This is a genomic window from Coleofasciculus sp. E1-EBD-02 (genome assembly GCF_040218245.1).
Lineage (GTDB): Bacteria > Cyanobacteriota > Cyanobacteriia > Cyanobacteriales > Coleofasciculaceae > Coleofasciculus.
In genome coordinates this window covers 1-47,377 of record NZ_JAVJQN010000125.1, presented here as the reverse complement: position 1 = coordinate 47,377, position 47,377 = coordinate 1, and the positions used below count along the sequence as shown (strand labels likewise).

At 45.0% G+C, this 47,377-nt stretch carries 49 protein-coding genes, 2 tRNA genes, 3 pseudogenes and 2 CRISPR repeat arrays; of the genes and pseudogenes, 32 read left to right on the top strand and 22 right to left on the bottom strand.

Features of this window, described 5'->3' with window-relative positions:
• On the bottom strand, positions 1-1,527 hold a 1,527-nt coding region (locus RIC07_RS20765; RefSeq protein WP_446396175.1), incomplete at its 3' end, for a mucoidy inhibitor MuiA family protein.
• Positions 1,528-1,854: 327 nt separating this feature from the next.
• On the opposite strand from RIC07_RS20765, the gene RIC07_RS20760 reads away from it, so the two are divergent.
• Positions 1,855-1,927: transfer RNA gene (locus tag RIC07_RS20760), tRNA-Ala, on the top strand.
• Positions 1,928-2,279: 352 nt separating this feature from the next.
• Here the strand turns inward: RIC07_RS20760 and RIC07_RS20755 are convergent.
• A complete protein-coding gene (locus RIC07_RS20755) occupies positions 2,280-2,846 on the bottom strand; it encodes a Uma2 family endonuclease (RefSeq protein ID WP_446345996.1) in 567 nt (188 codons plus the stop codon).
• Between the two features lie 164 nt (positions 2,847-3,010).
• On the opposite strand from RIC07_RS20755, the gene RIC07_RS20750 reads away from it, so the two are divergent.
• The 7 genes and pseudogenes from RIC07_RS20750 (at position 3,011) to RIC07_RS20720 (ending at position 5,591) form a co-directional block, all read left to right on the top strand.
• Positions 3,011-3,163 (top strand): hypothetical protein, encoded by a 153-nt coding sequence (locus RIC07_RS20750; RefSeq protein WP_446396174.1) that lies wholly within the window; start codon positions 3,011-3,013, stop codon positions 3,161-3,163.
• Between the two features lie 95 nt (positions 3,164-3,258).
• A pseudogene (locus RIC07_RS20745) lies at positions 3,259-3,576 on the top strand (nucleotidyltransferase family protein).
• 42 nt (positions 3,577-3,618) lie between these two features.
• Positions 3,619-3,951, top strand: coding sequence for a DUF4258 domain-containing protein (locus RIC07_RS20740; protein WP_446341145.1), 333 nt, complete (start codon positions 3,619-3,621; stop codon positions 3,949-3,951).
• Complete coding sequence (locus tag RIC07_RS20735) at positions 3,941-4,174, top strand: YgiT-type zinc finger protein (RefSeq protein ID WP_006102157.1); 234 nt, start codon at positions 3,941-3,943, stop codon at positions 4,172-4,174. The genes RIC07_RS20740 and RIC07_RS20735 overlap by 11 nt, the downstream gene beginning before the upstream one ends.
• A 90-nt stretch (positions 4,175-4,264) precedes the next feature.
• A pseudogene (locus RIC07_RS20730) lies at positions 4,265-4,444 on the top strand (DEAD/DEAH box helicase); the annotation flags it as partial.
• Between the two features lie 31 nt (positions 4,445-4,475).
• Positions 4,476-5,072 carry a Uma2 family endonuclease gene (locus tag RIC07_RS20725; protein WP_446396173.1) on the top strand — a complete coding sequence of 199 codons (597 nt, stop codon included), beginning with the start codon at positions 4,476-4,478 and terminating at the stop codon, positions 5,070-5,072.
• A 186-nt stretch (positions 5,073-5,258) separates the two neighbouring features.
• Entirely contained in the window at positions 5,259-5,591 is a 333-nt protein-coding gene (locus RIC07_RS20720) for a PIN domain-containing protein (RefSeq protein WP_446396172.1), read from the top strand.
• Here RIC07_RS20720 and RIC07_RS20715 read toward each other — a convergent pair.
• Positions 5,542-5,763, bottom strand: a pseudogene (locus RIC07_RS20715) (Mu transposase C-terminal domain-containing protein); the annotation flags it as partial. The gene RIC07_RS20720 and the pseudogene RIC07_RS20715 overlap by 50 nt on opposite strands.
• 287 nt (positions 5,764-6,050) lie before the next feature.
• Between RIC07_RS20715 and RIC07_RS20710 the strand changes: the two are divergent.
• From RIC07_RS20710 to cas5, 13 genes are all read left to right on the top strand, one after another.
• Positions 6,051-6,284 carry a hypothetical protein gene (locus RIC07_RS20710; protein WP_446396178.1) on the top strand — a complete coding sequence of 78 codons (234 nt, stop codon included), beginning with the start codon at positions 6,051-6,053 and terminating at the stop codon, positions 6,282-6,284.
• Positions 6,285-6,797: 513 nt separating this feature from the next.
• Positions 6,798-7,418, top strand: a complete 621-nt coding sequence (locus RIC07_RS20705) for a FeoB small GTPase domain-containing protein (protein ID WP_446396171.1) — start codon at positions 6,798-6,800, stop codon at positions 7,416-7,418.
• On the top strand, positions 7,384-8,835 hold the full coding sequence (locus RIC07_RS20700) for a nucleoside recognition domain-containing protein (protein ID WP_446396170.1): 1,452 nt from the start codon (positions 7,384-7,386) through the stop codon (positions 8,833-8,835). The genes RIC07_RS20705 and RIC07_RS20700 overlap by 35 nt, the downstream gene beginning before the upstream one ends.
• Entirely contained in the window at positions 8,836-9,054 is a 219-nt protein-coding gene (locus RIC07_RS20695) for a FeoA family protein (protein WP_044208130.1), read from the top strand.
• Between the two features lie 274 nt (positions 9,055-9,328).
• Positions 9,329-9,622, top strand: coding sequence for a nucleotidyltransferase family protein (locus tag RIC07_RS20690; protein ID WP_446396169.1), 294 nt, complete (start codon positions 9,329-9,331; stop codon positions 9,620-9,622).
• On the top strand, positions 9,619-9,963 hold the full coding sequence (locus RIC07_RS20685) for a HepT-like ribonuclease domain-containing protein (protein WP_446396168.1): 345 nt from the start codon (positions 9,619-9,621) through the stop codon (positions 9,961-9,963). Before RIC07_RS20690 ends, RIC07_RS20685 begins: the two co-directional genes overlap by 4 nt.
• 409 nt (positions 9,964-10,372) lie before the next feature.
• A CRISPR array of direct repeats spans positions 10,373-11,124; the repeat unit is 36 nt; unit sequence GTGCGATTACCTTTGATGCCGTAAGGCGTTGAGCAC.
• A 191-nt stretch (positions 11,125-11,315) separates the two neighbouring features.
• Entirely contained in the window at positions 11,316-12,968 is a 1,653-nt protein-coding gene (cas1, locus tag RIC07_RS20680; protein WP_446396167.1) for a type I-MYXAN CRISPR-associated endonuclease Cas1, read from the top strand.
• 8 nt (positions 12,969-12,976) lie between these two features.
• Positions 12,977-13,270: a CRISPR-associated endonuclease Cas2 gene (gene cas2, locus RIC07_RS20675; RefSeq protein WP_446396166.1), complete on the top strand. Its 294-nt coding sequence runs from the start codon at positions 12,977-12,979 to the stop codon at positions 13,268-13,270.
• A 619-nt stretch (positions 13,271-13,889) separates the two neighbouring features.
• Positions 13,890-14,525 (top strand): type I-MYXAN CRISPR-associated protein Cas6/Cmx6, encoded by a 636-nt coding sequence (gene cas6, locus RIC07_RS20670; RefSeq protein WP_446396165.1) that lies wholly within the window; start codon positions 13,890-13,892, stop codon positions 14,523-14,525.
• Positions 14,526-14,668: 143 nt separating this feature from the next.
• Entirely contained in the window at positions 14,669-17,020 is a 2,352-nt protein-coding gene (cas3, locus tag RIC07_RS20665) for a CRISPR-associated helicase Cas3' (RefSeq protein WP_446396164.1), read from the top strand.
• Between the two features lie 228 nt (positions 17,021-17,248).
• Positions 17,249-18,784 carry a type I-MYXAN CRISPR-associated Cas8a1/Cmx1 gene (cas8a1, locus tag RIC07_RS20660; protein ID WP_446396163.1) on the top strand — a complete coding sequence of 512 codons (1,536 nt, stop codon included), beginning with the start codon at positions 17,249-17,251 and terminating at the stop codon, positions 18,782-18,784.
• Positions 18,785-18,991: 207 nt separating this feature from the next.
• Positions 18,992-19,909, top strand: coding sequence for a type I-B CRISPR-associated protein Cas7/Cst2/DevR (gene cas7i, locus RIC07_RS20655; protein ID WP_446396162.1), 918 nt, complete (start codon positions 18,992-18,994; stop codon positions 19,907-19,909).
• The gene (gene cas5, locus RIC07_RS20650) at positions 19,909-20,541 is read left to right on the top strand and encodes a type I-MYXAN CRISPR-associated protein Cas5/Cmx5/DevS (protein WP_446396161.1); all 633 of its coding nucleotides are present in this window, start codon (positions 19,909-19,911) and stop codon (positions 20,539-20,541) included. The genes cas7i and cas5 overlap by 1 nt, the downstream gene beginning before the upstream one ends.
• Positions 20,542-20,624: 83 nt before the next feature.
• Here the strand turns inward: cas5 and RIC07_RS20645 are convergent, their stop codons facing one another.
• The 7 genes from RIC07_RS20645 to RIC07_RS20615 all read right to left on the bottom strand — a co-directional run bounded on the left by RIC07_RS20645 (position 20,625) and on the right by RIC07_RS20615 (position 27,036).
• On the bottom strand, positions 20,625-20,762 hold the full coding sequence (locus RIC07_RS20645) for a hypothetical protein (protein WP_446396160.1): 138 nt from the start codon (positions 20,760-20,762) through the stop codon (positions 20,625-20,627).
• Positions 20,763-20,806: 44 nt separating this feature from the next.
• A CRISPR array of direct repeats spans positions 20,807-21,277; the repeat unit is 37 nt; unit sequence GTGCTATTACCTTTGATGCCGTAAGGCGTTGAGCACT.
• Positions 21,278-21,659: 382 nt separating this feature from the next.
• Positions 21,660-22,226, bottom strand: coding sequence for a hypothetical protein (locus RIC07_RS20640; protein WP_446396159.1), 567 nt, complete (start codon positions 22,224-22,226; stop codon positions 21,660-21,662).
• Positions 22,227-22,288: 62 nt separating this feature from the next.
• Complete coding sequence (locus tag RIC07_RS20635; RefSeq protein WP_446396158.1) at positions 22,289-22,981, bottom strand: hypothetical protein; 693 nt, start codon at positions 22,979-22,981, stop codon at positions 22,289-22,291.
• A gap of 237 nt (positions 22,982-23,218) precedes the next feature.
• Positions 23,219-23,797 carry a PIN domain-containing protein gene (locus RIC07_RS20630; RefSeq protein ID WP_446396157.1) on the bottom strand — a complete coding sequence of 193 codons (579 nt, stop codon included), beginning with the start codon at positions 23,795-23,797 and terminating at the stop codon, positions 23,219-23,221.
• Positions 23,775-24,287 (bottom strand): hypothetical protein, encoded by a 513-nt coding sequence (locus RIC07_RS20625; protein ID WP_446396156.1) that lies wholly within the window; start codon positions 24,285-24,287, stop codon positions 23,775-23,777. Before RIC07_RS20625 ends, RIC07_RS20630 begins: the two co-directional genes overlap by 23 nt.
• A gap of 26 nt (positions 24,288-24,313) precedes the next feature.
• On the bottom strand, positions 24,314-24,910 hold the full coding sequence (locus tag RIC07_RS20620) for a DUF4352 domain-containing protein (RefSeq protein ID WP_446396155.1): 597 nt from the start codon (positions 24,908-24,910) through the stop codon (positions 24,314-24,316).
• 278 nt (positions 24,911-25,188) lie between these two features.
• A complete protein-coding gene (locus RIC07_RS20615) occupies positions 25,189-27,036 on the bottom strand; it encodes an ABC transporter ATP-binding protein (RefSeq protein WP_446396154.1) in 1,848 nt (615 codons plus the stop codon).
• A gap of 624 nt (positions 27,037-27,660) precedes the next feature.
• Here RIC07_RS20615 and RIC07_RS20610 point away from each other — a divergent pair.
• A complete protein-coding gene (locus tag RIC07_RS20610; RefSeq protein ID WP_446396153.1) occupies positions 27,661-27,981 on the top strand; it encodes a hypothetical protein in 321 nt (106 codons plus the stop codon).
• A complete protein-coding gene (locus RIC07_RS20605; RefSeq protein WP_446396152.1) occupies positions 27,978-28,349 on the top strand; it encodes an aspartyl protease in 372 nt (123 codons plus the stop codon). Before RIC07_RS20610 ends, RIC07_RS20605 begins: the two co-directional genes overlap by 4 nt.
• Positions 28,350-28,400: 51 nt before the next feature.
• Here the strand turns inward: RIC07_RS20605 and RIC07_RS20600 are convergent, their stop codons facing one another.
• Together RIC07_RS20600 and RIC07_RS20595 are read right to left on the bottom strand one after the other, a co-directional pair.
• Positions 28,401-29,171, bottom strand: coding sequence for a pentapeptide repeat-containing protein (locus RIC07_RS20600; protein WP_446396151.1), 771 nt, complete (start codon positions 29,169-29,171; stop codon positions 28,401-28,403).
• Between the two features lie 212 nt (positions 29,172-29,383).
• On the bottom strand, positions 29,384-29,518 hold the full coding sequence (locus tag RIC07_RS20595; RefSeq protein WP_446396150.1) for a hypothetical protein: 135 nt from the start codon (positions 29,516-29,518) through the stop codon (positions 29,384-29,386).
• Positions 29,519-29,634: 116 nt separating this feature from the next.
• Here RIC07_RS20595 and RIC07_RS20590 point away from each other — a divergent pair, with 116 nt between their 5' ends.
• Positions 29,635-29,862, top strand: a complete 228-nt coding sequence (locus RIC07_RS20590) for a hypothetical protein (RefSeq protein WP_446396149.1) — start codon at positions 29,635-29,637, stop codon at positions 29,860-29,862.
• 122 nt (positions 29,863-29,984) lie between these two features.
• Positions 29,985-30,392, top strand: coding sequence for a hypothetical protein (locus tag RIC07_RS20585; protein ID WP_446396148.1), 408 nt, complete (start codon positions 29,985-29,987; stop codon positions 30,390-30,392).
• 255 nt (positions 30,393-30,647) lie between these two features.
• On the opposite strand, the gene RIC07_RS20580 is transcribed toward RIC07_RS20585, so the two are convergent.
• Positions 30,648-30,857 (bottom strand): hypothetical protein, encoded by a 210-nt coding sequence (locus RIC07_RS20580; protein WP_446396179.1) that lies wholly within the window; start codon positions 30,855-30,857, stop codon positions 30,648-30,650.
• 37 nt (positions 30,858-30,894) lie between these two features.
• Between RIC07_RS20580 and RIC07_RS20575 the strand changes: the two genes are divergently transcribed.
• Together RIC07_RS20575 and RIC07_RS20570 are read left to right on the top strand one after the other, a co-directional pair.
• Positions 30,895-31,092, top strand: a complete 198-nt coding sequence (locus tag RIC07_RS20575) for a DNA cytosine methyltransferase (RefSeq protein ID WP_446396147.1) — start codon at positions 30,895-30,897, stop codon at positions 31,090-31,092.
• Positions 31,093-31,186: 94 nt separating this feature from the next.
• Positions 31,187-32,398 (top strand): DNA cytosine methyltransferase, encoded by a 1,212-nt coding sequence (locus tag RIC07_RS20570; protein ID WP_446396146.1) that lies wholly within the window; start codon positions 31,187-31,189, stop codon positions 32,396-32,398.
• Here RIC07_RS20570 and RIC07_RS20565 read toward each other — a convergent pair.
• From RIC07_RS20565 to RIC07_RS20535, 7 genes are all read right to left on the bottom strand, one after another.
• Positions 32,395-32,907 (bottom strand): phospholipase D-like domain-containing protein, encoded by a 513-nt coding sequence (locus tag RIC07_RS20565; RefSeq protein ID WP_446396145.1) that lies wholly within the window; start codon positions 32,905-32,907, stop codon positions 32,395-32,397. The genes RIC07_RS20570 and RIC07_RS20565 overlap by 4 nt on opposite strands.
• The gene (gene drmB / locus RIC07_RS20560) at positions 32,904-34,733 is read right to left on the bottom strand and encodes a DrmB family protein (RefSeq protein WP_446396144.1); all 1,830 of its coding nucleotides are present in this window, start codon (positions 34,731-34,733) and stop codon (positions 32,904-32,906) included. The genes RIC07_RS20565 and drmB overlap by 4 nt, the downstream gene beginning before the upstream one ends.
• A 3-nt stretch (positions 34,734-34,736) precedes the next feature.
• A complete protein-coding gene (drmA, locus tag RIC07_RS20555) occupies positions 34,737-38,702 on the bottom strand; it encodes a DISARM system helicase DrmA (protein ID WP_446396143.1) in 3,966 nt (1,321 codons plus the stop codon).
• 131 nt (positions 38,703-38,833) lie between these two features.
• Complete coding sequence (locus tag RIC07_RS20550; RefSeq protein ID WP_446396177.1) at positions 38,834-39,280, bottom strand: HNH endonuclease; 447 nt, start codon at positions 39,278-39,280, stop codon at positions 38,834-38,836.
• Positions 39,273-39,677 (bottom strand): hypothetical protein, encoded by a 405-nt coding sequence (locus tag RIC07_RS20545; RefSeq protein ID WP_446396142.1) that lies wholly within the window; start codon positions 39,675-39,677, stop codon positions 39,273-39,275. Before RIC07_RS20545 ends, RIC07_RS20550 begins: the two co-directional genes overlap by 8 nt.
• 793 nt (positions 39,678-40,470) lie before the next feature.
• Positions 40,471-41,802 (bottom strand): GTPase family protein, encoded by a 1,332-nt coding sequence (locus tag RIC07_RS20540; protein ID WP_446396141.1) that lies wholly within the window; start codon positions 41,800-41,802, stop codon positions 40,471-40,473.
• A 78-nt stretch (positions 41,803-41,880) separates the two neighbouring features.
• Positions 41,881-42,396 (bottom strand): AAA family ATPase, encoded by a 516-nt coding sequence (locus tag RIC07_RS20535; protein WP_446396140.1) that lies wholly within the window; start codon positions 42,394-42,396, stop codon positions 41,881-41,883.
• Between the two features lie 127 nt (positions 42,397-42,523).
• Between RIC07_RS20535 and RIC07_RS20530 the strand changes: the two genes are divergently transcribed.
• Positions 42,524-42,877, top strand: a complete 354-nt coding sequence (locus tag RIC07_RS20530) for a DUF433 domain-containing protein (protein ID WP_446396139.1) — start codon at positions 42,524-42,526, stop codon at positions 42,875-42,877.
• Complete coding sequence (locus RIC07_RS20525) at positions 42,852-43,214, top strand: DUF5615 family PIN-like protein (protein WP_446396138.1); 363 nt, start codon at positions 42,852-42,854, stop codon at positions 43,212-43,214. Before RIC07_RS20530 ends, RIC07_RS20525 begins: the two co-directional genes overlap by 26 nt.
• 189 nt (positions 43,215-43,403) lie before the next feature.
• Here RIC07_RS20525 and RIC07_RS20520 read toward each other — a convergent pair whose 3' ends face one another.
• Both RIC07_RS20520 and RIC07_RS20515 read right to left on the bottom strand, forming a co-directional pair.
• Complete coding sequence (locus tag RIC07_RS20520) at positions 43,404-44,531, bottom strand: ferrochelatase (protein WP_446396137.1); 1,128 nt, start codon at positions 44,529-44,531, stop codon at positions 43,404-43,406.
• Between the two features lie 354 nt (positions 44,532-44,885).
• Positions 44,886-44,972, bottom strand: a tRNA-Ser gene (locus tag RIC07_RS20515).
• 76 nt (positions 44,973-45,048) lie between these two features.
• On the opposite strand from RIC07_RS20515, the gene RIC07_RS20510 reads away from it, so the two are divergent.
• From RIC07_RS20510 to RIC07_RS20500, 3 genes are all read left to right on the top strand, one after another.
• Positions 45,049-45,417: a 2Fe-2S iron-sulfur cluster-binding protein gene (locus tag RIC07_RS20510; protein ID WP_446383740.1), complete on the top strand. Its 369-nt coding sequence runs from the start codon at positions 45,049-45,051 to the stop codon at positions 45,415-45,417.
• A 142-nt stretch (positions 45,418-45,559) separates the two neighbouring features.
• Entirely contained in the window at positions 45,560-46,093 is a 534-nt protein-coding gene (locus tag RIC07_RS20505; protein WP_446396176.1) for a thermonuclease family protein, read from the top strand.
• Between the two features lie 543 nt (positions 46,094-46,636).
• Positions 46,637-47,377 (top strand): filamentous hemagglutinin N-terminal domain-containing protein (locus RIC07_RS20500; protein ID WP_446396136.1); only part of this gene is annotated, 741 nt, incomplete at its 3' end.

The window sequence follows — 47,377 nt, the reverse complement described above, 5'->3', positions numbered from 1 at the left end:
TATAGCCTGATCGACGATTTCTAGGACATTGAAGGTTACCACAAACTGCTGTTGCTTAAAGAGTTCTAGATAGACTTCCTGCTGGTTTTGAAGCAGTAATTTACCTCGCTTATTGGGGTCATCTGCGCCGGGAAGTCGCATTAAATTGTAAGTCAGATTCACCAAGTTCATTACCGAGGTACTGCTAGCTTTATTCAAGGTTTTACCCAATTCAAATTCTGTTTCTTTTGGTTTATAATCTCTACCTCTTAAGTATTGCGCCGGAGAAGAATGGCGTAAGCTTGATTCTGCGTCTTCCAGTAAACTATAGAGCTCTAAGTCGCATTCTGTTTCTTCTGGTGCATCGGACAGCATGGCGTCAAGGTCAGCAAACTCGTCTCCTGATTCATCGAACAGGTTATGAAACTCGATAGCCTTATCGGTATCGGACAGGAGGCATTTAAGCTCAGTATCCAGATCGTCTTGTGCTTTCTCCTGTGTCAGTTTTTGATCCCGATATTGATTAATCAGATTCAGTTCCAGATTGTAGAATGAACTGTTGATTCTACTCGCTGGTTGTGTAAAGGCTCTTGGTTTAGTGACCACCTGCGGCTTCTGGCGGTCATAATCGGCAAACAGTGTGGTTGCACCAAGGGGAGGTAAACGCCAACCGGATTTTCTAGGGACAGGCTGAGTACGTCCTAACCGCAGTGAGGGTAATTCTGGCAACTCACACCACGTCATCGGGTTAGCGGTTGAGAGTTCTAAGCGAACTCCAGACCAATCTTCTCCTGTGCGCTGACACAAAAAAGCCCGAACCGCGATCGCACTGGTATTGGTGCTACTATCTAAACGGCATAAATAGGTAGGTGTCCAGCGTGCGCCAGGAACGAAATACTCCACAATTAACTGTTGCTGGGAAACCGTCACCTCCGCCGGATAACTTAAGCTGATAATCACCGTTTTTCGCAATTCGTGCGGTTTCACCTGTTGGGCTGTTGACACCAGTTCCTGTTTGTGTAATAACTCCTCTAAGTGGGTTTTTGCCTCCTTTAAGCTGTTTTGGGTTTCCCGTCGTTCCTGAATGCGACTACGGATTTGCTCATCTTGAAAATTCGCGATCGCTAATCGGGCGGCTAGGGGTGAAGGGGGTGGTGCTTTTCCCGGTTCTGCTTCAGGTTGATTGGGTACATGAAGCTGTTTCAGGACAGAGATTTCGTTATCAATTAGGGCAATAGTCTCTTGAATTCGCCGCACCTCGGCTTTGGCTTGGCGCAGTTGTTCCTCAGCGGGGGAGTTCGGGGTTTCTGGGTGAGAGGGAACCGCGAGACTGATGCGGATATCGGTGGGAATTACTGGATTGGCATTCCCCTCAACTTGCACTCGCACACTGCTATCATCCAGCGCCAGGGGAAGTCCTGAAATTTCTATTTGTTCTGGCGTTTCTCCATTCTCTAGGTGCAAATCGGCGATACGGGTAACGGTTGCGCCAGCCGCATAGACTTTAACTTTGTCTATTTTCGAGGCGAGTTGGGTGATGTTCGGCATCGGATTATCTAGTGACTGATCCCAGGTACATTGTTCTATATCTCTGAGTCATCACCGGGATATGCACTTATGCCACCTTTAGTGTCAAATTAAGGCTGAAACCCTTACTTAATAAGAGATCCCCTCCCGTCCCCCTTTTTAAGCTATGCATTACTCACATCTTTCTTAACAATTCAGAAGGCTGGACATATATAGGTTTCAATCTAATGACGTTACATTTATTAATATACTCATCGGTAGTCCCTGGTCTATCGTCAACGTCGGAATACGGCAGGCTGACAACAGATCGCTCGGGTGAGCCGCTACAGTATGCTAGACTAGGAGTCCGGGGAATTAGCTCAGTTGGTAGAGCGCTGCGATCGCACCGCAGAGGTCACCGGTTCAAATCCGGTATTCTCCATTTGTGTTGATTGCCACATTATTTGTCATCGTTGTCAGATTAGTGTCATCTTGACAAATTGAATGTCATTTAAATCTACCTGACCTCAGCTTACTGCGAATCATCCTCTAAGTAACGAGGGGGGGAAAGGTGGGAAAATTAGCTAAACAAGCCAGAAGCCCCACGTCTCAATCCGAAGGATGAGCGTGGGATGAATAGTCGTCTAAACCTCATCAAAAAACGCGATCGCGGCATCCTGATTAAATACTGTGATTGACTTACAAATCTCGTTATTATCGACACCATAGAAACGGCTATCCTTCGTATTAAAGTCCCTCTCCCGTTTTGGGAGAGGGATTTAGGGTGAGGGCAATCAGAACGCAATATCCTCATACAAGGATGTAAAGTCCGCTTCAAACTCAAGGCTAGTAAGGTGAAAGGTGTTGTGACTGGGGGCATAGAATTGAAATAACCACAGCCCCTCCTCGGTACGACGGTAACAGTCTACTCGTTGCTGTCTGGTACTAATCAAGACATATTCTTGCAGACTGTCGAGGGTTTGATAGTCGATGAATTTATCCCCTCGGTCAAAGGCTTCGGTAGAGTCAGAGAGGACTTCAATGATTAGTTTGGGATAACGCTTATAGGTAGTAGTTTCTGCGTCGCGGGGGTCACAAGTCACCATCAAATCAGGATAGTAGTAACAGTTGCACTCTTCAAGTCTGGCTTTGACATCGGCAAAATAGACGCGACAGTCTGACCCCCGTAAATGGCTACGAATCAGCGTAACAAGGTTGATAGCAATAGTATTATGAGCATCGGTTGTCCCCGCCATAGCATAGGCTTCACCATTGCGATATTCGTGTTTGGTGTCGCTGGTGGCTTCGAGTTGGAGGTATTCGTCAGGAGAGAGGTAATAATTGTCTGGGGTAGCAATCATGGATGAGGAAGGGGCGAATTGGGTACAGTCCTGTTTTTAATTTAGTTCAAAAAGCGCAATGCATTCAGCAGGCTACGCCTACGCGCCTCCAACAGCAAGTCAAGCCCAATTTCAATCAGGGCAAATGATAAAATTAAACCAGTTTCTTCGCGTTAAACTAGCCAATGCTAACCCTAGACCAACTCATTGCCGAAGCCACTGCCCTCCCTGATGCTGACAAAGCAATCCTGATTGATAAACTGACAGCAAGCATGGACGAACAACGCACGGCTTCAAAAACCGCAAGCATTCCTCCCGGTACTCTCACCAAACTTTGAGGTATCGCTAAACGTTCTAGCCAAACTCCCAGTGATGAAGAACTGCAAGCAGAGTACACCGATTATTTAGTTCAAAAATATCAGTAGCCTTTCTTGTGAAAATACCCATTGATACCATTGCCGAATTCTGTCGCAAATGGAACGTTATCGAATTTGCGCTATTTGGCTCTGTTTTGCGTGATGATTTTCGCCCAGACAGCGACATCGACGTTATGGTGAAATTTCACCCTGATGCTCATCCCAAATTCAGCACCCTAGACCAAATGGAAGGGGAACTGAGGACAATCTTTGACCGGGATGTGGATTGAGTGACTCGCCCAGGGGTTGAAGCCAGTCGTAATTATTTACGTCGTAATACCATCCTCTCCTCTGCTCAGGTGATTTATGCAACGAAATCTCCAATTTCTGCTTGATATGCTGCAATCGGCGGAGTTGATCGAAATCTATATCGCCCAATGGCTACGCTACTTACAGAAATACGTCAGAAATTTGCTGAGGAACGGTTTGAATTTTCCAAACACGCTGTCGATCAATCCATCTTACGAAAAATTCGAGTTCAAGAAATTAGAGAAGTGATTGCCAATGGTCAAATTATTGAGGACTACCCAGAAGATAAATACGGTCCTAGTTGTTTAATTTTAGGTTTGACAGCGATGAAACGTCCGCTTCACATTCAGTGCAGTTATCCTACCCGTTCACTGGTCAAAATTATTACACTATACGAACCCAACCCCCAAAAATGGAATAACAACTTTACGCAAAGGAGACTAAATAGCGATGACGCCTAACTCACAAGCAGCTTATGTTGAGAAACAAGTAACCTACACCTTAAATCTGAATGGTCAAATTATTGTGATCGAAAACGTCCCTGCCCGTGTTAATGAAGAAACAGGGGAACAGTTTTTCTCCCCCTCAACCGTAGAACGTTTACAACAGACCCTTTTAGATCACCCAGAACCCGACCATTTTATCCGCGTTCCGGTGTACAACTATTCAAAAAATGTAGCATAAATCCTCTGCCCAAAAATTTCTCCCTTGCCCATGACCAAACCTAACACCATTCCCGCCGTTTCCGTCACCTACACCCAAGTTGGCACTGGGTGTAATGTGGGAGTCAATACAGAAACGGGACAAATTCAGCTAGAAATTAAAGGACTCGCTGAACCCAAAAGCCAGGAAGCCCAACGGGTTTGTCGGGAGGACTTAACCGAACTGGTGACAGCTTTTGTCCAAGATAAGCCTACCATCGAGCGCGGTCTGTTTGACGAAGAACTACCCCCAAGCAGCGACAAACTTAGGAGGTCACGAAACCATGATTGCAGCCCCAGAAAAATTCCCCACCCTAACCCCCGAAGAATACTTCACTTGGGAAGAACAGCAACTAGAAAAACACGAGCTGATCGACGGTCAAGTTTATGCCATGGGTGGCGGTAGTAAAAACCATAGCTTACTTGCAGCCAAGTTTATCACGTTGTTTACCACTCATTTAGAAGGGAGTGGCTGCGACACCGCGACCTCAGACCTGAGAATTAACATTGTCGGTACAAATAACTACACCTATCCCGATGTCAGCGTCACCTGCGACGATCGCGATAAAACCACAACCCAATACATTACCTATCCCTGCCTAATCGTTGAAGTACTTTCCCCCAACACCGAAGCCTACGACCGAGGCAGCAAATTTAGAATGTATCGCCATAATCCAGCCCTACAAGACTATTTGTTAGTCAGTTCCACCCGCATGGAAATCGATTTGTATCACAAAAAAGAGACAGGCGAATGGCTGATCATTAACTACCAAGCAGGCGACACCATCGAACTCAAAAGCATCAATCTAAATTTTCCCATTGAGCAAATCTATCGCAACCTCGACCTCAACCCAGAAACTGAATCAACTCAATTACTCTAAACTCTATTCCCTATTCTCTAAAAAAGATGTTTGTGTAAATTGTTAAAATAGTACCAAAACCACCACAGCCCCAGAGCCTCCCTCACCCGATGCAGAAGAAGCATTCTTCGAGCTAGCCGGAATCTGGGAAAACAAAGACATCACCGCCGAATCCCTCCGCGCCGAAGCTTGGAGAGAAACCAAGTCATGATCCTTTGTGATACGAATGTACTTATAGAATTCTATAAAGGCAATCCCGCGATCGTCCAGGAGCTAAGACAGATCGGCATCGCGCAACTAGCAATCAGCGTGATTGCCCAAGCCGAACTCTACTACGGTGCGCTCAACAAAGCCGAATTACTCAGAATCCAAAAACACCTAAATCTACTGCACAACCTGCCGATTGATCGGCAAGTCTCCAGTCAGTTCATTCAACTCATGGCGCAATATTCCCTCAGTCATAAACTCGCCATCCCCGATGCCCTAATTAAGGACGCTCAACTGCTCCTCCCTCAGAAGGGCGTAGGCGTAGCCCGCTGAAGGCATCGCGAAACTCACAGATAAATCCCAACTGTGTACCAATCTGTCGAAGATGATTCGAGCGAAAGTCTTTCCCGCCATCGGTGTGGAAGTATTCCGGCTTCCCATAAGTTCCCCACTTGCACTGCAAACTAAACTCAGGCGGATATCGCTTCGGTAGCATCCCATGACGAAATCATTACCAGTCCGAGTCTTCACCGACAACCGATCGCCCAGTCAATCGACATAGCTGGTCAGTTTTACAACGTAATTTTTCAGTTTGTTAAGGCTTTGGTAACTCTTGTATCATCCTGACTACAATCGTAAGTTGGGTTGTTCGAGATGAGTTATGGTAAAAAAAACCAAGCAATCCTTAAGTAATTCTTAAAGGAGTCGTGTTCTTTGCCAGATCGCGACACGGCGCTGGAACACCAGCTTTATTTCTCGGCTGCTGCCACTTTACCTAAGGAAGGAGATTGTATGACTCCCACAATGCTGCGTCAGTTGTGGTCTTTAATTGAAACGACTCAAACTAACCTGCTACTGAAACTCGACGATGCTAGTCTCGTTCAGTGGATACTCAAGCAATTCAAACAAGAGCGAGGTCTCAATTCAGAGGAAATGCATATTTTGAATGACTATCTCTATAATCGCTTGTCTCTGATCCGAGATCTGGCAGAACAACGGTATACGACAAGTCACTCGTCATCCTAGGGCAATTTGGCTGCAAGCACTCATCAGTTCACCAAAGAGGGGGTGATGAGGTGAAAGGGTGACGGTATACAGAAGATTGAGGTGGGCAATAACACTCTCTTGATAACCTGAGCATTTCCAGGTTGATCACTCCTGCCCACCCGACTTCAACTTCAAGTGACTTATTCTCAACATTTATTAAAAAATATTTCGGTAAATTACTATATATTTCGTGCCTAACCAGCGCTACGTTACCGCCAATCCCTGGAACACTAAAGAGAATCTGTTTCAGCTTTTATTTATCTTGTCAGACTGAGATAATAGGTTTAAACTTTGATCAGGACAAGGAAGAAGGCTTCGCGTCAAGCTCCGATCAATGAATCTCAGCGAAGAGAGGTTCCTCTTCCCCCAAATATTAAGCTTTTATAAAAGGTAGACCTGATACAGAAATCTAGGTCATTATTGACTAAAGTTAATGAGAATTACTTTTAACAAGTTGCAGAATTCGCATCCTATCATTGGAGTCAAGACGATATGGAATGTCACAAATGTCAGAACACCTGCCACCGTAAGCCCAAAAGAGGGGCTGGCTGGAAATGGTGGAGCAAATCACCACAACCATCACTGCTGAAAACTGAATCGATTCCCCAAGTCGCGTTGGTGGGGATGCCCAATGTGGGTAAAAGCGTTCTGTTTAATGCCCTGACGGGAACCTATGTCACCGTGTCCAATTATCCCGGTACAACGGTGGAAGTCTCCAGGGGTCAGATGACGGTTGGAGATCGCTTGTTTGCGGTGGTGGATACACCAGGAATGTATTCCCTACTCCCGATTACCGAAGAGGAAAGAGTTTCGCGGGATTTATTACTCAGTGAATCCGTAGACTTGGTGATTCATGTCGTCGATGCCAAAAACCTAGGGCGGATGCTTCCGTTGACGTTTCAGCTTATTGAAGCGGGTTTGCCTGTGCTGTTAGCCGTCAACATGATTGATGAAGCCGAACACCTGGGGATTCAGATTCACCGCGATCATCTGGAAATGGAATTAGGGATTCCGGTAGTCACCATGGCAGCGGCACTGAATGTTGGTTTACGAGACTTGAAGTATAAGGTGAATGATTATGTTAAGTCAGCTTGCTTATCCGGAACCTATTGAGGGGGCGATCGCGAAACTGGAGTCATTGTTATCACGATTGTCGCTATCCCAGGATTATCCCCTGTCTCGGCGCAGTATTGCCCTACTCCTGTTGCAAAAAGATCCAGCACTTTGGCAACAACTTCAGATTCAGGAGACAGAAGCGGAAATCAAAGCCGCGATCGCAGATGCTGAGAGTCAGTTGGATGAACCGCTAATCTCTGCTATTGCCAAAGCGCGTCAGCAACGGGCGTGGGCGATCGAAGAAACGGTTCTCAGCGAATCCAGTCAAGGCAAAACCCCGTTAGCGGAACGACTGCACCAACTCACGGTGAATCCGTGGACAGGATTTCCGATCTTGCTAGTGATTCTTTATTACGGGGTTTACAAATTTGTCGGCGAATTCGGGGCGGGGACGATGGTGGATACCATTGAAACCTTTTTTGAAACATATATTAATCCCGTTGTCAACCAAACGGTAACGGTAATTTTGCCCTGGCAACCCCTACAGGATTTAATTGCCCACGACTACGGGATTATTACCCTGGGGATTCGCTATGCGGTGGCGATTGTCTTACCTGTGGTTGCCACCTTCTTTTTAATGTTTTCCTTCCTGGAAGACAGTGGTTATCTGCCGCGATTATCCTTGATGCTGGATAACCTGTTTAAAGCGATCGGGTTATCGGGGCGATCGGTGATTCCAATTGTGTTGGGATTGGGATGTGACACCATGGCAACCTTGGTCACCCGCACCCTGGAAACGACACGGGAACGACTGATTGCCACATTTTTGCTTTCCTTAGCCATTCCCTGTGCAGCACAGTGGGGGGTGATTGTGGGATTGTTAGCCCAAAAACCTGCCGCGTTGTTAATTTGGGGGGGAGTAATTGGGGCAATTTTTATGATTACGGGCTTTGTCAGCGCCCGACTGCTTCCAGGAAACCCGGCTAGTTTTTACATGGAAATTCCGCCTTTGCGCTTTCCCAAACTGCAAAACATTCTGGTGAAAACCTATCTCAGAATGAAGTGGTATTTCTTGGAAATTCTGCCCCTATTTATTTGGGCATCAGTGATTATTTGGTTTGGGCGTTTGACCGGGTTGTTTGGCTTGATTATTCAGGGGATTGAGCCGATTGCGTTAGGATTAGGATTGCCCAGAGAAGCTGCACCGATCTTTTTATATGGCTTCTTCCGGCGGGATTACGGCGCAGCTGGGTTATTTGATATGCAGCAAGAGGGAATTTTTACCGGGAATCAGTTGGTGGTGACAGCGATTGTGTTGACCCTGTTTTTACCTTGTATTGCCCAACTGCAAGTAATGTTGAAAGAGCGCGGGGCGAAAGTAACTTGGGCGATTGTGGCGTTTATTTTCCCCTTTGCCTTTTTTGTGGGATATCTGGTCAATGGTTTGTTAAATGTATTAGGAGTGACGATTTAAATGATTGCATTAGCATCGGTTAAACGGGGAAATAGCGGCACCGTTGCTGCGTTGAAGACGAAGGATGAGATGACGTTGCAGAAGTTGATGGCGATGGGAATTAGTCCCGGAATGCCGATTCTTTTGGAGCAGCGGTTTCCTTCTTATATTATTAAGGTGGGTAGAACGCGGGCGGCGTTGGATCGGGAAATGGCAAAGATTATTTATTTGCATCGCTAAGGGGGGAATTTTTTTCCCTCATTCCCTAACCCCTTCTCTATCCCCCCTAGCCCCCCTTTGAAAGGGGGGAACGGAGTTGGGGAATTCTACTAAAAGATTGAGTAGGGTGGGCATTGCCCACCAGCCTTAAGGAGCGTGCCATTGGTATCAACTTAAGGTGTACCTGCACCCATCGAACCGCTTTACCCTCATCCCCTAACCCCCCTTGAAAAGGGGGGAACGGAGTTGGGGGACTTTACTATAATAGAATTTTGACTAAGGAGAAAAGACAACCATGAAACTTAGTCAACGTTTACAAGAAAACCGAGATAAAATTACTGAAATTGCCACAAAACATGGAGCATTTAATGTGCGGGTTTTTGGCTCGGTAGCCAGGGGGGAAGAATCAGAAAGCAGCGATATTGATTTTTTGATTGATTACGATGTCTCTAAAATTTCTCCTTGGTTTCCGGGAGGATTATTGATGGATTTACAGGATTTATTAGGGTGTAAGGTTGATATTGTGACGGAGAAGGGTTTAAGTGCTTTAATCCGAGAGCGAGTTTTGCAGGAGGCAAAACCGTTGTGAATCGAGAAAGAGATGCTGTCTATATCGAGCATATTTTGGAGTGTATCGACCGAATTAAGCACTATACACGCAATGGTAAGGATACTTTTATGAATGAGTCTCTGGTGCAAGATGCGGTTTTACGTCGTTTACAAATAATGGCAGAATCAACACAGCGACTTTCTGACGATCTCAAGGCGGATGTGCCAGATGTGGATTGGCGGGCTTTATCGGGATTTAGAAATCTTTTAGTTCATGATTATTTAGGTGGGATCGATTTAGAACGGGTTTGGGATGCGATCGCGAATTATTTACCTAGTTTAGAACGGGCAATTAAAGGGATGTCTGTGGGATTGGATTAGGATCTATATTGTTGATGAAAGGGCATGGCAGTGCCATGCCCCTACCGTAATTCAAGAGATGGTTGATGGGGTAGGGGCACGATACTATCGTGCCCTTATGGTTGTGACGTCAACCGCCTAGTTAACGGCAAGAGATTGGTTGAAAATGCAAGCATCTGTGTCTGTTCTGGTTTGGAAGGTTGGGGAATGGGGCGCAAATCCAGACAGGGCTTGGGTTTGCGGCTAGTTCAAGGAGGAGGGAGATGCTTGCAAAATGCTGGGATTCCTTGTATAGTAAGGGTTGTAGCGTTTTGGATTTTGGTAAATTTGCCCCGATTTGACCCGATTTTGGCGTGAGGAGAGTTGGATTTTGGAGATGCTTGCAAAATCGATTGGCAGCCATTATGATTTAAGGGTTCGCGCGATCGCGGTGCGATTACCTTTGATGCCGTAAGGCGTTGAGCACAAACCACAGGACTACAACGGGAAACAGGTCATACATGTGCGATTACCTTTGATGCCGTAAGGCGTTGAGCACGTTGCATCGTCTGACGCCGTTGTCGGTAGCAATTCGTGCGATTACCTTTGATGCCGTAAGGCGTTGAGCACGAGAAGCTCCCAGACCGTCGCATATTCCCATGATTGTGCGATTACCTTTGATGCCGTAAGGCGTTGAGCACAAGCTTATTATCATAGATGTTGGAGAGCCAATCAGTGCGATTACCTTTGATGCCGTAAGGCGTTGAGCACTCTGCAATGAAAATTCATACCAAAGTCCAACGGCTATAGTGCGATTACCTTTGATGCCGTAAGGCGTTGAGCACGAAGTTCAATTCATTGAGTTGACGGTAGTAGTAATGTGCGATTACCTTTGATGCCGTAAGGCGTTGAGCACGAGTCTATCAAGTATTGTCTTGGTGAACACGAAGACTGTGCGATTACCTTTGATGCCGTAAGGCGTTGAGCACTCTTTGACGCGGCGGATATTTACGGGTTCTTTACTGTGCGATTACCTTTGATGCCGTAAGGCGTTGAGCACCACCGTGCCGTGCTACTTCAGTGAAAGCCCCACTATCGTGCGATTACCTTTGATGCCGTTAGGCGTTGAGCACACCAAACTGCCAAATTTCCTTATGCAGCCCCCAGGTGCGATTACCTTTGATGCCGTTAGGCGTTGAGTACTTACTGATAACTGTTCACTGTTAACTGATAAGCTGTTCGGCATTTAAACCTTAATGTCAATAATAGCGAAAGGATGGTAGTGCGAGCATCTTGCTCGCTACTAATGCCCAATTTAAATGCATGACAGCTTAACTGGTGCTCCCACCTCAGATGCCAATCGGCGTGTTCAACTCTAATCAAAGGTATCTTTTATGCAAACACTTGATTCAACCCAAGATACGATTCGTGTGTCTGCCCTCCACGCCCTCGCCTATTGTCCGCGCCTCTTCTACCTAGAAGAAGTTGAAGAACTCTACACCCAAGACGCCGCCGTTTTTGCGGGGCGCCGACTCCATGTCGAACTGGAAAAACAAGAGGAAGAAGACTGGGAAGACTTATTCCTAGAAAGCCCAGAACTCGGATTACGCGGTCGAGTGGACGCCCTCCGCACCCGCGATGGACAAACGATTCCCTACGAACATAAACGCGGACGCTGCTACCGAGACGAGAACAATCAACCCCAAGCTTGGGACAGTGATAAACTGCAAATTCTCGCCTACGCTTACCTGATTGAATCGGCTTTGGGTATCCCGATCGCACAAGGACGAATTCGCTACCATGCTGATAACATCTTAGTTCATGTTCCCCTAGATGATCTCGGACGCGCCACGGTGCGAGACGCCATCCAACAAGCGCGAATCCTGCGAAAATCCAGCCATCGTCCCCCAGTCACCGACAACGAGAGGATGTGCGCCCGTTGTTCCCTCGCCCCCGTCTGCTTACCCGAAGAAGCCCGACTCGCCCATAATCGGGAATGGCAACCGATGCGCCTCTTTCCCCCTGATGATGAACGCCAGGTGATTCATGTCTTGGAACCGGGAACCGCCGTTGGGCGTACTGGGGAACAATTGAAACTCAGCCGCCGGGGTCAACCGGTGGAAACGGTTCCCGTGCGTCAGGTGGGACAACTTGTCCTCCATAGTTTCTCGCAAATCTCCACCCAAGCGCTGCATTTTTGTGTGACTCAGGGAATTGGTGTGCATTTTATCTCTGGGGGTGGACGTTATATCGGCAGTTTTGATACCCGACAAGGCAGTATTCAGCGGCGCATCCATCAATATCAAGCCTTGAATCAGCCTGATACTTGTCTGGAATTAGCCCGAAAATTAGTCACCTGTCGCGGTCAAGGACAGCGCAAATTCCTGATGCGGGGAAAGCGTGGTAGTCAGGGAAAATCGGCTAAGCTAAAACGTGCGATCGCGCAGATGAAAGCGGTGCTAAAAAACGTCTCCTCTGCCCCGTATCGTGAATCCTTATTGGGGTTGGAAGGGAATTTAGCCGCGTCCTATTTTACTGCGTTACCCTGTTTAATTGCCGCTACAGTTCCGCCTGAATTACGCTTTGACCATCGCAATCGCCGCCCCCCGAAAGACCGATTTAATGCTTTGTTGAGTTTTGGCTATGCCTTATTAATTAAGGATGTGATGAATGCCATCCTCACCGTGGGGCTAGAACCTGCATTGGGATTTTACCATCAACCTCGTTCTCAAGCTTCACCGTTGGCACTGGATTTAATGGAAATTTTCCGAGTTCCGTTGGTGGATATGGTGGTTATGGCTTCGATTAATAAAGGTCAGTGGGATGTACAAGCTGACTTTGACGTGCGGGGAGTACAGGTTTGGTTAAGTGATACGGGACGACGAAAGTTCGTGGGTTTATATGAACGACGGAAACAGGAAACCTGGAAACATCCTGTTACGGGTTATTCTCTCACCTATCGCCGTTTGTTAGAACTTGAAGTCCGTTTGCTGGAAAAAGAATGGTTCGGTGAAGGTGGTTTATTTGGTCAATTAGTGGTGCGTTGAGGTGGAATATGGGTGAACAAAAAAATTGGTACTTAATTTGTTACGATATCCGCTGTCCTAAGCGCTGGCGCAAGGCGTATAAGTTACTTCAGGGATACGGTGAGCGGATTCAATACTCTATTTTTCGCTGTTTTTTGACCCTGCGGGGACGGGAAAAATTGCGGTGGGAGTTGGAGGCGGTATTAAAGGCGGAGGATAGTTTATTGCTAATTCGCCTTTCAGATCAATGTGTGAGTGGACTTCGCGCCTATAATCGTCCTGATGCTTGGTCTGATGTTCAAGCGGGATATCGGATTGTTTGATGCAACATTTAAGATTACCTTTGATGCCATTAGGCGTTGATTGATCACGTTTTGACCTATCTCCAAACCTCTCTCCTTCAAAGAGAGAGGCTTTGAAAAGTTAATAATAGCATTACCTCGATTTGAGTCTATTTTGGCGTGAGTCGAGGTGGGTCGGGGAAATGCTTGCCAAACCGATTGGCAGTTATTATGATTTAAAAGTTCCTGTGATCGCTGTGCCGTTACCTTTGATGCCGTAAGCGTTGAGCAAAGCAGTTTAGCAAAGCACAGCAGAGGCGTTGAGCACTATCCCGTAAGTTGGACAGTCGCTGTGAAGCGGGCGGTGAGATTTATTCATACTTTGGTCTTGCTGTCCTTGTTCCCTCAGATGCCGTCAGGCGTTTTTCTTTAATTTCCTTTTTGCTGTTGACGAGGTGAATAATCCAATGTATCCTGTAAGTAAGAATAAAACATCTTAAGCCAGATGGTACTGAAATTTTGGCTGGTGGGTTTCGACTTCGCTCAACCCACCCTACGGTTGCTCAAGAGGCGATCGCAAACGGCTTATTTGAGTGCCATTCATCCCCACCTCGGATTGCCGTAAGGCGCTGAAAACACCTGGTTTCAACTAGGTTCAAAAATGAATTCCACAATAGTAGAACGGCAAACAGGCGCGTCTCCCATCGAACTGTTTGTCAACTTAAGCTTTAGCATTCAAGGACAAATGCTGCCGGCTGATCACGGCTTTGGGTTGTTTTCGGCTTTATCTAAACGGTGTGCGGCGATTCACCAGCAGAATGAAATTCAGATATTGACGATTCCCGGTATTCCCGATCGCCAAGGGAAGATTGCGCTGACGGATAGATCGCGCCTGCTGATTCGTTTACCGATTACCAAGATTCCCTTGGTTTATGCGATCGCGGGAAAGCGAGTTCAGATTGGCAATCATCCCATACAGATTGGGATTCCCAGGATTGAACCCCTCAACGCCAAGTCAAGGGTGCGATCGCGTATTGTTACGATTAAAGGCTATACCGAACCCGAATCCTTCCTCCGGGCGGCGCAGCGTCAATTGAATCGGTTGGGGGTGTCGGGAGAGGTGCGAATTCCCCTGAATCGGGATCAAACACCGAAGCGCAAAGCGATAAAAATTCAGCAGGATACGGTAGTGGGATTTACCACTGAAGTTAGCCATCTTAGCGAAGAGGATTCCCTGACATTGCAACGGTGGGGATTAGGAGGGCGGCGGCACATGGGTTGTGGGGTGTTTTTGTAACCTTGTCATTTGTCAAAACACTGATTTCACGGATTTATGGGAGAGATAGGGGTAGGGGGTGAGAGGTTAGTTACACGGATTACACAGAAACGTTTGTTCTCTCGTCTTGAGAGGCTGAATTCGCCGCGACAATTAGGTTGATTATGTCTAAATTTAAACGACTTCTGGCTAAATCTATATCGGATTCCGATTCAAATCGGAGTCAAAAAGCGGCGACTTTTATGGGTCATATTGCCTTAGTCAAACACGGGGCTGAGGTATTGCTGAAGCGTTTAGATAGGCGGATTTTTCAACAACTGGGATTGGATGAGAGTGATTTGGAATTATTTGCCAATACGGTGAGATTGGGGGCGTACCTGCATGATTGGGGCAAGGCAAATCAGCATTTTCAAGAGATGGTTTATCTGCATACTGCCCAAAAATCCCAAGATCCGAAAAAACGGGAAATGCGTAAAACACTGCGTCAATTATGGCAGAAACATCATGGTAAACAAATGATTCGCCATGAAATTTTAAGCGGTATCCTCGCCTTGCGTGTTCCTGAATTTCGCCATTGGTTAGAACAATGTCCAAATGCTGATCTGGTGATTGCTGTTTGGGCGGCAATGGGGCATCATTTGAAGATGACGTCTGACCTTGATTTAACAGTCCGTAGTGGAACCGGAAGTGGTTTATTCATTTATACCGACCACAATGATTTTAAACAACTGTTAAAAATGGGTCGGCAATTGGGACTCCCGGCTAATTTGCCTACCGTTCCTGGAAAAGTGTGGACGAAGGAAGAACTAGAACAAGAGTTGAAAGGATTATATCATGAATTTGACCAAGTTGAACAGCAGATTATCGCTGAAAACGATACCAGGCGACTGAGATTTATTGCGGCGGTGAAAGCTACTGTAATCGCGGCGGATTTAGCGGGTTCGGCTTTGCCTGTTGTGGAGGAGAATATTAAGGATTGGATTGAGAATGTTTTATCAATTACCTTATCTGAAGACGACTTGGATCAAGTTCTGGATCAACGACTGCAAGGGAAAAAATTACGCCCGTTTCAACAGAAAATTGCCGCCACTCCCCATCGGATTACCTTAGTTAAAGCTGGGTGTGGTACGGGGAAAACCGTTGGGGCGTATGCCTGGGCAAAAAAATGGGCAGGCGATCGCAAGTTGTTCTTTGGCTATCCGACGACGGGAACCGCGACGCAGGGGTTTATTGATTACGCCCATGAGACAAAGATTGAAGCCGATTTAATGCATTCTCGCGCTGATTTAGACCGAGAGATCTTGTTTTCTGGGGATGAGGATGAAGGGATTGAGGATCGCCTAGCCGCCCTCACCGCTTGGAGACAAAAGTTGATTGTTTGCACCGTAGATACGGTTTTGGGGCTAATCCAAAATAATCGGCGATCGCTCTATTCCTGGAGTGCGATCGCTCAAGCGGCTTTTGTGTTTGATGAAGTTCATGCTTATGATAATCGTTTATTCGGGGCTTTATTGCGATTTATAGACACCTTTCGCGGTGCACCTATTCTGTTGATGAGTGCCAGTTTTACACCAGAACAGATTCAGGCGATTCAAGGGGTAGTTGGGGAATTAGGAGAAGCGACTCAGATTATTGAAGGACCAAAAAATTTGGAAGTTTTGCCACGATATCAGATTGAGTCTATCCCATCAGCGAATAACGCTTGGGATAGGGTTGGGGAAACCTTAACTCGTCCACACCAGAATAAAGTTTTGTGGGTGACAAATTCGGTTAACACTTGTCGGGAACTGTATTTAGAGGCAAAAAAACAGATTTCCGATTCAATCCCTGTACTAATTTATCACAGTCGCTATCGCTATTTTGACCGAGTGGAGAAACATAAAGCCGTAATCGACGCCTTTGAACGTGAGGGGGCGGTGTTAGCGATTACCACTCAAGTTTGTGAAATGTCTTTGGATTTGAGTGCGGATTTATTAGTCACGCCAATCGCGCCAGCATCGGCGTTAATTCAGCGATTAGGGCGATTAAATCGTCGGGTGATTACCACAGCGAACCATCGGGTAAAATTGGCGTCGGGGAAAATTGCCCCAGCCTTAGTTTATCCTTGGGAGGATTCACGTCCTTACTGCCAAGATGAACTAAAAACGGGACAGCAGTTGGTTAATCAATTAGCCGGAAAAGGGATTTCCCAGCAGGATTTAGCCGAGATTGTCGCTCAAATGTCTACTCCAGAACAACAGCCAAGTCAATCGGAATGGTTAGAGGGATGTTGGTGTACCCGTCCTAATTTTTTACGGGAACCGGGCTATACGATTACGGTTTTGTTAGAGGAAAATTTAGCTAATATTAAAAATGCCGCTAATCAACGTCATGATCAATCCTTTAAAAAAGAACGTCAACGGTGGACTATTCCAATTCGGATTATCCCTGGGTTTAAGGAGTGGCGACGGAATGGATTTTATCCTGTTGCACCTCCCGATAAGGTGGAATACAGTTCAGAAACAGGGGCAAAATGATTTGTCTGGGTATTTGTATAAGCAATGTTAGGGGCATTCGTAGGGGCGAAGATATCAACCACCAATTAACAAAATATCAAGCCGAATTATTTTGGGTTTTAATCGTCAATTGAATTAGGGCGGGTTTCGTTGTTCAGTTATCAGTCACCCCTTAATTAAGTCCCTAAACCCGCCCCTACAATCCTGATTAATTAAAGCAAATTTCAGTAACACTAGGTCGATTATTTTATGTCAACCCAATTAACCTTAAATTTAAATAATCCTCACTTCACCTTACTCCATCGCGCCGGATTAGCGGGATTATGGATGAGTTTAAAGCAACTCGACGCCGAAACAAATGTTCGCGATCGCCCGGGTCATCTTACCTGGCAATTGACACCGGATCAGGTGACTTTACAGTGGAAGGGAGAGGATTTTCAGGTACTAGACTGGCTATTAAACGAATCCTTTCAATTAGACGATGGACGGATATGTTTGAGGGGATTAGACTCAAAGACAATGGCAATTCAATCTCAGTTAATCCTGCATCAAGGTATCCTGGGAACATTTTTACAGCATAATAAAACCCACACCTCCACAGGAGTTGTCTCTAAATCCTTTATCCTGGAAGAGGGGAAACCGGAATTAGTGGCGCGATATAAACATCTGTCTGGATACATCTATCAACAAGCAAAAATCCTTTGTGATCCGAAGGGAAAATTCCTCACCAAACCGATTAAAGTACCGGGATGGTTAAATCCGGGGACAGTAGTACGACATATTGCTTTTAGTTCCAGTACCAGCTTTGAAGAATCACCAGACGCTGTATTCGTTTTATTATTTGCCGCCGTAGCCTGTTGTTACTATTCAATTCGGTCTAAATTACGGGATAAACGGGCAGAATATGCCTTAGTTATCCCCGAAATTACCGACTTAGCCGCTTATGCGAATTGGCGGCGTCATCGGAAATGGCGCGAGGAGGGATATAAGGACTTTTTTGCCTCTGGATTAGGGGATGCGGGGTTAAAGTTTTTGACCTATATTACTAAAGATATTTTGGCAGAACGTCCCTTTAAACGCTGTCAGGTGATTACATTAGGAACAGTCCCTTGGGCAAGTCAACAAAAAACGCGCACTGATTTATATTTAGTGGAGGCAAATGAGCGAATTGAGCGGAATTATCAGGTTTGCGATAATTATTTGAGTACCCGTGATGTGGCGGGGAAAGAGGGGTTGTTTATTTCCTGTAGTTTCGCGCGGGAGTTAATTGCAGAAAATTTAGCCAGGGGAAAGCATTGGTATGCAGGTTTGGCAGATAATGCTACGAGTAATGAGTTATTTCAAAAATTGACCTATGAACGCGGAGGACTAAATCAGATGGTTCAAGAAGTGGAATGGGACCGAGATAGTGAGAAGCTATTTGTCAAGGCTTGTCATGAAGCGATCGCCTATAACCATGGACAACTTTATAAACGAGCGAAAGATAAGAAGGAAGTGCCGAATTATGAACGGGAGGATACCAAGTTTCGCACCGGATTAGCACGGTGTAAAACGGCTGTGGCGTTTCGGGAGTTTATTACCGATTACTTGTCTAGGGCGAGATTTATGCCCACCCTGGAGGAAAATTGGGAAGAGTTTATGGATTTGATTATGGGGGCAAAGGATTGGAAAAAAGGACGGGATTTAGCGTTATTAGCATTAGCCAGTTATAAGCGCAGTAGTCAGAGTCAAAAGGTAGCAACGGAGAAATCAGAAAATGAGGGTGAAATTGATTTTGGATATTAAATTTTGTCGGCGCGTGTAGGGGCGAAGCATTCGTGCCACAATTTTTATCCGAATCCGAATAATTTTGGGTTTTAATCATCAATTGGATCAGGGCGGGTTTCGTTGTTCAGTTATCAGTCACCCCCTTAATTAAGTCCCTAAACCCGCCCCTACAGCCCAGATGTGAACCCCAAAGTAATCAATTATCAACTGTTTGGAGAACAAATCATGACGTTTCATTTATTCGGGAATATTTTAACTAGCTACGGCACCGCCGCCAATAACCGTGGCGAAAATGAAGGCAATATTACCACCCTACAAAAACTCCTCTGGAAAGGAGACGTTCACACCACCGTATCCGCTGAAGCCATCCGCTGGGCGCTACGATACTATTGGCAAACTGCTGGGGGTGACTATGCGGTGAATCGCTGTTGGGATGATGACAAAAATGATAATGTTTTACAGGGAAATTTTGATGAAACCACCTATATTGATGATGATGTCCTGGGTTACATGAAAGCAGAAGGGGCGAAACAAGAATTTAGTGACGAAGAGAAAAAAGGGAAAGGGAAGAAAGCCAAAGGAACCAATCTGGCAAGGCGGGGAGTCTTAGAAGTCACTCGCGCTGTTTCCACGATTCCTTATGCGGGGGATATTACGTTTAATTCCGCCAGTGGACAAAAAGGGAGAACCTCTCTCTATGGAACAGAAGTTCACGCCACTCGCTATCAGTATGGCTTCGCGTTAACCCCCAATCGGTTGAAAGAGATATCCCGGATTATTCCGGTGTTAGACGGGTTAGTTTCCTTAGGAGAAGTCGCCGGAAACCACGCCCGTTTTCTCTATGACTTTTCTCCAGAAAGTTTAGTCTTGCGGTGGACACAGGATTTCTCGCCTCGGATTCTCTATTGTTTCCAGGAAGATGAAGCGGGGGAGATATCTTTGCCCAGTTTAATCGATCGCGTCGAAGTGGGAGACATTGAAGCCCAGGAACTTTGGGTAGCGGGTGCAATTGCCAAAACCCCAGAGGGCGATCGCTTAGAAGAATTAGGTGCTAATGTGCTAGCAGGGACAAAAGTAGCAATTTCTACGCTTAAACAACGGATTGCTGATGATTTACAGTTACCGCAACTGGAGGTAGTGTGATGATTACCGCGATCAAAGTTGAGGTTCCCATCGCCTGTTTCCGTGTCTCCCGCGCCAGGGAATACGCCCAAACCTACCCGGTTCCGCCTCCAGCAACGGTTTATGGTATGCTTTTATCGATGGTGGGAGAAATGGATCGATATCGGCATTGTGGGATTAAGTTAGCGATCGCGCTATTGAATGAACCAGAAAAATCCACCATCCTCCGCACCTTTCGCCGATTCAAAAAGAAGCAGGTTTTTGACCCCACGAATGCGCGTCCTGATTATCAAGAGTTACTCAGTGATATTCAGTTTATCGTCTGGGTAGCGTCAGGTACAGACAAAGCCCAACCAACATTATGCCAACGATTAACAGAGGCGATCGCGAATCCAGAAACGGTGGATCGATTTGGCGGGTTAAGTTTGGGGGAAAGTCGGGATTTAGTCAATGCGATTAATTTGTTACCGGAAGACTATCCGGGTGAATCCCTACGCTGGTTAGTGCAGCAGGAGGATGGACTGTTAACATTACCCTATTGGGTGGATCACGTTGGTTCAAAAGGAACCCGTTGGCAACGATTTCAGTTACTTCCTCCTAGTGAATGGTGTCAACCGCCGGACAATGCGTGGATAGAGATTCAGGTAGAGTAATTTGCAAGCATCTGTGTCTGTTGAGGGTTTTAAGGCTTGGGAATGGGGCGCAAATCTATACAGGGCTTGGGTTTGCGGCTCTTTTAAGGGAGAGGGAGATGCTTGCCAAATGCCGGGATTCCTTTCAGGGCAAGGGTTACAGCATTTTGAATTTTGGCAAAAATAGCCAAATTTGAGTCAATTTTGGCGTGAGGAGAGTTGGGTTGGGGAGATGCTTGCAAAACCGATTGGCAGCCATTATGATTTAAGGGTTCGTGCGATCGCGGTGCTATTACCTTTGATGCCGTAAGGCGTTGAGCACTCCAAAGCATTGAATCCAATTAGTAATGGAATTGGATGTGCTATTACCTTTGATGCCGTAAGGCGTTGAGCACTAAGCATTCCAATCTTTAAGCTGGTGAGGTAAATCGTGCTATTACCTTTGATGCCGTAAGGCGTTGAGCACTTCAGAATCAACTGTTGTTGCAATCCTGTATAGAATTTAGTGCTATTACCTTTGATGCCGTAAGGCGTTGAGCACTATCCCGCGAAGCCACGAATCATCCTACTAAACAAGTGCTATTACCTTAGATGCCGTAAGGCGTTGAGAACTATGGAGTTCAAAATCATCCGAGTGTTCCTCGATCAGTGCTATTACCTTTGATGCCGTAAGGCGTTGAGCACTGATGGCAGACTGGCTGACCCGCAAAAAATCGGGATGTGCTATTACCTTTGATGCCGTTAGGCGTTGAAAAAAACTGAAAACATCACGGACTTAACTTAAAAACGTCCCTAAAATAAATGCTTCCAGATGACAGATGAGGGCGAGTCGATCAAATTAATCGGCTTCCCCATTTAAGCTAATTCAGCGACTCGCCCCTACATCCTACATCCTACACCCTACAAGCCCTAATTACTTTTCTGATATAGCACTACGGGGATACGTTAGGACATTTCCCTGTTGCCTGTTATAGCAATCGCCATAGCGGTTAGGACGCATCATTAGTTCGTTTGTCCTAATCGATGTGTCTACTGCTATACCTGTTGCCTTTTTACCCAATTGTTTGGATTACTCTTCCAGAACCCTCCGCCTACGTTCCCAGGAATCAACCGACAAACTTGACATACATTTATTCACCTCAATTCCCCATAATCCTCCATTCTCTTTCTTTAAGTTCCGCTAATTTCTCCAACAAACTTTCAGCTAAATCAAATAACTTAAACTCATCTTCCTCATCCCCAGAATCGCGAGTCATCTCTCCAACCGTAACCCCACCTGCCAAAATCATGGTCGCTTCATGCAGCCTATCTGATTCATCAGCAATACTCAAACAGCCTTCCAACTGGGCAATAATTTGAGCTAATCCCTCCGTTTCCCTTTGCTGCTGCACTCGCATCGCTAACGGATGATCACTTTCTCGCGCCCAAACTGCGGCGGGATAATCACTTGCCAAAAAAGCACCGATAAATTCGACAATTGAGGTATCAATAAACGTTTCTTCCGATGCCAAAGTAACAGAATTCTCTCCCGTTGTTTCATCATCATCCCATCTGTCTAACCAATCTCCCTCAATATCCTCAATATACAAATTCACAAAATCAAGTCCATGAGTCAGCCAATCCTGCTGCATTTTCCGGGATTTTTCCAGCGCTTCCGAAAACGCGCCTAAGTCATCATGACTGTAATTTTGTTGTTTGGTGACCATAAGTTAGAGAAGAAATTCCGTTTGTGCTAAAAAATTTCGGTCGTCATGACTAATCTGCCCAGTTAGGGAAATTGGAGATAACGTCCCAGGGGAAGAAAGTCACTGTTATGAAGTGTTATGGTTACTAACTGCTCCAAAAAATCGGGCTTTCCCGGGTTATAACTTAGGAAAAGTCCTCTATCAATTACCCACATTTGCAGCGTATTTTGCCAATTTTCATATTTTTTTTGAGAATGGTCATTACTCACAGTCGTCACCTGAAGGCAGAGGGGCTTTCTTTGACGATAACTAACAATCAGATCCGTTGCCATAGAAAAATCGGCGATATAGCATCGCCAAACTGTACCCCCTCGACTCTCAATTGTCTGAACTATAGATTTAAGAATATCATCGTCTGTTGGACTGAACTCACTTGACATCAATTTTTGTTTCCAAATGTAAAACTTTGGATCACTGCTATTTAGCCATTGGGGAAAAAGATAACCATACCAATATTGTTCCGTGGGCGTCATTTTCTCAAAAGCAGACTCCTGCAATTCTGGAGAGGATAAGCCTTTAAGCTTAAGCCAAACGTCAGCATCTCGAATCACCTCTAACAAAAACGCCATGACAAATTTTTTGGCAGTAAGCGAACCTGGCTTGATGTCTTTCACCCAGCGGTTGATCTCGTCTAACCGTTTGGCTAAACAGGGTTCTATTGATGATGCCTTTTTCATTAGGGATTTGAGTTGAGCCTTGATTTCTAGGGAATGCACATGATTGCTCTATTTGTCGGTAACGGGCTAATGGTTGAATTTATTATATCTCACTTCGTCCCAAGTCTCTACTTGATTCGCCATTGATTAAATTAACATAAAGAAGCGCTGAGTTGTGCAAAAATTGTACTTATCAGGATGGGTTGATTCAGTTAATCAACTTTGTAATTGATTTAAAGGGTGTGATGCAAGCGTTGATGGCGCTAAAGCGCAACTACAAACGATCATTTCTGTTGCTTATTCAGATGGCTGGGACTGTAGCCAATTGAGCAAGACTTGAGTGCTACTAAAATAATTTGTAATCCCCACATTTCCCAATGCGGCTTGAACTTCGGGTGTACCAAAGTCCCGTTCATTACTACTCAAAAATGCTTGAGTTTCCGTCGGGTATAACCGAGCCTGATGTAGAATACAATGAAGAATCAGGTTATCGGTATAATCTTGATCAATTAAAGAAATAGTTAAACTATCTTGGATCATGGACGGCGTTAAAGCAATGAGTTCGGCTTTTCCAGATATCTGGTTAATCGCTTGATACAGACGCATTTTTACCTCTGATAGTAACGCCCTGTTTTCTTGACGGGATTGATCTAAGTATGAGAGTAATCGTTGAGCATGGGATGAGGTTTGATCTCGCCGTACTTGACTAATTTGTAAGTTTAACTCATTTTCAAAGCGTCTGCGATACTTTAGCTCATTTTCTAAGGCTGATAATGCTTCCATCACGCAAATACTTGGCAGGGCGAATTGTACCGATGGTAAGGTACTCTCTAACAGAGTATTGGCTTGCGGATCACGCCCAGTACAAATACTCATCAAAAAATTGGTCTCCAAGTAAAGTATCACCCGCAATCTCCACGTCACTTTTGGTGCTTCCATCTTCTAGCTGCTGCAACAAACCAATAGCAGCTAACTCGTTAGTTGCTGGCGGTATGACGGATTTCCAGTGATAAGCTAAGTCTCGCAGCCAAGACTCAATTAACGCTTCTAGATAATCTCCATCAATGGTTTGATTGTCGCAGCTTGGATCATAGTATTTTACTATATTTGTTGTTTTTAGGGAACAGATCGCCTCTGACCAATTGACGCCATCCCATTGAACAATTTGAATCGTTTCCGGGTCAACTAGCATGGCGAATGGAACAACGGTTTGTGTGGCTTTTAGGTAGGAGGTAAATTGAGAGAGGGTAAGCTTAACCACACGACTACCTCTGACATCAGCAACTAGAATAACTCGTCCCTGTTTGTCTAAGGCAATTACATCAGCAGAGATTTGATGGCGGAATATCGGATTGGCGGTTTCCATAGGGTTGATGGGTGATTAGTGATTGGTTATAGTTTAACAACAATGGGTTGACAATCTAACCCCTTGGCGGCTGTTGTTTTTTCTTCACACTCAATCGGATTCGGCTGAAATAACAGTTTCAAATTGGTTGTATCTTCGGGAACTTCAAACACAAGCTGTCCCTGTCGTTGATCGCCGGGACTAATTTCACCTGTTGGCGTCTCAATATCCTCCAATGCACTGGCTAAAAGCGCCACTTCATAAGTATTATTGTTGCCATCGATAACGTCAAAGGAAACCACGGAAAAGGTTTGCGGTTGTTGTCCTTGATTAACAATTGTTGTATCGACTACCACCCATTGATTTCCTTTATTGGGTTGAATCACGCCTTTTCCGGGATGCACCCTGGTGCTGTTAACAGTAAATTGGAGATTGAGATTATTTTGGCTGATGGAAATGACTTCACCTACCGAATAGGTTGGTGCTGAAATGGGCTTGGTTGCAGGAGATTCAGTCGTTTCCCCAGACGTGCGATCGCGACTTTCAATCGTCTCAGGATTTTGTTCATCAGGAGAACATCCTAGGGCGAAAGTGAGGAGGGTAATCGACGCGATCGCACCGATTCTTTTTAGGGTTTTATACATACTTAGTCATCCTTGTCAATATGAGCAAGAAAACGAAACGGAATCAATTTACCAAAACTTGGGCAAATCAAACGAATCTAGGCAAACAATTTGGTTTATCAGCGATAGCCATGGGCAAGAAACTGGTAGAAGGCAGGAGGTAAAAGTTATATCTTATTGTAGGGGCGGGTTTAGCCGTTTAATTGATGGGTATACCGATAACTTATCAACAAAACCCGCCCTCTTGTCGTTTCGATTTGAGACAAATGACAAATGACAAATGACAAATGACGAATACCTTAACTTCCCAACATCTGCAACTTATACAAAGCCGCATACAAACCATTCTGTTGCAACAGTTGTTCATGAGAACCGGATTCCACCAACTCACCCCGCTTAAGCACCAAAATTCGGTCTACATTGCGAATGGTTGAGAGACGGTGGGCGATAATAATCGCCGTGCGTTTTTCCAATAAATGATCAAGGGCTTGTTGAATTAACGCTTCGGTTCCCACATCTAAACTCGCCGTCGCTTCATCTAACACCAAAATTTGCGGATCACGAATCGCCGCCCGCGCAAATGCTAATAACTGCTTTTGACCCCCAGAAAGGTTCGTTCCCCTCTCCCGGAGTTGGGTATCATAGCCTTGAGGAAGTTCTTCGATAAATTGTGCCACATTTGTGGCTTCCGCCGCCGCTTTCACTTCTTCAATCGAGTAGTCTTCGCCCAAGGTAATATTACTTTTAACATCCCCAGCAAACAAAAACCCCTCTTGCAAAATAACCGCCATCTGACGCCGTAATTCAGCTTGGGGCAAATCTCGAATATCAACCCCATCCACTAAAATGCGTCCCTTTGTCGCTTCATAGAGGCGACACAGCAAGCGAATAATCGAACTCTTTCCCGCACCTGTGGGACCAACTAACGCCACTTTTTCTCCGGGGCGAATGGTAAAGTTTAAATCTTTGAGAACATAGTCATCATCTTTATAAGCAAACCAGACATGTTCAAAGCGGATTTCACCTCGATGCGCCGCTATTTCTCTCTTACCATTTGTCCTCTGCTGTTCTGAAATTAACGCCGCATGAGATAACTCTGGATCACGAATTTCAATCGGCTCATGCATAATATCACTCACCCGTTCAAGTGCGGTAAATCCAGCTTGAAACATGGTAAACTTGTCAGCAAACTGACGCAGAGGATTAAATAAACGTTGGGCGTAAAGAATAAAAGCAGATAAGACACCAAAACTGAGATTATCTCGCAGAATTAACCAGCCTCCTAACCATAATACCGCCGCGATCGCAACCAAAGAAATCCACTCTAATGTGGCAGATACAGCAGAATCGTGAAAAATGGTTTTATCAACTTCCGCGACATAGCGCTGGTTCACCGCCCGAAACATCTCAGCATTTACTTGTTCCCGGCGAAATAGTTGAACAATATTAATCCCAGCGATATTTTCTTGCAGCATTGAGTTGAGTGTGGACAGTTCTTCTCTGGCTATATAATTCGCTTTCCGATATTGTTGCTGGAAGTAGACAATCAACCCGGTAACGGGAAATAGCATTAATATCAGAATTAGCGCCAGTTGCCATTGTAGGGAAAACATGAAAATGGCAATAACCAGCATTGAGAAGATATCATTAAGAATGCCAATGGCACCACTAGAAAAGACCAATCCTAATGCTTCCACATCACTGGTGATCCGGGTAATCAGTTTTCCCACCGGGGTGCGGTCAAAAAATCGCACCGCCAGGGAGGTAATATGGTCAAACAAATCATTGCGAATCCCGGCGGTAATGTGCTGACCTAATTTTTCTTCCAAGAATTTCTGGAAAACGCTACAGACTAATCGGATAATAATACTCAGTAATAACAGAGTCGCCAGGATATTGATGCCTTCTGATAAAGAACGATTATCCAGAAACCACCACGTTTCTTCTTGACGAATCAAGGAAACAGCTTGCCCAATAATTAAGGGTTGAATCGCACCCAGAATGGATACGGGAACGAGTAAAATAATCGCTGTGATCAGCAAGCGTTTTTTAGTCAGCGCGTAAGGAACTAATCTCCGGAAAAGTCGCCAATCGGTTTCCCCGCGTCGGTTAACGCCTCTAGATGTTGGTGATGATGCCTTAGTCATAGTAAACCCTGGTTTGTAAAAGTTATACAGTCATACATTTATACATTCGTAGGGGCGAAGAAACCTTCGCGCCCATATTTTTCGGTTCTACGGCTAAATTTTCGCCGCGAACGCTTCGCCCAGTAAAATTCTAAATTTTCGTTACCAAGGCTTTTTCTATAATAGGATTCTGTTTTCACAATTGGAAATCGTTCTCCCGATAGATACGCCGGGAAAGGCGGCTGAAAATACGTCCAATATGTCATTTAAAATTAAACTATTCAGATAACTTCCTACTCCTTCCTGATAAAGGATTGACAAAACCCGAACATTGACAGTCAGAGGATTGTTAACTGTTCAAGGTGTGGGTACGGGGAACCGTCTTCTAGCATACAGGTTAACCTATCTGGGCAGATTCTGGAGGAGTTCGTCGTGGCGCTGTCTTCGCCTTAAAGTCAGACACTGACTACAAACGCTGAAGTCAGCAACATTCTTGGTAGGTGTGTCAACCCGCCTCGACAAGCGCCGGATGTATTTCTTTCCAACATAACGGATCGAGATACACCCGTACAGTGGAGTCAATTCAGCAATTTAGAGATAAAATTGAGATAAAATTATCCAGTATTAGAAGCAGGATAAACAACAATGGCTCAATCAAAATCCAATCCTACAGTACATCGTCGAGGCAGAGTATTTTCTGAGATTCAATGGTCTCCGGAAAAAATAGCCCAGTGGCAAGCTGAAAAGGAAGAATTGTATCAGCGTTGTCAATTAATTTTTGACCGCTTAAAGCCGGAACTCTTTAGTAAGTATAACAATGGGTATGTCGTGATTGAGCCAAATAGTGAAACCTATATTCTAGACTTCGATGAGATTACACTCCTGCAAAAGGTGCTTCAAACTTATCCTCACACCCAAACCTTTATGTTTAAGGTGAATAAAACTGGAGTATTCGGCACAATATGATTGAGGGGAAATTTGGAGATAATGAGGAGTTGATTTTTCCAATCGAGATCATTGCGGCTGAAGGATTAGAATTCGAGATCGATGCTATTTTAGACACAGGCTTTTCCGAGTGGCTGGCAATTGATAAGCAGGATGTAGATGAGCTAGGTTGGCTTTATGTTACAAACCAGTCAATGCAGACAGCACGCCGCTTTGATAAGTTTGACATCTATTTAGGGAAAGTTCGCATAGACAAACAAGAGTTTGATATTCCTGTTCATGCAGCTATCGGAGTTACAGATATTTTGCTGGGTCGTAAGTGGTTAAGAAATCGGCAGTTAGTAGTGGATATGGCTTCAGGAGTGTTGACTTTGGGAGAAAATCCATGATCATCCTCACAACTTATGTTGACGAACTCAAACAAATTTTATTCAGTCTGATTACTCATGAATTCTACCATCGGGTAAAATAGTCCCCGATAAAATAGCTCCCGTTAATTTAACCAACAATCGGTCGCCTGTTCCAACTTTAGCGCCCCGCAAATCCGCACCACTCAAATCCGCCCCACTTAAATCCGCACCAATTAAATTCGCATCCCGTAAATTTGCCTGAACTAAACAGGCTTGAAATAAGTTAGCGCGAAACAGATTTGCTCCTTCTAAATTCGCGCCACTGAGATTCACCTTATGTAAAAAAGCATCCGTCAGGTTAGCTTGACTGAGATTGGCATTACTAAGATTACGTCCAGATAAGTCTTTTTCTTTCAGATCAACCCCCTGAAAATTAGCGCCACTGAGATCAGGCTGCGATCGCGGGCGCTGGGATTGCTTAGGTTCTCTGGGTTGGTAGTAGTTCCTGGATGAGGAGGGCGGTTGCTGCGGTTCTCTGGATTGATAGTAACGCCGCGATTGAGTGGGTTCTCGTCGGGGCGATCGCGCACGGTAATAATAGGTATTAGACGCCGATTTGCGCGGCGGTGAGGATGGAGGTTTGGGGGTTTTGGGTTTTTGCGATCGCAGTTCGTCTCGCGCTTGGTTAATTTCCTTGAGTTTGGCTTCAGCTTTCTGGCGCAAGCGCTGATTGTCCTCGGGGACGCGATCCGGGTGCCAAATAAATGCCAAGTCTTTGTAGGCTTGGTTCACGTCTTCTAGGGAAGCACCGGGTTCGAGTCCCAGTATTCTGTAGTAGTGGTCTAAATGATTCGATGACATTGCCGTTTAGCGCCTGTTGAGCCGTTAGCACGAGGTTGGAGAACAGATCCGAGTGAATGCGCTACGCCAAACTTAGGTAAATCTAGTGGCGTGGCACAGCTCATAGGTGGACTAGGAAATTAGCGGAAAGCCTTAATCAGTAAAGATTGTAGCATTTTTCTAAAGTCACAATTTGTAATCTTAGGTATATGGACAATATACTCAATGCGTGCTTATATTAACCTCAAATTTACCTCAATATCACCATTATGGTCTTTGAGAAGCGCGATCGCGTCTTGGGCTGTGCCGTCAGGGGATAATATATGTTCAAATGTATTAAGTTCGGAACGTGTGAGTTGAGTATTCATGATATCCACACAGGCTAATTCAGGGATAGTTAGCCTCAATGAGAATAAGTGGTCAGATTTTTTGCTCCTTTTTCCCTGAACTCACTACAATAAATAAATGATGTAGGAGTGAAGACTTGAACGATTTTACTCTAGCCAATCAGGAGTCTTTAGATGAATTAGCCTGGGCAATGGAAGCCTGTCAGGGACAGTTTTGCCTGATGTTGGCGCGTTGTAACTATGGGTATTTGCAACAACGCCTGATTCAGCAACTGCAAGATGAATGCACCTTCGACATCCGACTTATTCACCTGAAGCCAGACGACAAAACCCTATTTAGCACCGTGCGATCGCGTCTTGTGTGATAGGATTGACAATTAACAGTAAAGGACAATGAATTCAGACAAACGTTCTTGGTGGGAACGAGTATCCGATCCTGATCCTAAAATTCGAGAAGCAGCACACCGAGAGGGGGAACAAGAAGCCGATGACTTCTACAAACAAGCCTACCCAAATTACAGAAAAGCAACAGAAGGAACAGAGACTCCAAACACCCCAACAGAAGAAGAATGAACCTGTCTTTGAAGTTTATGACCCTGTTGATGTGCGTGGTGTCTGGCTAGGGCAAGAGCAAGGGTATCAATGGCATCCGGGTTGCTACGTTCTACATCGGGAAATCAAACAAGGGCAATGGTGGTATATGATCACTCGTCCTTACCAAGGCAGTAATAATATCACTCAACTTTCCTACCCCATTGCTTATCCCTCAGAAAAGTTACGGAAAACCGAGAATCCGACTCCTTTAAAAGTTACAGGTGGTATCTATAAAGCCAATGAATTCTTACAACAGTATGGCGCATCCTTGCTCAAAAATGCGCTCAAAAACAGTAACTAAATTTTTATTTGACAATAAGCTGTTATGCATTTAAATTGGGTATTAGTAGCGAGCAAGATGCTCGCACTACAAGGATTGCGCCATTATTGACATTAAGCTTTATCTGCCGAACAGCTTAGTCTCACCAACCGCCTTGGGTTTAAACCCAAGGCTGAAAGCTAAAGTCGTCTAAAGACGACTGGATAAGAATTTTAGTCCATTTTAATGGACTTGGGCTATTAGCCCAGAGTTTGAACTCCGGGCTGGTTTTCGGGTTTACTTTATACCCTTAAATCGTTCTTTAGCCGACTGAAACGCTTCTTGCATCACCGATTGAATCTTCTGAGGATCGGGTTTTTTCCCGCCCATTAAATCCCCAAAATAAACACAAGCCCCCTCACCCAACGCCCACGTATACGCCGCCGCATCCGTATTAAGTAGTGTTTCCGCGCAAAAAAATTGGCAAAAACTGCAAATTTGGCCCAATGGAGTCGCTTCAAATCGAGAACAGGCGCGTTTATTTGTGCCAGATAATGGTCACTTTCGTTTATCTGTACCCGACTGTGTAATTTTACAAGGTTTTCCTGAATCCTGGTCATTTCATGGCGCTGTTTATAAAGCCTTGGGTCAAATTGGTAATGCTGTTCCCCCGCCAATGGCGTATAGAGTGGCTGTTTCTATTGCTCAAGCTTTATCGTTTCTGAATTGTCTTTCCGCGTAAGGGTTTATAAAAAAATTGCACTTCGATAGTTACAAATAATCTAAGATGTGTTAGGATAGTAAGCCTGTTTGTTGAACAGTATTACCCAATATAAATGCCTAAGCGAAATCAGTCAAAAAGAAAAGCCCCTACGGTACTCGATTTATTTTGTGGTGCTGGTGGGATGAGTTTAGGTTTTCAACAAGCTGGCTGTAAGATTTTGGGAGGGATTGATAATAATCCCCATGCCATCAAAACCCATCACGAAAATTTTCCTAAAACTAAGCTGAATCAGTTGAACTTTTGTTGGCAAGATATTAGAGATATTGATTTATTTGAACTACCGATCAAGCCGTGTGAGGTTGATATTTTAATTGGCGGACCACCTTGCCAAGTTTTTTCAGTCGTTGGCATGGGAAAAATGAAATCTCTAGGCAGGAAAATTCAAACTGATAACAGGAATTTTTTGTACAAGTATTTTATTAATTTTTTGAGTTATTACAAGCCCTTTTTTTTTGCCATAGAAAATGTTAATACTCTCAAAAGTAACACTATATTTTCTACTCTAATTGGAGAACTAGAATCAGGATTACCTGCTCACCAGCATGATTATCCGGGCTATGAAGTTCAATCCAAAATATTACTCGCTTCTGATTATGGTGTTCCTCAAGTTAGAAAGCGTTTATTTATTGTTGGTAGACGCAAAGACACTAACTTAAGTTTTGAGTTTCCTGAGCCTGATAGTACGTTGACGCCAGTTTCAGTTGGAGATGCTATTGGAGACTTACCAGAGCTGAAGCCTATATCTATGCCATTGAGAAAAAAAATGAGTGGTCCCAAGCAGAAAGATTGTGAAAAAGCATATCTTAAGCCGCCTCAGTCAGACTATCAACAGAAAATGAGGAGTAAAAAAAAAGAGGGAGAAGGTATTATGAATCATATATGCCGCGCTCATAATGAAAAAGATCTAGCTATATTTGAAATGCTACCCCAAGGAGGAAAATATATGGATTTACCTGAAGATCTTAGACGTTATAGAGATGACATTTTTGAGGATAAGTATAAGCGTTTGAAATCGGATGAACCGTCATGGACATTAACGGCTCACATGAGAAAAGACTGCTTAGCTTATATTCATCCAACTCAGGTTAGAAGTATTTCTGTTAGAGAGGCTGCAAGACTCCAAAGTTTTCCTGATGATTTTGTATTTTATGCACCAATGACCAGGATGTTCGAGCTAGTGGGTAATTCTGTGCCGCCTCTTTTGGCAGAAGCGATCGCACGTCCTATCGTTGAGCAAGTACAAGCATACTATGCAAGTCTTTAGATCAGTTTATCCTCACCATTACCAATTACAGGTAAAACGGTTGGAAGGGTAAGAAGACTATCAAAGCACTTAGATATAGTGCCAACTTCTTCACCACGGATAATAATTCCTAGTTCATAGTTCTGCTTCATGCCACGCATACTTAAGTTGGCTGAACCAACTAAAGCAACTGAGCGGTCAACCACAATTAGTTTTGAATGTAATTCTTCAACTGGATCATTAAAGTCATAAAGCTCACAATAGGGGTAGACTTTCACTAGGTTTAGCAAATAGTTTTGAATTTCTGGAGGCTGCTTATTAAAGCGGTTTATAACTGCCTTAAATTGGAGTCCACGCTTCAGGCAGTCTTCCAACTCTTCAAGTATTGAATCAGCACCACCAGTCACAGAATAAGCGCATAGTAAAACCTCATGTTCTGCATTTATCAGAATATCTTTTAAGGCTGATTTAACAGAGCGAACGCCTATTCCCATCCACGCTAGTCCTGTAACAACTGTTTGAACTGTCATGGTAGGTTTTCTAGTAATAAACGTCTATCGAGTAAAGTATTTCTGTGTTCACAGGACGTTTCTGAGATTAGCTGGCAAGCGTAGCAAGCCGCACCATTCACTTTGTCTTCTCCAAATTCTTCTTCAATACAAATTGGGTCATTAGAACAAGCATCTATACGGCGAAGGGCAGACTTGAGAATACGTTCAAAATGAGGAACGAGACCAATTAGCCCTCCCAGCGTACCATCACCACCTGATTGTGCTGTGTAAAGTAGTAAGCCTCCCACTGTCTTATCGTTTATCGTACAACTATACACTCGTTCGCGAATTGCTGCTGAAGAATAACCAGAGTCCACTGAAAGAGCTGTAATTAAACGGTGAGAAAGTGTATGCCACCAGACAAAGACAGGATGCAGATAGTCTTCTTTCGTTCCTGGCATAGCCTTAATTTTTCGGTAGCCATCTGATGAGTTATAGGCAGCTAGCCAGGGATTATAAGCGTCTCCGTGTAAAGAAAAATGTTCCGAAACACCTCTGGGTTCAGTATCAGATACAAAATCGAGGAAAATTCCCTCACCAAATAATTCAACCCCCGGATGCCAAGCAATACTTTCATTGGCTGGAAGATACTCAACCGGGACAATTCTGGGTTGATTGTCTTCGTTACCTGTATCTATCGGGCGAGTGTAGCCGATTTGTACCATGACTACTCGTAATCGACTCAGAGGTGTTACCCTTAAAGTCCTACCTGAGTTTAACCTAAACCTTTTAACATTCTCTTTGTACACCTCGAACTGATTGGGTCCTCCTGGTTTATCAGCTCTTTGGGGTGGCGCACCATCACTGGCAGCATTGCGTAAACTTAGGAACTCATCTTGCCTTAATGTTGCTTCGGTCAATTCTCTAGGACTGGTGATTTCGCCTAAAATATCATCAATCGCCTCCAGTATTTCAGTTTCATCGTACTGCTTAATCGTCGCGGCAACAGTCGGATCAAGTCGGTGTCCTCTCACTAAGTTATCCAAGAGTTGAACTAACAGGTCTTTAGAAGCTACAGGTACAGCGACAAGGACATCTATTACGGCACGACTCTGAAGCAAACGGTGTAGGGCTGTATCTAATGGAGGAATTGTCAGCGCCGATCTAACTTCAGCCACTCGTAAATTAGCCGCACCGCGCTGAATTATCTTTGCAGGTCTACTACAATCTTCCCGTCGATTGTTTTCTTCAGGGAAACATCCAGAACAAGGGAATTTTCTAGAATAAGCCCGACCAAAATTAATGTTTTCACGGCATTCAGGACATTCAATCGTAACATTCCGGATTGCTCCTCCACCACCTTTCCACAACAAATAATCAGGTTTGCTGCATCTTGATTTATGTTTGATCATGAAGCGCCAAGGAACTTCATCTAGATGCCCTTGAGAACAAGCCAAAACAAAGCGCACCGCCTCTTCACGAGACTTAGCCCATACCTCTCCCCATTTACTTACTGGCTGACATCTAGGACAACCAGTTAAAGACTTAGGTTGGTATCTGTAGAGAACGCCATGAGTAGGGCAGAGTGACCATCTTGGAAAATAGTAAGCGTGATGTACCACTCGGTTCTCTGGTACTCCCAATTCCGCATTAGAGGGAATCCGAAAAATTTTTTTGTTGTTCAGTAGAGTTTGTGAAAGTCGCAGATCTCGGATTTCATAAGCATCTGGATGAGTATTTTCAAATAACCCTGAGTAGCGGGGAGCGGCAATAACAACGGGACCCTCTGGGGTTTCTAGAACGCTGCTTGCTCCGAACGTAGTAATGTACTGGGAAGGACGTAGAGACTGACCTTTAGTTGCCATAACTTAATCCTGTTGATTTCCTGAAGTTTGCTTACCGAAGCGAGTCATGCCTTCTACCTCGCGCAAGGATTGTGGAGCATTACGATAAACAACTGCAAAGTTTCTTTCTTGATGCTGCTCATCCCCCAAAACAACTGGTGTTGTTGGATCTTTATCAATAGCATACTCTTCATAGGCTAAATTACTCTCATTTTCTGCCACGGTTTGCCAGCGATCAAACCCACCTCGCACCTCACGATCAACTTGGTCTTCTGGGGGGCGGCGAATTTCCAGTTGAATTTGCGATCGCCTATTAATAACTTCGTTAATGACTTGTAATTCCCGCGCCGAGTTACGAACATTTTCCATAAATGGAGCATTCACTTTTGCTGCCCATTCTGGTGAAATCGGCACAGCCTGAATTTCTTTGGCTTGTCGCAGTAATGCTACTGCTACTGGTCCCATTCCGCGCTCTCTTGCTCTAGCGGCAAAGGGAGTAACGGTGATGGGTTCTACATAGCGGTAAATCGCCCGATGATATCCAGTAAAAAATTCATAGTGATCTAAGTCTCTGGGGCGACTCGCTCTAAAGAAGGTAATCACTAAGCCACCTTGTCTACGACCCACACGACCTGTAGCTTGAATATAGGATGAAGTTGTTTTGGGTTGACCATTAACAATCATCAACCCCAAACGGTCAATATCAACACCTGTACCAAACATTGAGGTACTCAAAACAATATCTTTTGCTTCCGGTAGTTCTTGTGAAAGGCTAGTTAATAGTCCCGGTAGCTCTGTAGAATCTTTACGGCTAGATAGTTCAATTTCTTCGCCTAACTCTCTTTCAGTAACTCCTCTATCCTTTGCCATATATCTCAGTCGTTCAGGAATATCTTGGCGATACAGAGTTAAGGCTCCAGCGAGTTCTCGAATCGCGTTGAAATACCCAACTAATGTCCAAAATGGGTCACAATCACTATCAGTAAATCTTTCTTGTCTAAGTTCACCAATACTTTGAAGCATCGATGAATATAGCCGAATAATAGGAGTTTGAGCGCCTTTGCCAGGAGCGCAAATAGCAACATATAAGCGACCACTAGGATGTTGATTGTTGGTATCTGTATCTACTGGGTGAACATTCGCTGATGTTCGGGCAAAGAAACTATCGGCTGCTGATAAGCTAGGAGGTGGAAATTGAAAAACAGTACGGTCAAATAGGCATTGCACTTGCGATTGAGACTGTCGCACTGTTGCAGTAGAAGCAATATATTTGGGACTGACGGTTCTGCCTTGATGGAGTTGTTCGCATAGCGTATCAACAGCCGTCTCATAAAGACCAACCATACTTCCCAGCGGACCTTCAATTAAATGAAGCTCATCTTGTAGGATAAGATCAGGTGGTGAGAGTGGATTGACTCTTTTAATATGAGTTTTTGGAGAAAGAGCGTCAGTTCCAGCATTATCACGGTAATAGCCTGTTCTGCTATGATAGTGATTAATATTTCCAAAAAGCGATCCCGCTCTTGGCTCAAATGCTAACCGAGCAAATTTATCGACTGTAGCTACTAACAAAGAGGGGATACGGGAATAGATTTGATTATCAACTGTAAAGGCGGAAATCGGTATCCTTAAAGAGTTTGAGTTTTGTTTAAAGGCTTCTAGTGGCTTTTCCCAAGCAAAGTTGTCTGGTGTATCCAAGGAGCCAATACATTTTTGATTAAACCGTAGTGGTATTTTTTCGTTCCAGATTTTATCTGTATTTATATAACATTTGGGATTAGGACAGTATATCTCAAAGTTTTCAATATTGTCTGCACCCCTACTACCTTTATAAACTTTTTTAAAATATCCTGGTCGGCTGATCCTAAATGGCACTAATCTTGCAGGATTTAAGGAAGATTGAACCTGATTGCTCCACCAATCATCTAAATTTCTGGCTGAAATCCTCATCCATGGCTTAATGGAAAAAGTTATGGAGAGTGTTATGTAGTTATCAGCCAGGCTGCTGTGATCAACAGAAAAAGTAGGAGCTGACGTCATCTCATTTAAGGGGATAACTTGGTTAGAAAGCCTCTTTAAGTTCACGTCTCCTTTCATCACCAAAGAGAGCGTATAGGGTTCTCGTTTTCCACTCAACCCATCTTTGGGAATAGCTAGAATTGAACCACAACAGGGGCAATTAAGAATCTGAGCGGGTTCCCCCTCTGCTTTTTTACCTTGCAGTGCATCAATAGCACCAGTTTTCTTAAGATGTGGAAATCCTTTCAAACTGTTGGGTGTAACGCTGCCCCCGATCCATAAACCCGCCGAGAAGCGAGTAGTTCCCCAAATATTATTCTCTTTCAAGTTATAATCTTTAGGTCGCCAGCCAATAGGATGTCCGCTTCCCAAGTTTTCTACTCGCAACACTTCACAGGCAACGATCAACCCCAAAGCACGACGGAACTGTTGAATCGTCAAGAGTCTCAGCGTATACCGAGAAATAACACTAACGCCATGTCCAGTGCGATCGCCGTGAGAATCCTTGTGGGAGCGTAACCGTCTTAATCCCATTGTGAAAGCCGCTAGACCCAGATAGGCTTCAGTCTTACCACCACCAGTGGCAAACGCCAGTAAGTCGCAAGTCCTGCGATCGGGGTGCAGAGGATTAGCGATCGCAGGTATATTGATCAAGATGAACGCTAATTGGAAAGGTCGCCATTTAAAGTCCTGCCCTCGTCTTCTCCAAGATGCTTGCAAGTCAATTGCTTTATTGGCAAAGCCAAACGCCAATCTAACCTCTTCATTCTGAGCAATCAAATCTATTGCTTCCTGCATTCGTTGCCATGCTTGACGGCAGATGGCTAAGTGCCGATTCGCGGCTCGATTATATCTGGAATCTAACTCACTAACTTTATCGTTTTGTGTATTTATCCAAGCTCCGTACCCATCGACAAGCGGTTGCAGTGCTTCACGCATTGCCGTTGGATTCCAATTTTCTGCTAGTTTAGCCGTACTAAGATCGGGAGCTTGCCCCATTTCTTTTGAATCCCAATCAATTTCAGGGGATTGCACTGGGCATGAGGGTACATATTCTGTCCGACAGTCAGGCAAAACAAACTTCTGCCATTGCCCTTTTCCGTACTGGGATTCGACAACTTCCCCGTCGCTCCACTTTAAAGGGTTTTCTCCCTGGCAAGGGCGCTCAGGATCGATTTCCTTCCAGACAGCCGCGCACAAGTGACCGCGAGCGTAAGCTTGATAGTCTTGGTATATCAGTGCTAATGACTCATCCTCTTCCTCAAGACTTCCAGGCTCAGGTTTTTCTTCACAAGGCTGAAAACTATCAAAGGGCAAAAGCTCTGTATTATGCCCACAAACAACCCGAATCTGAGGCTGAAAAATCATGTCACTCGTCTGAAAGCGTCTCTTTCCCGACTCTTCGAGTGGATCGATTAGGGAAGTTTCATTGACTAGGTAAATCGATACCTTGTAGGTATTATGAGGACGGGGTACACACCGAAGACTGATGTTAACTTGATCTGTTACACCGATTATTCGGTTCTCAGTGACCGGAATCGGTTCAGGTGTAATGTAGCATTGGGGAATTCGCCTGAATACTTGCTTGCCCTGCGGATCTCTTTCCTCTTGATACCGCGCCCAAGTTGCACAGATCGCCATCTGTGGCTCAACCTTACTTGTCGCACTGGCAAAAAAGGAAATACCCAGCGATCGCGGCTGAGTTTTGGGATCTAAAACTGGTGCTGCCGCAGCAACTGGCGCTTCTTCATCTGAATCATCGTCGCTATACTCGTCTATCCCAGTCCCTAAAGTCTCAGCCTCACCCTCAATTTCCTTTGCCTCCTCATCACTCGCATCTTTGGGAATAAGGACGCCTGTGATGAATTCATTACGGGGATCTTGGCTATTTGGCAACACCTCAAAGCAGGATTCTCTTGGACCAAGAACTTCCTGTCTGAGGCTAAGTAGCATTTCTGTTCGTACTGACACAATGTACCTGATTGCGGAATGTCTATGTTATTTTCAACTTAAAGTAAGTGTTCCCACTTATTCCACTATGATTACACTGATCAGCATTTTCGAGCCACCTTTTGACGAATCGGTGACAGCGTTAAAAAGTATTAAACCTGATCAGAATCTATTGGAGGATGCTGACCAATTGTGCGTAGCACTCGCCGCAAATTAACCACGCCCTCACGATTAAGCTGCAACCGCTCCACAGTTGCACGTCCAGTTGGAGTCAAACCAATCACTATTGTAAAGTCTTCATTCCAGCTAAACTGGTCTGCCCACCTCTCGCGGCGAGGGTGATACAACGATACTAAATTTCCACTCACAGGATCGCGTGCCTCAATATGCGTGTACTTACGGTTGTTGCATCCTTGGCAAGCCAAAGCTAGATTGTCATTCTCATCGGTTCCACCTTTTGAACGAGGTGTAATATGTTCAATAGAAAAGGGATCGGGTGAAAAACGAGCCTGACTGCGACAGTACTCGCAACATCCACCAGCACGACGAGCAACAGCTTCCTTCTGTTTCGCTGTTAACTTTGGTTCAGACTTATGCAGGGGCTTTAATGCCTAATTCCTGCATGAGTGTCTCCAATGAGGTGTTTCGTAAACTTGCCAGTTCAACTAAATACTGAATTCGACGAGCATTGGCTTGTTCAATTTGGTCGGAGATCTCAATTAATGTTGCCTGTTCCTCAGGTGTTAAGATTTCAGCACGGCGTTTAGCCAGCAGGGTATGATACTGTTCCCATCTTTGTGGTGGTAAACCCAGATTAATGTTTTGCAATAAGTCAGCTTCAGCCTTTGACAGGCGGGAAGCAGTACGCTGAACGGGTCGCAAGTGTTCTTTCAGAGCATTTACAATGTAATGATTGGGATCAAGACCTTGTTGGGCAGCCTCATCCCGTAACTGTTGTTCGAGTTCTGGCGTAAGCTCAAGTGTGATGGTTGCCATCTGAATACCCTTGATCAATATGTTTCCTTATCTTACCTGCGAGAATGAATGTTGGGTTAGCACGGCTGGCAATTATAGCAGTAGACACATCGATTAGTACTTTCGGCACCATTGTAGAGACGTTGCATGCAACGTCTCTACATAAATGATGTGTCCTAACCGTTATGGCGGTTGCTATACTTTGACCACAGTCTCACCAACCGCCTTGGGTTTAAACCCAAGGCTGAAAGCTAAAGTCGTCTAAAGACGACTGGATAAGAATTTTAGTCCATTTTAATGGACTTGGGCTATTAGCCCGGAGTTTGAACTCCGGGCTGGTTTTCAGGTTTACTTTATACCCTTAAATCGTTCTTTAGTCTCACCAATCGCCTTGGGTTTAAACCCAAGGCTGAAAGCTAAAGTCGTCTAAAGACGACTGGATAAGAATTTTAGTCCATTTTAATGGACTTGGGCTATTAGCCCGGAGTTTGAACTCCAGGCTGGTTTTCAGGTTTACTTTATACCCTTAAATCGTTCTTTAGTTCTTTAGTCTCACCAATCGCCTTGGGTTTCAACCCAAGGCTGAAAGCTAAAGTCGTCTAAAGACGACTGAATAAGAATTTTAGTCCATTTTAATGGACTTGGGCTATTAGCCCGGAGTTTGAACTCTGGGCTGGTTTTCAGCCCAAGCCTTGGGTTGAAACCCAAGGCTGAAAGCTAAAGTCGTCTAAAGACGACTGGATAAGAATTTTAGTCCATTTTAATGGACTTGGGCTATTAGCCCAGAGTTTGAACTCCAGGCTGGTTTTCAGGTTTACTTTATACCCTTAAATCGTTCTTTAGCCGACTGAAACGCTTCTTGCATCACCGATTGAATCTTCTGAGGATCGGGTTTTTTCCCGCCCATTAAATCCCCAAAATAAACACAAGCCCCTTCACCCAACGCCCACGTATACGCCGCCGCCCAAGACGCCGCGATCGCACTCCCTAAACCAGGTAAAAATTTGATTAACTCTCGTCCCACCGCCTGCGCCACAAATCCTCCCGCGATCGCACTCACAACTCCCCCAGCTTGAGAAGGCGTCAGCGTCTGTCCATATAATTTCCCCAACAACCCAACCAGTGAGACTTGTAGCGCGGTTAAAACGGGCATTGTAGCAAAAGGTAACGGTACAGCCGCCAGGGTTGCTGCCATAATCGAAAAGGCTAAAATATAACGTCGCCCGACATCCCGATAGAGATTCCCCAGTTGCTGACCCGCATCTTTTTCTTCCAATAATTGCGAAATCGCCCTGGATTCGGCTTCCGGTAACAACTCGGCTAAGGCGTCGCTGAGTGCCTCTAAGCCATAAAATACGGGATTATATTCATCTTCTTCTAGGGTAAAATCAATTAGAACCGCCCGATTATAAAGTCCCTTAAAAGCCTGCTGAATCCCTGCAAAGGCGCGATTCAACTCTTCATAGTCTGGCGGATAAGCAGGATGATCAACGACATCAGTCGGATAAAGTTCATGTAAACAAGTTACAGCTAGCAAACAGGGAATCTGGGGATATTTCTCTTGTAACTGTTCAGCCACCTGTCGCAACGTATCCGTAGCAAAGTCATTAATTTTCACCGTCAAAATCAGGATTCTGGCACGATTACTATCCTGTTCCAATTCGCCCGCCAATTCCTGAATAATGATCGGCGTTTCTTGGTTAACATCACCTAAACCCACAGTATCGGTAAAAATCAGCAAGGGTAGGTCATTCGAGGGATAGGCATAACGCTCAGTATATTGCGTATGGGGACGAAATCCCTGACCCACAATCTCCGCCGAAACCCCTGTCAATCCCCGCACAATAGAACTTTTCCCTGATTGAGGCTTACCAATCAGCAGCGCTTGGGTTGTAGGGAGTTCTTTCCGTACCGACGCCAAAATCTCAGCGACTTGCGCCTCATTAACACTAAACCAGTCAATCACCGTTTGTGTGACTTGTTCGGTGGGAAGGAGTTTCTGCAAGCGATCAGTTGCTGTAGTCCAGAGTCCAGCCATGCGGTTCGTCCAGGAGTTATCAACCGACTCTGAGGGTGTCCCTTCCGTTGGTTTTTGCACCTGCTGAGAATCAGCCGATGGTACGTCAGCCTTATGTTCGTCAGTCATCCTATTAAACGATGAATCCCTTTAATCCTACCTATCTTTAGATTACATAGATATGTAGAGACGTTGCATGCAACGTCTCTACCGATTGATTGGTTGATCAAAACGGTTGAACATTGACGAGATCTCCAATTCTGTATCCGCGATATTGACCGAATTTACGGCTAAAAATCCCTCGTTGGTTTGAGGCGGATGATCTCGTAATGCGCGATAGAACTCCTCAATCACCTCATCAGGAACTTGGCGTTGGCGCTGTCGGTTCCAAGCTTTGCAAGTTTCTAAGGGAGTGGTAAGATACCAAGCTACCCAGCGCACGGTTTCACCAGATATCTTAGGCAACAGCGATCGCCGCCATTCGGGTTTAGCATTGGTGGCATCATAAATCACCGGGTTGCCATCGGCAATGGATCGATGAATTTGCTGCAACACTTGCGTTTCAATCAGTGACCAATCCCCTTGGATGTTCTCATCCCCAAATAGCTGCGCCCGGATCGCGTCTGTGGACACAATTACGGCTTTGGGTTCGAGTTGAGTTAATTTGGCAGCTAGGGTAGACTTACCGGAACTGGGAGAACCGATGAGAAAATGACAAATCATAGTTTTTAGGATTTACGCAAAAGCTCTATCTGTAGGGTGTGTTAGCGTAGCGTAACGCACCTTTCCCTCGATATGGGGTGTGGCTGCGTAAGTCCAAAATTCCCAATGTAGCTAGGGAGGCTAGATTATGCAAATCGAAGACTATTTCAACGTTTTAGCTCCCGATGACATTCGGCTCAAAGGGACGCGAATCGGCATTGAAACAATTCTGTTTGACTACCTCTTTCGTGTCCGCACACCAGAGGAAATTGCCAATACCTATCCGTCCCTAACCCTGGAACAAGTATATGCCACGATTCTGTATTACCTGCAACACAAAGAAGCCGTTGATACCTATATGACGGACTGGTTGGAGTGGGCTGAACGAATGCGAGAAGAACAGCGACGCAATCCTCCCCCAGTTGCAGAAAAACTACGCAAATTAAGGGCTGAAAGAGAGGCAATGAGGCAAAAAAATGGCCCTCAAGTATCTTATGGATGAAAATGTTGCTCCAACCTATACAACCCAACTGCGGCGATTGAAGCCAGATTTGTTTGTGCTCGCAGTGGGTGAACTGACCGCACCACCAAGGGGAACACTTGACCCAGAGATTTTATCCTGGTGTGAGGAGCATAGTTTCATTTTGGTCACGAACAATCGCAAATCCATGCCTGTTCACCTAAACGATCACCTTGCTCAGGGGCGTCATATCCCAGGAATCTTGATTTTGAATGCCAAACTGAGTGTGGGTGAGAATCTTGCAGAGTTGATCCTCATTGCTGATGCGTCATTTGAGGATGAGTATCAGGATCGAATTGATTTTCTGCCTCTACCTTGATGTTCCTGCTTAAGATCTCACTGATTTTCGTGTTCACTGAGCAAAACGATGATCTGCTAAGACTTATCGCACTACGCAGACACGTTAGGACATCAGTTAATCCCAGTAATGACCATGATATAGCAACCGCCATAGCGGTTAGGACACATCATTTATGTAGAGACGCGCCATGGCGCGTCTCTACATAATTTAGTGGTGGTGATGATGGTGATGATGATGACTGGAAGCTGATTCCGGATTAACCGCGATCGCAGTTTCGCTTAAAAGCGCTTCAATCTGAGGATTTGCCCAATCTGCTGCCATGGTTAAAAAGTCAGGATGATCATTAACACAGGGCATCTGCACATAGGTCACATCAGAGTTACGATGCTCTAAAGCGTGAATGATGTGATGAACATCCAGCAAGGTTTCATGATTTTCTGTGGCAAAGCCAATCGGCATAAATACGATCGCTTTTGCCCCTAAATCAATCAGATTCTTCGCCGCTAACTCAGTATTGGGCTGTGTCCACTTAATCAGAGGGGTTTGGTGATTCAGCCAACCCACTGAAATTAACGGATACTTATAAATTAGCTTTTCCCGTACCCGTTCATACAATGCCTCACTTTCCATGATGCCAGAGGTAAACCCCTTTGCCTCATGGGGACAACCATGGTTCATCAGGACAATGCCAATTTGAGAGGGTAAGTAGGCGCTGGCTAAATCAGCCGCGATTTTTTCCTCTACCATCTGCGCCATTAAGTCAATGTAGGCGGGTTCGTTGTAAAACGATGGGATATACCGTTGTCCGTTGAGCCAATGTTCGTCGCCCTCTGTCAACTTGACTAAGGCATTATTCACCTGTTCGACAGCAATGCCACTGGTGAAGATAGAATCAACGACGAGGAGGGGATAAATCAGCAGTTTATCAAAGCCTTGAGCTTTAATCTGCTCCAGCACCTGTTCCGGTAAAAACGGAGCGCAGAAGTTAAACGCCTTAAAGACTTGGACGCGATCGCCCCATTTTTCTTGCAGGTGTTGTTCGATTCCGGCTCGTTGCTGCTCAAAAATTTGGTTGTGGGGGGAGATGAAGTTATTGTGCTGATGTCCCCACTCATGGAAATCGAAAACGGCTAACAGTTTGGCTAAGGGGGGATACACCCAAGTAGGTACAGGTGCGAACTTAGCGGTTAATAAGTTTAAGGCTTGCTCATTATAGTTGGCAAAGTCTTCGTAACTTTCGACTTCCCCATAACCCATGAGTAAAACGGCAACGCGATCGCCGCCTTCTGGGTTAGATGTGGGTATTGATTGGACTTTTTCAGGAGTGGCAACCACAAGACTATCCTATCAATTGATGGAACATTCACTGGGTCTCTTCCGAGGTTAGGAATTGAGACTCGCCAGTTACCCTTAGGGTAGCATCCCCTGTGGGGGGATGATTCACCTGTCTCGCTACAATTAGTTTATCTGAAGCAATACGCCAATTAGGGGTGGCAAAAAACTGATGCATGAGCCAGAGCCGAAAAATTGGCATCAAAAGACCTGGGTTAGAGTCCTGCTACTAATCTTTGCTGTGCTGATCGCGGGGGGGCTTTACTTGCTTTCTATCCGCATCGCCACTCAAAGACCTCGAACTGTTCCGGTTACACCCGACACGTCAGGCTTAGAATGATTCAACCGTCTTGTCAACGGAGAGGGAGGGATTCGAACCCTCGTTAGAGTTTCCCCTAAACAGCATTTCCAGTGCTGCGCCTTAAACCGCTCGGCCACCTCTCCAGGGGGTTTATTATGATGTGTGCGAGACTTAACAGTATCAAACTTAGCACACAATCTGTAATTATACACGAAAGGGATGACTCAATTCTATAAAATTACCATTCACCATCGCCAAACCAATACCAAGCATACTCTAGAAGTTCCAAGCGATCGCTACATTCTCCAAGCCGCCGAAGACCAAGGCGTAGAACTCCCGTTTTCTTGTCGGAATGGTGCTTGCACCACCTGTGCGGTGCGTGTCCTCTCCGGTGACATCTATCAACCCGAAGCCATGGGACTATCGCCAGCGCTGCGCCAAAAAGGTTACGCGCTTTTATGTGTGGGTTATCCCCGTTCTGACATAGAAGTCGAAACCCAGGATGAAGATGAAGTCTACGAACTCCAATTTGGGCGCTATTTTGGTAAAGGCAAGATTCGGTTTGGATTGCCCTTAGATGAGGATTAGAACAAACATCAATCACCAATATCAGCATTACTCCCCCCTTTTGAAGGGGGGCTGGGGGGGATCAAAACACCACACAGCTACAGCTAATCACACAACTAATAGTTCCATTTCGGATACCTTAACCACTTATCCCAACCGCCTTATCGCCCTCCTGATTAGCTTTGGTTTTCTCCTTTTACTGGGGGGATGCCAATCTAAAAAAGTTCCTCCTGGTATCCCTGTACAAGTCCAACAAGTCGTCAGTGGACAAACCATCGAGGTATTAGATACCACCCAACAACCCGCCTTAATTGTCCGGGTGCGGTTAATTGGCATAGAAGCACCTGACTTAAGACAACAGCCTTGGGGAACGGCGGCTAAAACTCGGATTGAACAACTTATCGGTGAAACGAGGGGTCAACAACTGGTACTCCAATCGGTTTTCTTAGAACCCGATGTCCAAACCAAAGACAGTTTTGGTCGTTGGTTAGCCTACGTTTGGCATGATGGAGTCATGATCAATGAACAACTGATCAAAGAAGGCTATGTTTTAGCGACACCGCGATCGCCTAATAATAAATATAATGAACGCCTAATCCGCGCTCAAGAATACGCCCGAATTATGGGATATGGCATCTGGAACCCGGAACAACCCCTCCGTTTAACCCCGGCGGAATTTCGACGACGCAATCCTTAAGATAAGGCAGAAAGCAAGTTTGTAGTAAGCACTTTAGTGCTTAAACGCATAGCTGGAGAGGGCTAAAATTCTCTCACTACAAAACAAATCTGATAGATTTTGCCGATTTTCTGGGCGCACGTCGGCGTGAAATTGGGCGCACGTCGGTGCGCCCCTACGATTCTAATCCACCAATTAAGGTGTGCCACTCCACTAGCCATTGTCTGCTTATTATAAAAATCGGACTTACGCCAAGTCTCTATTCGTAGGGTGTGTTAGCGTAGCGTAACGCACCTTTGCCCCCATAAGTGGTGTAGCTGCGTAAGTCCTGAAAAATAATATTTGATGGTCATGATTTGATTTTTTAACAGTTCACCATGGACGTTTTACCTACTCTGTGCAACCCGATAAGATTTGGATTTTTTTATCATAATTGATTCATCCTGCTAGTCGAATAGCACAATGAATCAAAACTAAATATTGTTTACTTTTATTAAAAGAAAACCCAAAAACACTCAGGATCAGCGAAACTATCAAGCATAGCGATTACAGGGTGTTGAACTAATGAAATCGGCTCGGTTGTGCTGGCGTTGCTTATCCGTCTTGCTGTGTCTGTGCCAAGGTATACTTTTGGGTATTGCGTCACTGGTGGTTGATTCTCCAGTCTTGGCGCAGCCGATTCCCGCAGCAGACGGTACAGGGACAATTGTCACACCGGATGGGAACCGCATCGATATTTCCGGTGGGAGTCTGTCTGCTGATGGCAAAAACCTCTTCCACAGTTTCCAGCAGTTTGGCGTGAAGCCCGAAGAAGTCGCCAACTTTTTAGCCAATCCAGATTTAAACAATATCCTCAGTCGCGTCGTCGGTGGTGACGTCTCTGTGATTAACGGCTTAATTCAGGTAACAGGCGGCAATCCTAACCTATATATCATGAATCCGGCTGGGATTATTTTTGGTCCGAATGCCCAACTCAATGTCCCTGGTGACTTTATCGCCACCACCGCCGACGCTATTGGATTTGGCGATGGTAATTGGTTTAATGCCGTTGGTGGGAATGATTATCAGAACTTAGTCGGCACACCCAACCAATTTGCCTTTGATGGAACAGAGGCGGGAAGTATCGTTAATGCAGGGGACTTAGCCGTATCAGACGGGAAAAACTTAACCCTACTGGCTGGCAATGTCGTTAATACCGGGAAACTAACCGCACCGGGGGGAAGCATTACCATTGCAGCCGTTCCCGGTTCCAATTTAGTCAAAATTTCTCGACCTGGGGGGTTACTATCTCTAGAGGTTGAACCA

Bases quoted from the DNA above. Each gene is read 5' to 3' on its own strand.
- RIC07_RS20725 (WP_446396173.1), top strand. From the start codon at position 4,476: ATGATTGCAGCCCCAGAAAAATTCCCCACCCTAACCCCCGAAGAATAC.
- RIC07_RS20610 (WP_446396153.1), top strand. From the start codon at position 27,661: ATGGCTCAATCAAAATCCAATCCTACAGTACATCGTCGAGGCAGAGTA.
- RIC07_RS20690 (WP_446396169.1), top strand. From the start codon at position 9,329: ATGAAACTTAGTCAACGTTTACAAGAAAACCGAGATAAAATTACTGAA.
- cas3 (WP_446396164.1), top strand. From the start codon at position 14,669: ATGTCTAAATTTAAACGACTTCTGGCTAAATCTATATCGGATTCCGAT.
- RIC07_RS20640 (WP_446396159.1), bottom strand. From the start codon at position 22,226: ATGGTCACCAAACAACAAAATTACAGTCATGATGACTTAGGCGCGTTT.
- RIC07_RS20705 (WP_446396171.1), top strand. From the start codon at position 6,798: ATGGAATGTCACAAATGTCAGAACACCTGCCACCGTAAGCCCAAAAGA.
- RIC07_RS20740 (WP_446341145.1), top strand. From the start codon at position 3,619: ATGGCTACGCTACTTACAGAAATACGTCAGAAATTTGCTGAGGAACGG.
- RIC07_RS20570 (WP_446396146.1), top strand. From the start codon at position 31,187: ATGCCTAAGCGAAATCAGTCAAAAAGAAAAGCCCCTACGGTACTCGAT.
- cas8a1 (WP_446396163.1), top strand. From the start codon at position 17,249: ATGTCAACCCAATTAACCTTAAATTTAAATAATCCTCACTTCACCTTA.
- RIC07_RS20585 (WP_446396148.1), top strand. From the start codon at position 29,985: ATGACTTCTACAAACAAGCCTACCCAAATTACAGAAAAGCAACAGAAG.
- RIC07_RS20525 (WP_446396138.1), top strand. From the start codon at position 42,852: ATGGCCCTCAAGTATCTTATGGATGAAAATGTTGCTCCAACCTATACA.
- RIC07_RS20530 (WP_446396139.1), top strand. From the start codon at position 42,524: ATGCAAATCGAAGACTATTTCAACGTTTTAGCTCCCGATGACATTCGG.
- RIC07_RS20565 (WP_446396145.1), bottom strand. From the start codon at position 32,907: ATGACAGTTCAAACAGTTGTTACAGGACTAGCGTGGATGGGAATAGGC.
- RIC07_RS20615 (WP_446396154.1), bottom strand. From the start codon at position 27,036: ATGACTAAGGCATCATCACCAACATCTAGAGGCGTTAACCGACGCGGG.
- RIC07_RS20510 (WP_446383740.1), top strand. From the start codon at position 45,049: ATGACTCAATTCTATAAAATTACCATTCACCATCGCCAAACCAATACC.
- RIC07_RS20750 (WP_446396174.1), top strand. From the start codon at position 3,011: ATGCTAACCCTAGACCAACTCATTGCCGAAGCCACTGCCCTCCCTGAT.
- RIC07_RS20545 (WP_446396142.1), bottom strand. From the start codon at position 39,677: ATGGCAACCATCACACTTGAGCTTACGCCAGAACTCGAACAACAGTTA.
- RIC07_RS20625 (WP_446396156.1), bottom strand. From the start codon at position 24,287: ATGGAAACCGCCAATCCGATATTCCGCCATCAAATCTCTGCTGATGTA.
- drmB (WP_446396144.1), bottom strand. From the start codon at position 34,733: ATGGCAACTAAAGGTCAGTCTCTACGTCCTTCCCAGTACATTACTACG.
- RIC07_RS20700 (WP_446396170.1), top strand. From the start codon at position 7,384: ATGTTAAGTCAGCTTGCTTATCCGGAACCTATTGAGGGGGCGATCGCG.
- cas7i (WP_446396162.1), top strand. From the start codon at position 18,992: ATGACGTTTCATTTATTCGGGAATATTTTAACTAGCTACGGCACCGCC.
- cas1 (WP_446396167.1), top strand. From the start codon at position 11,316: ATGCAAACACTTGATTCAACCCAAGATACGATTCGTGTGTCTGCCCTC.
- RIC07_RS20600 (WP_446396151.1), bottom strand. From the start codon at position 29,171: ATGTCATCGAATCATTTAGACCACTACTACAGAATACTGGGACTCGAA.
- RIC07_RS20735 (WP_006102157.1), top strand. From the start codon at position 3,941: ATGACGCCTAACTCACAAGCAGCTTATGTTGAGAAACAAGTAACCTAC.
- RIC07_RS20620 (WP_446396155.1), bottom strand. From the start codon at position 24,910: ATGTATAAAACCCTAAAAAGAATCGGTGCGATCGCGTCGATTACCCTC.
- RIC07_RS20595 (WP_446396150.1), bottom strand. From the start codon at position 29,518: ATGAATACTCAACTCACACGTTCCGAACTTAATACATTTGAACATATA.
- cas5 (WP_446396161.1), top strand. From the start codon at position 19,909: ATGATTACCGCGATCAAAGTTGAGGTTCCCATCGCCTGTTTCCGTGTC.
- RIC07_RS20720 (WP_446396172.1), top strand. From the start codon at position 5,259: ATGATCCTTTGTGATACGAATGTACTTATAGAATTCTATAAAGGCAAT.
- cas6 (WP_446396165.1), top strand. From the start codon at position 13,890: ATGAATTCCACAATAGTAGAACGGCAAACAGGCGCGTCTCCCATCGAA.
- cas2 (WP_446396166.1), top strand. From the start codon at position 12,977: ATGGGTGAACAAAAAAATTGGTACTTAATTTGTTACGATATCCGCTGT.
- RIC07_RS20710 (WP_446396178.1), top strand. From the start codon at position 6,051: ATGACTCCCACAATGCTGCGTCAGTTGTGGTCTTTAATTGAAACGACT.
- RIC07_RS20755 (WP_446345996.1), bottom strand. From the start codon at position 2,846: ATGATTGCTACCCCAGACAATTATTACCTCTCTCCTGACGAATACCTC.
- RIC07_RS20605 (WP_446396152.1), top strand. From the start codon at position 27,978: ATGATTGAGGGGAAATTTGGAGATAATGAGGAGTTGATTTTTCCAATC.
- RIC07_RS20695 (WP_044208130.1), top strand. From the start codon at position 8,836: ATGATTGCATTAGCATCGGTTAAACGGGGAAATAGCGGCACCGTTGCT.
- RIC07_RS20540 (WP_446396141.1), bottom strand. From the start codon at position 41,802: ATGACTGACGAACATAAGGCTGACGTACCATCGGCTGATTCTCAGCAG.
- RIC07_RS20535 (WP_446396140.1), bottom strand. From the start codon at position 42,396: ATGATTTGTCATTTTCTCATCGGTTCTCCCAGTTCCGGTAAGTCTACC.
- RIC07_RS20630 (WP_446396157.1), bottom strand. From the start codon at position 23,797: ATGAGTATTTGTACTGGGCGTGATCCGCAAGCCAATACTCTGTTAGAG.